The 57671-nt window shown below is 52.6% G+C and carries 45 protein-coding genes (1 of these 45 running past the window's edge); 20 read left to right on the forward strand and 25 right to left on the reverse strand.

Annotated features, from left to right (window positions below):
* Positions 1-249: 249 nt before the first annotated feature.
* Both P1P89_03750 and P1P89_03755 read left to right on the forward strand, forming a co-directional pair.
* Positions 250-1431: a pyridoxal phosphate-dependent aminotransferase gene (locus tag P1P89_03750; protein ID MDF1590607.1), complete on the forward strand. Its 1182-nt coding sequence runs from the start codon at positions 250-252 to the stop codon at positions 1429-1431.
* Between the two features lie 95 nt (positions 1432-1526).
* The gene (locus P1P89_03755; protein ID MDF1590608.1) at positions 1527-2003 is read left to right on the forward strand and encodes a CYTH domain-containing protein; all 477 of its coding nucleotides are present in this window, start codon (positions 1527-1529) and stop codon (positions 2001-2003) included.
* Between the two features lie 15 nt (positions 2004-2018).
* Here the strand turns inward: P1P89_03755 and P1P89_03760 are convergent, their stop codons facing one another.
* From P1P89_03760 to corA, 10 genes are all read right to left on the reverse strand, one after another.
* Positions 2019-6647 (reverse strand): translocation/assembly module TamB, encoded by a 4629-nt coding sequence (locus tag P1P89_03760; GenBank protein MDF1590609.1) that lies wholly within the window; start codon positions 6645-6647, stop codon positions 2019-2021.
* A gap of 300 nt (positions 6648-6947) precedes the next feature.
* The gene (gene bamA / locus P1P89_03765) at positions 6948-8792 is read right to left on the reverse strand and encodes an outer membrane protein assembly factor BamA (GenBank protein ID MDF1590610.1); all 1845 of its coding nucleotides are present in this window, start codon (positions 8790-8792) and stop codon (positions 6948-6950) included.
* A 315-nt stretch (positions 8793-9107) separates the two neighbouring features.
* Positions 9108-10160 (reverse strand): Fic family protein, encoded by a 1053-nt coding sequence (locus P1P89_03770; protein MDF1590611.1) that lies wholly within the window; start codon positions 10158-10160, stop codon positions 9108-9110.
* Positions 10161-10267: 107 nt separating this feature from the next.
* Positions 10268-10429, reverse strand: coding sequence for a hypothetical protein (locus P1P89_03775; protein MDF1590612.1), 162 nt, complete (start codon positions 10427-10429; stop codon positions 10268-10270).
* A complete protein-coding gene (locus tag P1P89_03780; GenBank protein MDF1590613.1) occupies positions 10422-13298 on the reverse strand; it encodes an N-6 DNA methylase in 2877 nt (958 codons plus the stop codon). The genes P1P89_03775 and P1P89_03780 overlap by 8 nt, the downstream gene beginning before the upstream one ends.
* Positions 13299-13317: 19 nt before the next feature.
* Positions 13318-14040: a DNA repair protein RadC gene (radC, locus tag P1P89_03785; GenBank protein MDF1590614.1), complete on the reverse strand. Its 723-nt coding sequence runs from the start codon at positions 14038-14040 to the stop codon at positions 13318-13320.
* The gene (locus tag P1P89_03790) at positions 14033-14296 is read right to left on the reverse strand and encodes a hypothetical protein (protein MDF1590615.1); all 264 of its coding nucleotides are present in this window, start codon (positions 14294-14296) and stop codon (positions 14033-14035) included. The genes radC and P1P89_03790 overlap by 8 nt, the downstream gene beginning before the upstream one ends.
* Positions 14293-15666, reverse strand: coding sequence for a putative DNA binding domain-containing protein (locus tag P1P89_03795; protein MDF1590616.1), 1374 nt, complete (start codon positions 15664-15666; stop codon positions 14293-14295). Before P1P89_03795 ends, P1P89_03790 begins: the two co-directional genes overlap by 4 nt.
* Before the next feature lie 189 nt (positions 15667-15855).
* Positions 15856-16998 (reverse strand): mechanosensitive ion channel family protein, encoded by a 1143-nt coding sequence (locus P1P89_03800; protein ID MDF1590617.1) that lies wholly within the window; start codon positions 16996-16998, stop codon positions 15856-15858.
* 12 nt (positions 16999-17010) lie between these two features.
* On the reverse strand, positions 17011-18072 hold the full coding sequence (gene corA, locus P1P89_03805) for a magnesium/cobalt transporter CorA (protein MDF1590618.1): 1062 nt from the start codon (positions 18070-18072) through the stop codon (positions 17011-17013).
* Between the two features lie 335 nt (positions 18073-18407).
* Here corA and P1P89_03810 point away from each other — a divergent pair, with 335 nt between their 5' ends.
* From P1P89_03810 to P1P89_03840, 7 genes are all read left to right on the forward strand, one after another.
* Positions 18408-22703 carry an amylo-alpha-1,6-glucosidase gene (locus P1P89_03810; GenBank protein MDF1590619.1) on the forward strand — a complete coding sequence of 1432 codons (4296 nt, stop codon included), beginning with the start codon at positions 18408-18410 and terminating at the stop codon, positions 22701-22703.
* A 316-nt stretch (positions 22704-23019) separates the two neighbouring features.
* Positions 23020-25572, forward strand: coding sequence for an alpha-glucan family phosphorylase (gene glgP / locus P1P89_03815; GenBank protein MDF1590620.1), 2553 nt, complete (start codon positions 23020-23022; stop codon positions 25570-25572).
* 87 nt (positions 25573-25659) lie between these two features.
* Positions 25660-27195, forward strand: coding sequence for a glycogen/starch synthase (locus P1P89_03820; GenBank protein MDF1590621.1), 1536 nt, complete (start codon positions 25660-25662; stop codon positions 27193-27195).
* A gap of 82 nt (positions 27196-27277) precedes the next feature.
* Positions 27278-29287 carry an alpha amylase C-terminal domain-containing protein gene (locus tag P1P89_03825; protein MDF1590622.1) on the forward strand — a complete coding sequence of 670 codons (2010 nt, stop codon included), beginning with the start codon at positions 27278-27280 and terminating at the stop codon, positions 29285-29287.
* Between the two features lie 67 nt (positions 29288-29354).
* Positions 29355-29984: a carbonate dehydratase gene (can, locus tag P1P89_03830; GenBank protein MDF1590623.1), complete on the forward strand. Its 630-nt coding sequence runs from the start codon at positions 29355-29357 to the stop codon at positions 29982-29984.
* A gap of 25 nt (positions 29985-30009) precedes the next feature.
* The gene (locus P1P89_03835) at positions 30010-31188 is read left to right on the forward strand and encodes a PAS domain S-box protein (protein ID MDF1590624.1); all 1179 of its coding nucleotides are present in this window, start codon (positions 30010-30012) and stop codon (positions 31186-31188) included.
* 149 nt (positions 31189-31337) lie between these two features.
* Positions 31338-31715, forward strand: coding sequence for a PilZ domain-containing protein (locus P1P89_03840; protein ID MDF1590625.1), 378 nt, complete (start codon positions 31338-31340; stop codon positions 31713-31715).
* A gap of 17 nt (positions 31716-31732) precedes the next feature.
* Here P1P89_03840 and P1P89_03845 read toward each other — a convergent pair whose 3' ends face one another.
* The 4 genes from P1P89_03845 to P1P89_03860 form a co-directional block, all read right to left on the reverse strand.
* Positions 31733-32998 (reverse strand): glycosyltransferase family 4 protein, encoded by a 1266-nt coding sequence (locus tag P1P89_03845; protein MDF1590626.1) that lies wholly within the window; start codon positions 32996-32998, stop codon positions 31733-31735.
* A gap of 114 nt (positions 32999-33112) precedes the next feature.
* A complete protein-coding gene (locus P1P89_03850) occupies positions 33113-34057 on the reverse strand; it encodes a universal stress protein (GenBank protein ID MDF1590627.1) in 945 nt (314 codons plus the stop codon).
* Between the two features lie 83 nt (positions 34058-34140).
* Positions 34141-35535: a 7TM domain-containing protein gene (locus P1P89_03855; GenBank protein MDF1590628.1), complete on the reverse strand. Its 1395-nt coding sequence runs from the start codon at positions 35533-35535 to the stop codon at positions 34141-34143.
* A gap of 61 nt (positions 35536-35596) precedes the next feature.
* A complete protein-coding gene (locus P1P89_03860; GenBank protein MDF1590629.1) occupies positions 35597-35755 on the reverse strand; it encodes a hypothetical protein in 159 nt (52 codons plus the stop codon).
* 458 nt (positions 35756-36213) lie between these two features.
* Between P1P89_03860 and P1P89_03865 the strand changes: the two genes are divergently transcribed.
* The 4 genes from P1P89_03865 to P1P89_03880 are packed head-to-tail and all read left to right on the forward strand — an operon-like array spanning position 36214 to position 40237.
* Positions 36214-36702 (forward strand): ATP-dependent zinc protease, encoded by a 489-nt coding sequence (locus P1P89_03865; GenBank protein MDF1590630.1) that lies wholly within the window; start codon positions 36214-36216, stop codon positions 36700-36702.
* Complete coding sequence (gene rimK / locus P1P89_03870) at positions 36699-37604, forward strand: 30S ribosomal protein S6--L-glutamate ligase (GenBank protein ID MDF1590631.1); 906 nt, start codon at positions 36699-36701, stop codon at positions 37602-37604. The genes P1P89_03865 and rimK overlap by 4 nt, the downstream gene beginning before the upstream one ends.
* A 14-nt stretch (positions 37605-37618) precedes the next feature.
* A complete protein-coding gene (locus P1P89_03875) occupies positions 37619-38629 on the forward strand; it encodes a succinylglutamate desuccinylase/aspartoacylase family protein (GenBank protein MDF1590632.1) in 1011 nt (336 codons plus the stop codon).
* 36 nt (positions 38630-38665) lie between these two features.
* The gene (locus P1P89_03880; GenBank protein MDF1590633.1) at positions 38666-40237 is read left to right on the forward strand and encodes a hypothetical protein; all 1572 of its coding nucleotides are present in this window, start codon (positions 38666-38668) and stop codon (positions 40235-40237) included.
* A gap of 16 nt (positions 40238-40253) precedes the next feature.
* Here P1P89_03880 and P1P89_03885 read toward each other — a convergent pair whose 3' ends face one another.
* The 9 genes from P1P89_03885 to P1P89_03925 all read right to left on the reverse strand — a co-directional run bounded on the left by P1P89_03885 (position 40254) and on the right by P1P89_03925 (position 50182).
* Entirely contained in the window at positions 40254-40751 is a 498-nt protein-coding gene (locus P1P89_03885; protein MDF1590634.1) for a RimK/LysX family protein, read from the reverse strand.
* Between the two features lie 183 nt (positions 40752-40934).
* The gene (gene nqrF / locus P1P89_03890; GenBank protein MDF1590635.1) at positions 40935-42146 is read right to left on the reverse strand and encodes an NADH:ubiquinone reductase (Na(+)-transporting) subunit F; all 1212 of its coding nucleotides are present in this window, start codon (positions 42144-42146) and stop codon (positions 40935-40937) included.
* A 69-nt stretch (positions 42147-42215) separates the two neighbouring features.
* Positions 42216-42824, reverse strand: a complete 609-nt coding sequence (gene nqrE, locus P1P89_03895; GenBank protein MDF1590636.1) for an NADH:ubiquinone reductase (Na(+)-transporting) subunit E — start codon at positions 42822-42824, stop codon at positions 42216-42218.
* A gap of 11 nt (positions 42825-42835) precedes the next feature.
* On the reverse strand, positions 42836-43480 hold the full coding sequence (locus P1P89_03900) for an NADH:ubiquinone reductase (Na(+)-transporting) subunit D (GenBank protein MDF1590637.1): 645 nt from the start codon (positions 43478-43480) through the stop codon (positions 42836-42838).
* A gap of 71 nt (positions 43481-43551) precedes the next feature.
* On the reverse strand, positions 43552-44268 hold the full coding sequence (locus P1P89_03905; GenBank protein ID MDF1590638.1) for an FMN-binding protein: 717 nt from the start codon (positions 44266-44268) through the stop codon (positions 43552-43554).
* Positions 44261-45439 carry an NADH:ubiquinone reductase (Na(+)-transporting) subunit B gene (locus tag P1P89_03910; protein ID MDF1590639.1) on the reverse strand — a complete coding sequence of 393 codons (1179 nt, stop codon included), beginning with the start codon at positions 45437-45439 and terminating at the stop codon, positions 44261-44263. Before P1P89_03910 ends, P1P89_03905 begins: the two co-directional genes overlap by 8 nt.
* A complete protein-coding gene (locus P1P89_03915) occupies positions 45439-46785 on the reverse strand; it encodes a 4Fe-4S dicluster domain-containing protein (protein ID MDF1590640.1) in 1347 nt (448 codons plus the stop codon). Before P1P89_03915 ends, P1P89_03910 begins: the two co-directional genes overlap by 1 nt.
* 353 nt (positions 46786-47138) lie before the next feature.
* Positions 47139-49064: a TRAP transporter permease gene (locus P1P89_03920; GenBank protein ID MDF1590641.1), complete on the reverse strand. Its 1926-nt coding sequence runs from the start codon at positions 49062-49064 to the stop codon at positions 47139-47141.
* Between the two features lie 107 nt (positions 49065-49171).
* Positions 49172-50182 (reverse strand): TAXI family TRAP transporter solute-binding subunit, encoded by a 1011-nt coding sequence (locus P1P89_03925; GenBank protein MDF1590642.1) that lies wholly within the window; start codon positions 50180-50182, stop codon positions 49172-49174.
* 1144 nt (positions 50183-51326) lie between these two features.
* Between P1P89_03925 and P1P89_03930 the strand changes: the two genes are divergently transcribed.
* The 5 genes from P1P89_03930 (at position 51327) to P1P89_03950 (ending at position 53493) form a co-directional block, all read left to right on the forward strand.
* Positions 51327-51752: a PilZ domain-containing protein gene (locus P1P89_03930; protein MDF1590643.1), complete on the forward strand. Its 426-nt coding sequence runs from the start codon at positions 51327-51329 to the stop codon at positions 51750-51752.
* Positions 51753-51787: 35 nt separating this feature from the next.
* Positions 51788-52237, forward strand: coding sequence for a hypothetical protein (locus tag P1P89_03935; protein MDF1590644.1), 450 nt, complete (start codon positions 51788-51790; stop codon positions 52235-52237).
* A gap of 20 nt (positions 52238-52257) precedes the next feature.
* On the forward strand, positions 52258-52569 hold the full coding sequence (locus P1P89_03940; GenBank protein ID MDF1590645.1) for a hypothetical protein: 312 nt from the start codon (positions 52258-52260) through the stop codon (positions 52567-52569).
* Positions 52570-52612: 43 nt separating this feature from the next.
* A complete protein-coding gene (locus P1P89_03945; GenBank protein MDF1590646.1) occupies positions 52613-52984 on the forward strand; it encodes a hypothetical protein in 372 nt (123 codons plus the stop codon).
* A 122-nt stretch (positions 52985-53106) separates the two neighbouring features.
* Positions 53107-53493, forward strand: a complete 387-nt coding sequence (locus tag P1P89_03950) for a DUF488 family protein (GenBank protein ID MDF1590647.1) — start codon at positions 53107-53109, stop codon at positions 53491-53493.
* A gap of 18 nt (positions 53494-53511) precedes the next feature.
* On the opposite strand, the gene P1P89_03955 is transcribed toward P1P89_03950, so the two are convergent.
* Positions 53512-53856, reverse strand: coding sequence for a hypothetical protein (locus P1P89_03955; protein ID MDF1590648.1), 345 nt, complete (start codon positions 53854-53856; stop codon positions 53512-53514).
* Between the two features lie 94 nt (positions 53857-53950).
* Here P1P89_03955 and P1P89_03960 point away from each other — a divergent pair, with 94 nt between their 5' ends.
* A complete protein-coding gene (locus tag P1P89_03960; protein ID MDF1590649.1) occupies positions 53951-54334 on the forward strand; it encodes a NifB/NifX family molybdenum-iron cluster-binding protein in 384 nt (127 codons plus the stop codon).
* A 71-nt stretch (positions 54335-54405) separates the two neighbouring features.
* Positions 54406-55788 (forward strand): cation:proton antiporter, encoded by a 1383-nt coding sequence (locus P1P89_03965; protein ID MDF1590650.1) that lies wholly within the window; start codon positions 54406-54408, stop codon positions 55786-55788.
* Between the two features lie 119 nt (positions 55789-55907).
* On the opposite strand, the gene P1P89_03970 is transcribed toward P1P89_03965, so the two are convergent.
* Positions 55908-57671, reverse strand: the 3' portion of a protein-coding gene (locus P1P89_03970; GenBank protein ID MDF1590651.1) for an efflux RND transporter permease subunit. 1494 nt of this gene lie beyond the right edge of the window; only the last 1764 of its 3258 coding nucleotides appear in the window; its start codon lies off the right edge, out of view; it ends in the stop codon at positions 55908-55910.

The following is a 57671-nucleotide window of genomic DNA, read 5'->3' on the forward strand; positions in this document are numbered from 1 at the left end:
CCCTTCGCTGCGGGGGGGTTCGTGGGACGACGATCGGGGCGACGCCCGTTGTGCGTTCCGCCGCAGGTTCTACCCGTACATTCGGGACAGCGATATCGGATTTCGTTGCGTCAGGACTAAAAAATAACCCTTTGCCCTTTTAAACTTTTACCCTTTAAAAAATCGCGTAGCGATTTTTTAATATTAAATTGCAGGCCATATGAGAAGAAAAACAAGAGGCATTTACCATAAAATAAAGAGGTAAAGAACATGTTTTCAAACCGTGGTACCTGGGATGTAAGCCCCAACCCCTTGAGCAGGCTCCTTGAAAAGAAGAAGGCCGGCGGCGAAACTGTTTTAGATTTGACGCAGTCCAACCCGACCCGGGCGGGATTTCATTATGAAGATGAAAAGATACTGACGGCCCTGGCACAGCCCCGGGCAATGGTTTATGAGCCTGACCCGCGGGGTTTTGCAACCGCCCGGGAAGCGGTCAAGGATTATTACCGGGAGCTGGGTAAAGAGATTGATGTGAGTTCCATCTTTCTGACCGCCAGCACCAGTGAAGCCTACGCGGTTCTGTTCAAGCTGCTGGGCAATTCAGGTGATGAGATCCTGATCCCCCGGCCCGGGTATCCCCTGCTTTCTTTTCTGGCGGTTTTTGAAGACCTGCAGCCCGTGGCCTATCCGCTGAAATATGACGATGCAAAGGGGTGGTCTATGGACCTGGAGGTCCTGCAGGCGCTTATCACCCCCTCTACCCGGGCAGTTGTGGTGGTCAACCCCAACAACCCCACCGGTTCTTTTTTAAAGGAGCCGGAGTTGAAAGCGCTCGACAGCATCTGCCGCGAGCACGATCTGGCCCTGATCGTGGACGAGGTGTTTTCCGATTTTGGGGCCGCACCGGAACCGGGCCGGGTTCGGACGGCGGTGAACCGTTCCACCGTCATGACCTTTGTACTGAACGGACTTTCCAAGGTGGCGGGGCTGCCCCAGATGAAGCTGGGATGGATTGTTGTGGGCGGCAAATCCGATCTTGCCGAAACAGTCCAGGCGCGGCTTGAAATGATGCTGGATTTTTATCTTTCGGTGTCAGCGCCGGTGCAGCACGCAGCCAAAAAGCTGCTCCAGGGGCGCAAAGCGATCCAGGACCAGATGCATTCCCGGCTGGAGGATAACAGCCGCTTTTTAAAAGCGCAGCTCGCTCAAACCGCCAACTGCAAATTGCTGCGGCGCGAAGGCGGCTGGTATGGGATCCTGGAGATATCCGATGCAGTTTCCGATGAGGACCGGGTCTTGCAGCTGCTGGAGGGGGACAACACGCTGGTGCATCCCGGGTATTTTTATGGATTCGACCGGGAAGGGTTTGTGGTGGTCAGCCTGCTGACGCCCGTTGAAATTTTTCAGTCTGGAATTTCACGGCTGATACAAAGATTTGGTCGCGACGGATAAAACGCGACAACCGGCACGGGCCCGGCGATCAATTATTACCCTGCAGCAACAGGGCTTAATTTTTATAGATAAGCACATAACCGGGGTGATCGATAATGGGAAAAGAGATTGAAAAAAAGTTTCTTGTTATAGACAAAACTTTCAGGAAACTGGCAGAAGGAACCCGATACCGGCAGGGATACCTGAATAGCTCCAAGGAGCGCGTTGTGCGGGTTCGTGCGATCGACGACAAGGGCTTTCTGGCCGTCAAAGGGATTACCACCGGCGCCACGCGGGTGGCGTATGAATATGAAATTCCGGTTCAGGATGCCGATGCCATGCTGGATGAACTGTGCGAAAAACCCATTATCGAAAAGAACCGATATAAAATTCAACATGAAAACCTTGTCTGGGAAATTGATGAGTTTTTCGGGGAAAATCAGGGGTTGATCGTTGCAGAGGTGGAGCTGGAGAGGGAGGATCAGCCCTTTGTGAAACCTGAGTGGATCGGCGCTGAGGTTACCGGAGATCCGAAATATTTTAACTCAAATCTGATCCGAAATTCCTATAAAAACTGGCAGCGGTCAGAATGAGATTTGATTCGGAATTTAAAAATCAAAATCCCAGACAAAATCGATTCCGCTTGTCTTCTCATCCCCCAGCTGGGTTTCGATACTGAAATTGCGGTTGATTTCATAAGTCACCTCAACCTGGTCGGGCTCATCCACTTTAAAACGGTGGCGATAGAGCACAAAAACTTCCGGGGTGACGTATTTTCCCACGGCAAGCGAACCCTGGGTGATGTCCCCGCCGCCGGATTCCAGGGTAAGGACATCCAGACTGAATGCGTCTCCCAGTAAATTTTTCAGTTCATTGGCCGCAAGCTGTCCGGTCAGGTTCAGTGCGGCCTGCTCGGCATTTAAATTCTGCTGCTGGTTTAAGTCGCCGGCAGGCTTTCCAAACACCAGATAGGAGATGATATCCGTCCGATCCATGGCCGGCTCGCTGTCCAGGTCCAGCGTCATCTGTTGGGCCGTCCCTGTTATCTTAATAATAATATTAACCTTGGCGATGCGGGTTTCCGCCTGGATGTCCAGGTTCGGATTGGGTTCTGCCAGCCCAATGAAATCAACATTGCCTCGGCTTATCTTAAAAAGTTTGTTCTGAAAATCGAATGTTCCCCTGACCGCATTAAGCGATCCCACCAGAACAAAAGGTTTGTCCGCCTCCTTCTTTAAATTGACCTGACCGGCCATTTCAGCGGTGACCCCCTGGCCTTTGAGCCAGGCGTTTTTAGGGACTGACACCAGCACATCTGCCGCCAGGGGACGAAGAAGCGCTTCCGCGCTGCCGGGTTCTTCCGGGATCTCGATGGTCGTTTTTTTATCAGCGCCGGCCGATTCGATTTGGATTTCAGCCGGACCCTGGGTTGAAAGCAGATCCAGATTGACACGGCTTTCCGTGATGGTCAGAATGCCGCCTAAAACGGGTTTATGCGGCGTACCAATGAGTTTTAAGTCCGGCCGAACCCGGGCAGTTACGGCCTTTTGATAGGGGATGTAGAGATTCTCACCGGTCAGGCGAATATCAAATCCGGTCGGTTTTAATCCCTCCGCTTTGATGCGGCCGCTTATATTCAGGGTTCCTTCCGTGTCGCCGGTCAGCGAAAACGCGTTAATGACCACTCCGGCCGGTGAAAAATCAACTTGCGCCCGGACTGTTTCATATGACAGGGCGGGGTTCAGCAGGGTTAAATATCCGTCCTGCAGGGACAGGCTTCCGCGGATGACCGGTTTGGTCAGATTGCCGCTTGCCGTTGCATTAACATTCAGCAGGGCGTCAAAATCGATTCCCGCCGGCCGCGGGATCGGCAGCATGGACAATTTCAGGTTGCGGGCGGCGGCCTCCAGCCTGAAATCATTGTCAAGGGGTTTAAAGCGAAAGGGAACCAGAGACAATTCCAGCCCGGCCCGGCCGTTAAGGTCCAGAAACTTTTGTTTCCCACGGTACAAGGCGGCATTTAGGTCGACGTTAGCGGCCTCATAGTGAAACGCTATGTTTAAACTGGAAAACCCATAATCACGGGGATCCTTGTTTTCAGGCGCAATGAACCCCTCCTGAAGCGAAAGCTTGCCTTTAATTTCCGGTGTGCTTAGGTCTCCGGCCATATCAAGATCCAGGGACAGCAGCCCTTCATAGTTAAAGGCGGTTTTACGGGGAAGGGGAAGCTCCGACAGCTTTAAGTCGCGGGCCCTTAATGAGACCCTCAGATCCCTTTCCGGCGGGATTAGCTTGAAAGGATACAGACTGATGCGGCAGGGAGCCTCGGCGGTTAGATCCAGCACTTGCTGCACTTGCCGGAACACAGCAGCTTGAACTGTTGCCCGGGACCCGTCGAAGCCGAATGTCAGGTTAAAATCTGAGAAGGACACGGTTGAGGACGTTTTACCTTTCAGGGCGAAAAACCCATCTTTGATCGCCAGATTGCCGCTGAATTTCGGATCTGTTAAATCACCGTGAAGACGTGCGTCGAGCCTCAGGGTGCCGTCAAAATCAAATTCCGCCGGTTTCGGGATCGGCAGGGTCGACAGTTTCAGGTCTCTTGCGACGACGGCCATTTTGAATCCGCCGGTCTGGGGCTCTAATTTAAAAGGGCGCAGGGAACATAACACGCCGGCTTCGCCGTTAAGGTCCAAGATCATGTTTTGGTTTGAGTAGCCGGTTGCCTTAAAAGCCGCCCGGGGAGACCTGTAATCCAGCGAAACATCCAGATCCGAGAAGGAAATGTCAAAACCGGAAAAATCCTTAACGCCCAGACGGGCCTTGAGAAGCGGCCGGGAAAGGGTTCCGGTCAGTTCCATATCGGCTGAAAAGGTGCCGGAAAATTTGTCTTGGACTTCAATGATTCGGGGGATGCGTTTTAGGTCCAGCCGCGTGAGGGAAAGGGTGGCGTTTATCCGATTGCCGTCCATGAGACGGCCTGTTAGAGAAAGCGCCGCTTCTTCTGAAATCAGGTTAAGGGCGGCGATATCAAGGGCGTTTGGCATAAGCGTCAAGCGGATCGGGCCGCGATTGGTGATTTCATCAAAGGAGGGGGCAGCGGGGGCGCGGCCCGTCTTCGTCGGGGTGAGCCGGAACGTGCTGATGGTAATTTTTTTAGTCGCTTGGCGCCATTCGTCGAAGCGCCCTTTTACCGCCAGGGACAGGTTCTTTTCATGCTGCAGGCTAAGATCCACCTGGGCGCTGTCCGGCCCTATCTGCAGCGCAAGGTCAAGCCGGGGAATCCGAATTCCGTTGACGGTTAGGTTTTGGGCCTGTGAGGCGGCCGTTGCCTTAAAACCATCCGGCGGTCCCTTAAAAGTTCCTTTTAGCGCGAAGTCCTTGGCAGAAAATTGGTCGTACTTAAATCCGCTGCCGCTGAGGCTGACTGAAAAATCGGGACGGTCCCACCAGCCGTTAAACTCGCCGTTGATTTTTAATTGGCCTTTCAGGTTAAAGTCGCCGCCGGAGGGAAACCGGTCCGGGAATAGTTTAGGAACCAGGCGAGCGATTTGTTGAAGGTCTGCAAGTTCGGTTCTAAACATCAGCCGGCTGCTGCGGACGCCGGGTGTGAGCGAGCCGGATACCGCTACGCTGGCGCCGGCACCGGACAGTTCCAGTGTTTCGATTTCAATATCCCGGCCATTCCAGGCCGCTTTAATACGACCGCTGCCGATATCGACCGCCTGGATCCTGGATGGGCCGATATCCGCCGAAACCTCGGCGGTGACGGCGGCAAGGTCGAAGCGATTGCCGGTTGATACCGGCAAAACGGCAGTTGCTGTAACATTCAGATTGAGCGTTCCGGTAAGATCGGCGCGTCCGCTGACAGCCGGGTCCAGGTCCTGTGCGGAAGCGACCAGGCTCAGCCGTCCGGGTCGGGCGGAATCGAATATGTCTGCAACGGCCCGGCGGACAGTGATGCGACCCTGGGGTCCGGCCAAAAAACTGTCTGTGAGTACGAAGGCCCCAGGGTCAAAGGCTGCCTCGATCCTGGCGGCCGTCAGGTTGTAGCCGGCAATCCGGGATGGCTTCAGGTCAACCGTCAAACGGCCCCGGCGTCCCGGGCCGACCAGGTCCGAGCCCTGCAGGCGGATATCGGAATTGATGTCGCCGCTGATGCCTTGAAGGTCCACCAGGGGCAACGCCGCCGGGTTCAGGTGCCGGATGCTTGCGGAAACTTCCATGCCCAGGGATTCAGATCCCGTCCATTCGATCTGTCCGCTGCTGGACAGCGACATCCCCTCCAGATCCAGTTGGGCTTCATGGTAAAAGCGGTTCGGGTTTCCTTTGGCCTGGAGCGTTCCGGCGAGTCGGCCCCGATCAAGCGTCGGGATCGAAAGGAGTCGCCCCATTTCCGGAAGCGAAAGGGTTTTTATTGACGAGCGGAGATTGAATTGAATGCCGGCGGGCTCTAAATCGATACTGCCGTTAGCGATAACGTCGGATTCCCTTGTTCGTCCCCGGAGATCCTTGATTTCCAGGCGGCTCTTTCCGGGCGAATAGCTGACGCGTCCGCTCAGGCCGGCAAGGCTGAAGGCGGGCTGGTCAAGGGTCAGGGCAAGATTTATGATCCGGGCAGTAACCACCCCGTCGGTTGACAGTTTCAGTCCGGCCGCCAGTCGGATATTGCTGACCCGCCTTTGAGAAGCTTCGGTTTGTTTATCGGTTAGAATCACCTCGGTGTCGAAAACCGCTACCCGGCTAACGAGGGTTGTGAGCGCCAGCGGGGCAGGCGCTGAATTATCATGGGTTTCATCGGCCGGTATAAGGGTTGTGATGTTCAGGCGGCCGTCTTTCTCCCGAATAAGGTTTAAAGCCATGCCGTCGATTTCGACTTCGTTCAACATTAAGACCCGGGTCAGCAGCAGGGACAGCAGGTAACTTGCCGATACTCGCCGTGCGGTCAGGACAGGGACGTTATTTTTTGAAAATCGGACCCCCTCCAGGGAAATATCAAATAAAAGACTGCCGGAAATTTTTTCAACCTGAAGGTCAGCCTTTAGATATTGGGTCGCGGCCTCTTCGATATAAGTCTTGACGGCATTCCGGGCCGTTTCGGTTTGCAGGAATAAAAACGCGCCCAGCAGTAAAATTATAAGTACTACCAGCGGATATATGAGCAGTCGCAGGAAAAAGCGGATGCGTTTTTTCCCCCAATGTTTCTGCTTTGGTTTTTCCGGTCCTGATTCTTTCATGGGTTATGCCCAAATTAATAAAGCTAAATACACGACAAGCTAAGTGACGGTTTTGGTCTCAGCCCAGAGCATGAGTTTTACAGGTAACATTTGCTAAATTCTAAATCCGAATATCGAAATTCGAAACGGTTCGGCTGGCTCACCGCCCTGAGCCGGGTCGAAGGGCAAATTCAAATATCGAATGTCCCAATGACAAAAATTTATATTCGCGATGGCAGATGCCCCTCTGTTTTGATCATTCGAGTTTTGGTAGTTCGGTATTTTTTCGGATTTCAATATTCGTGCTTCGTATTTTATAAGTTAAAACGCCTGCCCGATACTAAGGTGAATCCGCCACCGGTCTACTTTCTGTTCGCTTTCCGGCGGATTCAGCTTGTAGCCGAAATCCAGCCGCAGGGGGCCGACAATTGTTTTGTAGCGGATGCCGGTGCCGCTGGTGTAACGCATGTCGCCGGTATTATATCGAAAATAGTCTGGGTCCAGAAGTCCTGCATCTCCGAAAATGACGCCGGTCAGTTTCCGATAGATCGGAAAATGGAGCTCCAGGTTTGCATTCAGGGCGGACAGTCCCCCCAGCGGGTTGCTGTTGTCATCCAGCGGTGGGATCTTATGAAAATCATAGCCGCGAACCGTGTTGCTGCCGCCCAGGAACAGCCGTTTAAAGATCGGGATGGAGGCCGGATCATCGCTCTGGATGGTTTCAAAGCGGACCCGGCCGGCAACCGTGACACTTTCAGACAGCGGTTGATATCGTTTCAACTCCAGGGCCGGCCGCACAAAGTTGATTTCAGAACCCAGAAGATCGGAAGCCCATTCGGCCGAAACCGCGACAACACTCCCCTTTTTGGGGTCAAGGGTGTTGTCGGTGCTGTTGTATACCAATCCGGGTTGAAGGGATGAGATAACATACGTATTTTGTCGTGAAAGCCTCTCCAGCTCTTCGGGGTCCGTAATCTTGATGTCTTCAAGATTGTTGACTTCCAGGTTGTAGCTGACTGCCCCGGTCCAGTTTTTAATAAAATTTCGTTCAAGACCGGCATTGCCGAATATTTTTCGGTTGGTATAGGAATCAAAATTTTCACGTTCAAAACCGGTTTTGGCGCGCAGGGTGTTCTTGGCATCCAGAAAATACGGCTGGATGTAGTCTGCCTGTATATTTTCAATTAAATCCGAACGCTTGGCGCTTATCGAGGTTTTTCCGGCCCAGCCCCACAGGTTCCGGTAGGTCCAGGCGCCTTTGAGCCGAAAACCATCCTCGGTTCCATAGCCCACGCCGAATTTGATATTTTGACTTTTTTTCGGTGTTAGCTGAATCGTCATCGGAACAGACAGCGCATCCGGTTCGGGCGCCTCCGGTTTGATCAGAGCCAGCCGGAACATATCCAGGCTAAACAGGTTGCGCCGGCTTTCATCCACCTTGCCGGCATCGTAAAGCTCGCCTTCTTTAAAACGCATGGCCCGCAAGATGACGATGTCTTTTACACCGGCATCATTCGGCAAGATCGTGAGAGGACCAAAGCTGTACTGCTTCCGGGGGTCCAGCCTGAAAAAAACTTGTGCGGAGTTGGTCTCAGTATTAACCGTTGCCTTGCCGGTTAAGTCCGCAAAGGGATATCCGCTGTTGCCGCAGGCTTTCAGGAGTGCTTTTTTGGCATCACGGTATTCCGCGGTTATAAAAATCCGGCCGGGTTTAAGCGGCATCAGTTTTAACAGGTCTTTTACCGCCGGTTTTTCGATTTCCGGCTTTACAGTGATATTGATGGCTTCCACCAGAACCGGTGGTCCTTCGGTTATTGTGAAGGTTACATTTGTTGACGGCGGCCCCGCCGGAGCGTTTCTATCATCAGCCGCTTCGATTTGATAGGCCACAATGGTGTGATAATATCCACGGTCCTGGTAAAACTGTTTAATCCGCAAAACATCATCCGGCAGGTCTTCGGCGCTGAAGACGGGCCGATCCATCCAGAATTTCCACGCGGGAGGCGTCTGGATGGCCAGAGTCTTGGCCAGGTCGTCTTTGGGGACGGATTTAATCCCGACAAACCGGAGCGTGTTCAAGCTGAATTGGCTGTCGGGCTCCATACCGCTTGCGGTTACGCTAAAACCGATCAGTATCAGGAGGCATAGGATGATGAATCGCTTCATGGTGGCAATGTACCATTAAATCAAATAATATAAAATAGCTTCATTTAGTGGTGGGGACTGTGGAATAGGCTTTGAAGGCGATCCGCTTCGGGGAGGTGTGACTGCCTGAGCGCATTAGGGAGCGTGGCATCGAATGGGGCTTCGAGTTCAATAGAACATTAAGGGGAATAAGAACAACATTCTAAGTAAAAATCAGCACTAATTTTTCATAATTCTATTGTAAAATTATAGTGTTAGAGTGGACTGATTCGAAAAAGCCACGACCCCATTGACTCTGTGCGTGTCGCAAATATTGTCGCAAACCTGTCGCAAAGATCAACGCGGCTTCGCAAGGCGGTAGAGCAGGTGGTGGGTTTCGCCTTCGCTGACGATCAAACCGTGGTCCACCATCGCCTTCAGATCCCGCTGCAGAGACCGGCGGTTGACATTGGGGCACAGTCGCTCGAAATCTTGGATGGTCAAACTGTCATGTTCCAAGATGTATCCGAGGGCTATGGTCTGACGATCCGAAAGACTGTATTCCCTAATGAGAACATCCCGGCGGATGGCTCGCTGCCCGCGGTCTCTCACCTCGGCAAGCTGTGTGCTCAAACCTTCCATAAAATACTCCAGCCAACCGGTCATCTCCATGCCTCTATCACGCACGCCCTGGATCGCCCGGTAGAATGTGGCGCGATTCCGGTCATAGTATTCACTGATGGTGAACAACCTTTTGAAATCGTATCCGGCTCGGTAGAGGCACAGGGTGGAGAGCAGCCGGGAGGTGCGACCGTTTCCATCCAAAAATGGATGGATGTTCACAAGCTGAAACTGGGCGATGCCGCTTACCAGCACCGGGTGTGTTTCGGTTTCGCTGTTGAGATAGTTCACCAATTCGGCCATCATGATGGGGACATCGTGCGCCGGAGGCGGTGTGTAGATCGTCTCGCCGGTAACTGAGTTAACCACGTAATTTTGGAGTCTTCGATATTCACCCGGGGCTGCGGCCCCACCCCGGACGCCTTCCACCAGGCGCTTGTGGATTTCCCGCACCATACCTTCCGTAATCGGATCACCGCTTTTGAGGTACTCGGAAACAAAATCAAATGCTTTTCGGTAGTTTAGTAGTTCCCGTGCATCATCCGGGTTAGCCTCAGGCACGCTGTCCCCTTGCCACAGACGCTCGGCTTGTTCCAATGTCAGCCGTGTACCTTCGATATGAGTCGTGTGGTGAGCTTCCAAAACCAGGGCCCGGTTGCCCATCTCACGAACCCAGTTTTCAGAAAGTGTTGCAGCCTCCAGGAATCCCCGGGCGCGTTCGACGCGGGTGAGACAGCTTGTGATGTGGTTGGTGATTGTGAATATAGGTTTAAATCCTTTACTGTTCATATTATTATCATCTCGTTTAAATTGGTGCGCCGGCTGTCGCTTTGTTCAAGGTATTTCTTAATGTCCAGGGCATGCTTCTCGTTTAATTGGCGCTGATGTCCTTTAACCTACCCCAATTCAGCACCGTCGCTCAACTCATAGGGCACCGAAACCGCCGCCAGATCCCGCAAATCGGCAAAGCCGCGGATGATTTTGAAAATGACCAATACGCCTTCAGCAAAGTAGCCTTCGAATTCGATTAGTTGGCGCAATAGCCGAGGTTTACTCATTCGGCAAATCCCCGTGAATCATTTTATTTACCTGCGATTCCGCCAATACCAATTTTCGTTTTAGCTTTTCAATTTCATCAATAATATGTTGTTTATGTTGAAGTATACTCGCTTGAATTTTTAAATCAGGAGTGGGGATTTTAATTGATTCAAAAAAATCTAACTTCACCTCTTTTCTGCCTTCTGCCCCCACCTTATGTCGCCATAAGAACTCTTTAAAGTCGGGTTGCTGCATAATTCTATGAATCCATTCAGGATATACAAGTGATTGCTTGGCGGAATATACTGCAAAATGCCCTGTAACAGCAACGTTTGTCCAGTCATTTGGCACAATACCGACCGCTCCATTTTTCAGGTCAATTTTGGATACAACAATATCACTAGGTTCTGCTTTAAACATTTGCATACTATAGGTTCGACCTGGAGTAAGGCTTCTTTTGTCCATGCTCCCATCAAAGTGAATCGTCACAGGTAGAAGATCAGTGAAATTAACGATTTTATTTATTGGCTCCTGCTTTTTATCTAAAACATCTCCAATATGCTGCATCTCATTCTCTGACCACTTCCAATCCATTTGACAGAAGCTGATTGGGTCCCAACGATCGCATTCAGAAAAATTGGTATAAAAAGCAGAATGTAATTTGCCTTTCCCTAATATTCTTTCATTTGAAGTTGGTAAATTTCCTTTCATGACGAAAGATTTGTATTGCTCTAAGCACGTTTTTTGTGTTTCCTCTGGTTGATTCGGATTGGGATATAGCTCGTTCTGGTCTTCATCTCCAGTTGCGGACATTCCGACTTTTTCCGCCTCGTACATAAAAATAGGATAATTAAAGCGTTCTTTTAATAGCTGCCGAGATTCTGAAGCTATTTTATCATCGATCGTCTTGACGTAATCCCTTAATTCTTTCTGTAGCAATCTTCGGTTTTTGGCGTCCTTGTTTTCTTTGGTTTTTTCAATTGCTCTTCCAAGCCGCTGGAGTTCCCTCGCGATCTCATCCGCATATTTATTTTCAATTTCTGCCTTAGCGGTCGCAGAAGTTTTTTCGAATTTCAATTTCTCCGCATCAGTATATTTTTGAAGGAACAAAAGAGATGCTTTAACAGTGGTGCCGGATGATACAAAGGTTTCCTCTGGCAAGCTAACCACAGCTTTAATATAGGCCCGGTCTTCGACAAATTGGCGCACATAGGCCAGGGATGGATTGTTATAAATCCCTTCGGGTAGCACAATGCCCATGCGGCCGCCGGGTTTGAGCAGATCCAGGCAGCGCTCGATAAACAGGATTTCGGTTTTAATTTTGGATTTATCGCTTTTAGGCAAATCGAACAGGCTGGCAATGGGCCGGTTGATGGCGGCCTTCACCCGCGCCTGGGCTTCTTTATAAGGCTCTCCGAATTCTCGGACATAGCGGCGTTCGTCCGAGGCAGTCACCTCGATATCGGATTCCAGAACCTTGTCCGAGGGTTCCACATTAGCGCCAAAGGGAGGATTAGTCAGGACAATATCAAAGCGGGTTTCAAAGATGCCATTGACGTTCAAAAATCCGTCATGGTGGTGAACCCCGCCGTGACCATCGCCATGCATAATCATGTTCATTTTGCTGGTGCGGGCCATGCGGTCGTTGGCGTCCGTACCCAAGATGCAGCGGTTGGCTAAATTCCAGAGACGCGAACCTTCCTTGGTTTGATCAATGGTCTGCTGGATCTCATCAAATCTTTCCTGCAAAAGTTTGGCTCGCTTGGTATCCGTAAGGGATTTGTCTTTTCCAACTTTTGTGCGATACACATTATACTGCTGGTCGGCATCAGCCAGGATTTTTTCACGCACGATCTCAAACACGCGAATCAGGAATCCGCCGGAACCACTGGCCGGGTCGCAAACCACCTCACCCTCCTTGGGATCGATCATGTGGACCATAAATTCCACGATGGTCCTGGGGGTGAAAAACTGGCCGATTTCCCCACGAAAGGTGCGGCCTAGAAAGCGTTCAAAGGCCACCCCTTTGATATCTTCGCTGGTATCGGACAGATTGTATTTTTCCAGCTTACGCACGATTTCCTCGCCCGTGGCCGGTTTTAGGTTGATCCGTTCGTCGTCATCAAAAATTTTATCTGCACCATAAAATCTTTTTGTCTCTTGGAACAAATTGTCCAATGGATTTTCAGCAATCTGCTTATTGAGCACATCCACGGTAAAGAGGTTTTCCTTGCTGCGGCGGGTGAGCAGCTTGCGCTCCACGTAGACTTTTACGAAAAGAATCTTGGCTATTTCATCAAAGGCGGCGGCCGGATCCTTTTTTTCGCGGTTGCGGATCACGTTGTGGCATTGGTGAAGCAGGTCGGCGAACTCTTTTTCTTTGAATACGCGCAGCTTGGAGAACAACTCCTTGATTTCCTTATCCGTGGCATCGGCATGGGGGATGTTCTCAATCTCTTCGATATAGCCGGGCATCCGATCCTTTTTAACGCGCCAGTACTTGGTTTCCCGCGAGTTGTGGGTGACGAAAAAAGGCGCGTCGGCCATCCGCGCATAGTGTTCTCCCTGGGCGTAATCCGGGGCCTTGATCGTAACATTATCGGATTTGCATTCCACGATGATAAACGGCGGTTTTTGATCGACCTTATCCTGAGCACTGCGCCATATTACAAAATCGGCCCGTGCCTGAGCGCTGCCGCGTCCCGCGACATCCATCTCTTCGGAGATTTGATCGATGGTGAAGCCGTATCCCTCAGTCAAAACGAACAGATATTCTTGGCGAACCCGTTCTTCAGGGGTCAGCGGCAGCCATTTGCGTCGCACCGGGCTGAAGATCTGATTGCCTTTTATTTGGATTTCATCTGCCTTGACATAGCTCTTTTTTGCCATGCATCACTCCCAACTTTGGTCATAATTTGCCGTTTTCAGCGTAACTGTAATAACTGTTCCCGCTGCCGATTATGATGTGATCTATAAAAAGTAAATTCAAAAGATCGGCGGCTTGTTTAAGGTCCTGAGTCGTCTGGTCATCCGCGGGCGAGGGGGCTGTGCAGCCTGAAGGATGATTGTGGGCCACTATGAACGCGCTTGCCGATACCCGCAAGGCTTCCTCCATCACCCGACGAATATAGACCGTGGCTTGCGTCGGGATACCTTCGGCAATTGCCCTTTCAGCAAGCAGACGGTTCTGGCCGTCCAGGAGGATGACTAAAAAGGATTCCTGACGCTTGCCTTCAAACCGCGGCCGGATGTATGCAGTCACATCCGCCGCATTGTTAAAATCCTTGGGCTGGGCGGTTTGCATGCGGGCTCTTTTTCCGATTTCGATAGCAGCCTTTAATTGTGCGGTTTTGGCGATGCCCATGCCGGGAACGGCAAGAAGTTCTTCGGTATGAGCACGATCGATTCCGTTGATGCCATTGAACTGTGTCAATAGCTGCCGCCCCATATCTTCAGCCGACTGTCCTGATTTTCCTATTCGCAGCAGAACCGCAAGCAATTCACCATCAGACAACCCTTCAGGGCCTAAATGAAGAAGCTTTTCACGGGGGCGTTCTGAGGTGGGCCAATCCTTGATGGATTGGCGTACAGATTTCGGAGTAATCTCAAATTTCTCTTTATCATCATCCACGACCGACCTCCGGAAGGTTCAAAACCCCTGCGTCCTGCATCCGTTCACAAAACGCATCTAACCGGGCTCGGGCCAGATCCTCCTGGCTAATGGCAAGTTGCCGGCGGCCACCATCCAGGCATCGTCTGCCCTTTGCTCCTGTGGACTCCACCGGAGCGGGAGTTTCCAGCCTCAGACGCTGATGATCGTCATAGCCCTTCTTGCGCAGGACAGGATCGATCAGGTGATAACGGGTTTCGGCTTCGTTGTAGCTCATGAAACCTCCCAGTGGCCGCCTTTTCGCGGGCCAACGAAACGAAGCTTGCCTTCCTTCACCAGCTTGGCACTGGCGCGTTCAACTGCACTAAGGGATTTGCCGATGGCAGAGGCAACTTCGGCCAGGGTATCATTTGGGTTTTTCCGCAAGTGGTCAAGTATTTTCACCGGCGTTTTCACCGGCGTTTTCACCGGCGTTTTCATCGAACTTTTTACAGCTTTTCGGTGAACCGTTACGGTAAACAAACAGCCATCCCTGTCATCGGCAAAATCGATATCCGGCCATTCCTCCAAGGCCCGTTTGATCCCCGAGCCAAGCCCCCGGTAGGGCAACAATCCCTTTGCAACATAGGAAACCAGGATGGGATTGCGGATAATGGAATTGCCGGTCCGAATCTTTTCTACCGTCAAGCTATTGGGCAAATGCCCGGGGCTGACGATGTCGATCCGATTATCGAACACAAAAAGCCGGATGGGGGCGCTGACCAGGTAATCCCGATGCACCAGCGCATTGACCAACAGTTCCTCAAAAATCAACGGCGGGATTTCGGAAATTCCCGGAGCATTCACGCCGCGGCCTGCCTGGATTTTGTGAAGATTGCGCAGGACAAAGGCCATGGCATCGTCAAAAACCTTCCGCATCGGTCCGGTATAGTCTTCGGTGTCTATATAATCCGTGACATGAATGTCATTTCCAGGATACCGGACGGCCTTGACAATGAATTGCGGTGCGATCCATTCCGGCCGTTCGGCGAACAGCAATGCGCCTGCAAGGTTCAATCTTCCGTCTGCCACGGCCAGGTTCATGTTCTGGAGTAATTTGAGCAGATCTTCCGGCGCATCCGGAATATCGAGCTTAAATATCGTTTTCAAAAAATCCCGGAAACGGAGCTTGTCCAAGGCCTCAATTCCCGCTTTAACAGGAAGTCCGTCTGCATGGAATTGATCCGATATCTGGAACAAGCGGCGCAATTCCTCCTTTGAATTCAACCGCCGCTTATCCGAACCGCTCTTGATCCAGATGACGCCGTTGCGATCGAAATAGGGCTTGTCGATCCCCTTGGAGATGGCGAGAACGATAACCACCCGGCCGGCGGCCACAGCAATGTTTTCCGTCAGGGGCGAAATCGGGCTGCGCACATGCTGGCTGGCCGCATTACCAATGACCTGGTTGATCCGGCCTAGATCTGTTCGGGGAACACCTTCAAGTTCTCCGGCATCGGTAACGCCAATGAGAATACGGCCGCCTTCGCTGTTGGAAAAGGCCACCATTTCAGCTGCAAGCGCATCCACGTTGCGGATGTTCCGCTTGAATTGCAGCCGACTATCCTCTCCCTTGGCAACGATGGCCTTCAGTTGTGATTTTTTCATTTGTCCCAGCTTAATCAAAGAAACGCCGTCAGTTCCCACCGTCAATATATAACTTCAGCAAGTCTTTGCCGTTATCGCCCAAACTGCGCCGCAGTTCTTCAAAAGATTGCATTGTCAAATTGTTTCAAAGCTGCCGTGCCAATAACAGATTGTAAATGGACGGGTAACCGGCGAAGCGTTCCTGTCCGGTCACCCGGTTTGCCCGCCGGTTTTGTTGCTTTCGGCGTCGGTGGAAACGCGGATATAGAGCGGCCTGCGGTCGTCCTGGGCCAGATAGGTGGTCTGGGTCGGGAACGCAAACTCGATTCCCTCGGCGGCAAAGGCACGCATAATTTGCAGATTGACCTTTTCGGTAAAGGCCATGAAATCCCAGTAATTGGGCGGATGATACCAGTACAGCACCAGGATGTTCAGGGAGTCCGAATTAAAATCGTTAAAGAACACCCGGGGCGGGAAATCTTCCTGCAGGCCTTCATGGTTGGTCAGGATTTCTTTTACGATGGCGATCCCTTTTTCGATTTTTTCCGGCGGCGTGTCATAGGTGACCGTCAGGTTGAAAAGCCTTCGGATATACGGACGTTTGCCGATATTGCGGATGGTCATGTCCGCCAGCTTGCCGTTGGGGAGCGTGACCAGATGACCGTCCAGCGTTCGGATTTTGGTGGAGCGGATTCCCACTTCTTCCACTGGGCCGTCCTGCCCGTCCACGACAATACGGTCGCCCTTTTCAAAGGGTTTGTCGATGAAAAGGACAATGGAGCCGAAAAAATTTTTAATGGTGTCCTGGGCGGCCAGGGCAACGGCCAGACCGCCGATTCCCAACCCGGCGATGATGGAGGTAATGGGCTTGTCGCTGAGGATCTGGGCGATCTGGACCAGGAGCAGGATGACAATGGTGACGCGCAGGCTCTTGCGAATGATGGGTATCAGCATGTCGTCCATCTTGCTTTTGGTTTTTTCCGATATGTCGGTGAGCCACTTGACCGGGACATCCACCAGCCAGTAAAGCAGATGCCCGATGGCGATGCTCAATAGGATGGCTGTCAGGGTATCGGCCACTTCATAAATCCTGTTTCGTAATTCGAGGAATTCCATGCCGACGGAGATGCCGATGGCTGCGGACAGAAAAAGGACGCTTCGGCTGACTGACTTTAAGGTGACGGCAGGTATGAAACGTTGCTGACTTTCAAGAGCCGCGGCGGACTTGTGCAGAACTAACTTGACGATTCTACCCAGAGCCAGGGCGATAAAAATAATGCCGAACAGCGCCAGGATGCGCCATAAATGGTTTCCGCCGATTTCAAATTCGGTTAATAGATATTTAAAATCCATGGCAACCTCCTGTTACAGCCACTTCTTACGTTTAAAATAAATCAGCATCAATCCAAACACGGAAATCATGATGATCCAGAGGATCGGGTAGGCCCATTTGAACTCCAGTTCCGGCATGTATTTGAAATTCATTCCATAAACCCCTGCCAGAAAAGTAAGGGGGATAAATATGGTGGCGATAATGGTCAGCACTTTCATGACTTCATTCATTTTATTGCTGACGCTGGACAGATAGATGTCGAGCATGCCCGAGAGCATGTCACGATAGGTCTCGACTGTATCGATGACCTGGATGGTATGATCATAGACATCCCTGAGATACAGAACCACATCTTCGTGGACCAGGCTGTATTCTCCTCTGACCAGGGCGCTGATGATTTCCCGCAGGGGCCAGACCGATTTTCTTAAAAAGATCATTTCCCGTTTCAGATTCTGGATTTGATGGAGCGTTTTAGGCTGGGGGTCTGTAATGACTTCTTCCTGGAGGGCTTCCACCTGCTCCCCGATTTCTTCGAAAAGATGGAAATAATGGTCCACAATGGTATCGATGAGGGCGTACATCAGGTAATCAGACCCCTTGGTGCGGATATGTCCCTTCCCTTTGCGAATTCTTTCTCTAACAGGGTCAAACACATCCTCTTCAAACTCCTGGAGCGAGAGGACGACACCGGGCATGAGTATCAGACTCAGTTGTTCATGCTGGATGCGCTTGCTGTTTTTTCCGGTGTATAGCATCTTTAAAACCATGAAGAGATAGTCTTCATAGTCATCCATCTTGGGACGCTGCTCGGTGTTGACGACATCTTCGAGGAGCAGGGGATGCAGGTTGAACTGGCTGCCCAGATTTTCGATCATCGTCAGGTCGTGGATGCCGGTAACGTTGATCCAGGTAACCGAATCACTGGTTTTAAACGGCAGGCAGTCCTTGATGGTCCCCACTTCTTTTTCAGCCAGATCGGACCCATTATAATCGATAATTTGGATTTTGACCTTTTCAACTTTTTCTGCGCCGACATACATCAAGGTCCCCGGCGACTGGCCGGCTTTTTTGCGGGCGGATTTTATGATGAACATGGCCGTCTCCTTATCATTTAAACTAATTGTTTTTAAAGCTAAAATTATAAACAAAAGAATTTTAAAAATGCAAGCACTGTTTTTTTCAGGCCCGTGTGGTCGCGTTGAAAACCGGTGTTTGAACAGCCAGGGAACTAAAGCCATCATGTCATAAACCCCTTGATTTCATAAAAAACATGGCTAAAAGCGGCCAAGATCCTTGAATTCACAATGCAACATTAGGGTAAAGTTGACAGGGGATACCCTTTGATATATTTCTATTCGAGAGTTTCAACCTGTTTTAAGCGGTGTCCTGTGCAGCGCCCTAAAAATAAACAATACTTGCCATGGATCATATGAAATCTGTTTTGCAAACGCCGGCTCCCGGGCAACATCTGTTAATGTTTCGCGGCGACACCCTCGAATTCAAGCTTTCCCTGCCGACCCCCCAGAAAGGAACCGCCTGGATTCGAACCAATATCGGGCATTCGGATGTTGCCCGTGGGGAAACGCTGGCGGCTGTGCGGGAGAATATTCCCGCCCTGGACAAGGACTGGTTTGATATCGCCATGCGGCCGGTTGATGATCGGACCTTTGGCGCCCGGCTGCCCCTGACTGAAGTCGGTCATTTCGAAGCCAAGTGCTTTTTTTTAAAAGACGGCGAAACGGACCCGGTCTGGCCGGAGGGCCCCAACACCGGCATCAATGTCGAACCGGCCCATACCTGCTGCGGGAATATCATCTATAACGCTTTTGTGAGACAGTTTGGCGCCAATAAAGCGGCGGCGTCGAGCAGTCCCGTCAATGAAGACTGGATCAAGGCGCTGGACAGCAGCGGTTATACGGTCATACCCAAGTCCGGCACGTTTCGAGATCTGATCAGAGAGTTGGACTTTATCGTGGGGACGCTCGGATGCCGGATCCTTCAGCTGCTGCCGGTGCACCCCGTTCCCACGACCTATGGCCGCATGGGGCGATTCGGCAGCCCCTATGCCGCCCTAAGCTTTACGGCGGTTGATCCTGCCCTGGCGGAGTTCGATTATCACGCCACCCCTCTGGAACAGTTCATCGAGCTGATTGACGCCGTGCACGCACGCTATGCCAGAATTTTTATCGACATCGCGATAAATCATACCGGTTGGGCGGCCAGTCTACACGAGACGCACCCCCAGTGGTTGTCAAGGGATCCGGACGGACGGATTGAAGTTCCCGGGGCCTGGGGGGTCAGTTGGGAAGACCTGACGAAGCTCAACTACAGCCACAAAGACCTGTGGCAGTTCATGGCCGATGTATTTTTGACCTGGTGCCGGCGGGGGGTGGACGGCTTTCGCTGCGATGCCGGGTACATGATTCCGGTTCCGGCCTGGAAATATTTGATTGCAGCGGTGCGGGAGCAGTTTCCCGATACGGTATTTCTGTTGGAGGGTCTTGGCGGCAAGATATCGGTTACACGGGAGCTGCTGAATACGGCCAATTTCAACTGGGCCTATTCAGAGCTGTTTCAAAACTATGACCGGGGCCAGATAGAGGGGTATTTGCCCGGCGCCATGGAGATTTCCGGAAGCGACGGCGTCACGGTCCATTTTGCCGAAACCCACGACAACCCGAGGCTGGCAGCGCAGTCTCATGGCTATGCCCGCATGCGAACCGCCCTCTGTGCGCTTTTTTCTCATCAGGGCGCTTTCGGATTCAGCAACGGGGTGGAATGGTTTGCCGCAGAGAAAATCGACGTACATGGCGCCGCTTCGCTCAATTGGGGGGCGCAGCCCAACCAGATCGATCTGATCGGGCGGCTCACGACCCTGCTGACCGTACATCCGGCTTTTTTCAATGGAACCCGCCTGGCGCTCATTCAAACGGGAGAGGGGAATGTCCTGGCGCTGCTGCGGCATCATGGGCCCAGCAACAGGCGGCTGATCATCCTGGTCAACCTGGATGTGGCGCAACGCGGCCGGGTGTCCTGGGATCCCTCCCGGGCGAAAATGGCAGGCGGCGCCTGCTGGGACCTGATGACGGGAGCGGCTGTTGAGATAAACCGCAAAGCGGGAATGGCCCACTGTGGTCTGGAACCCGGACAGGTTATCTGCCTTTCCGATGAAAAAAGTGATCTGGCGCTGTTTATCCAGACCCGGCCAACGTCTTTTGCACTGCCCCCGCTGATTCTGAACCAGCGCCTGCGGGCCAAGGGCATCGATGTGTATGGCTTTTATCACGGTGTCCGGGATCTGGCGGAGTTTGATCCGGATGGGGCTGCCGGCCGGCTGGCCCAGGACCCCTTTGAATTTTGCCGCAGCCTGAACCCGGACAGCCAGGAGCCCCGGGTGGTTAAATGGCAATGGCCCCAGGACGCCAAACGGGAAGTCATGATCCCGCCGAACCATTTTCTGCTGCTCCAGGCGGCCGTTTCCTTTCGGGCCGAAGTGCTGGAAAGGGATCGGGTTTTACGGTGCGAAGAGAGTCTGGTCCGGAGCGATGGAACCTTTTTTGCTTTATTGACACCGCTTCCGCCCCAAGAAAATCATCGCCGCCTGACTGTAAAACTGTCTCTTTATGCCGACGGACGGTGTGAACATGTCGAAGCGCGGCTGCTGTTGCTGGCAAGGGCCGGCAGCGTATCCATAAAAAATAGTTTAAAACGGTCCGACCTGGTGGACCAGCCGGCGCTGCTGCTGCAAACCAATGGCTGCGGCGCCATGCTGCGGGCTTCGATTCGGTGGGGCGAGCTGCGCAGCCGGTATGACGCCCTGCTGTCGGCCAATCTGAACCCGGAATATCCAGAAGACCGCTGGGCCATGCTGGCGCGGTATCGGATCTGGCTGGTGTATCAGGGGTATTCCCAGGCGGTGAATGGCGACTGTTTCGATTCGTTCTACCGGGACGGTGATTCCACCGGCTGCTGGCGCTTCTATGTGCCGGCCGGCCAGGGCCAGTATACGCTCCTGACGATACAACTCCAGATGGTCTCTGGAAAGAATGCGGTCAGAATGATTTTAAACCGGCACCCTGCCGGGGATGCTGCCTCCAGGCTAACGGACGGCAAGCCTGTCCGGCTGATTGTGCGGCCGGATATCGAAAGCCGGAATTTCCATGAACCCGCCAAAGCATTCAAAGGGCCGGAAAATATCTGGCCCAAGGCGACCACCCCGCATTCAGATCATTTTTTGTTTTCAGCGCTGCCGGAGCACCCCCTGCGGGTTCGGATTTCCCGGGGCGAGTTTGTGTGGGAACCGGAGTGGCAGTACATGGTATTCCGGCCGGCTGATGCCGAACGCGGCCTTGATCCGGATTCGGACCTGTTCAGTCCGGGATATTTCCAGACCGAACTGAAAGGGGAAGACCAGGTGGAGTTGACGGCCGTGGTGCTCGATTCGTCCCGGGGAACCGCGGGGCTCCTAAAAATTCCCGGGGCCCCTCCCGTTCAAGCCTGTTTTGAAAAAGAAGAGACCTTCTTTAGACCGATTGATGATCTCACGGCCGCTTTAAGGCATTATGTGGTCCGGCGGGGCGATCTTAAGACCGTGATTGCCGGATACCCCTGGTTTTTGGACTGGGGCCGCGACGCCCTGATTTTTACGCGCGGTTTGATCGCGGCCGGTAAAACCGCCGAGGCCCGCGATATTATCAAACTCTTCGGGCAATATGAAGAAAACGGCACCCTGCCCAACATGATCCGGGGGGCTGATGCCGGCAACCGCGACACGTCTGATGCGGCGCTGTGGTTTTTTACGGTTTGCGCCGATATGGTCCGGGCCGAAGGCAAAGAATCCTTTCTGGATGAACCCTGCGGCAATCGCAGCGTCCGCCAGGTTTTGATAGCCATGGTCCGATCGCTGATGGACGGGACCCCCAACGGCATCTGTATGGACCCGGACTCGGGGCTCCTTTTCAGCCCCTCGCATTTTACCTGGATGGATACCAACCATCCCGCGGGAACACCCCGGGAAGGGTATCCGGTTGAAATTCAATCCTTATGGATTGCGGGGCTTTTGTTTCTGGCTCAAATCGATGCGTCTAAAGCCGGGGGGCGATGGCAGCAGTTGAGCCTCAAAGCGCGTTCGTCGCTCCTTGAGCTCTTCCCGCTGCGGGATGAGGGCTACATGTCGGATTGCCTGCACGCCGGGCCCGGCACACCTGCGCGTCAGGCCAAACCGGATGACGCCCTTCGGCCCAACCAGCTTTTGGCATTGACGCTGGGTGCTGTCGGCGACGACACCCGTAGCCGCAAAATTTTGTCCGCCTGTGAAGAACTTCTGGTCCCCGGGGCGATCCGCAGCCTGGCGGACCGGCCGCTGAAGTTTCCCCTGCCGATTGTCCATCAGGGGAGAGCCCTCAACGACCCCGGCCGGCCCTATCAGGGCAAATATGCGGGTGATGAGGATCTACAGCGCAAGCCGGCCTATCACAATGGAACCGCCTGGACCTGGATGTTTCCCAGTTTCTGCGAGGCCTGGGTGGCGGTATACGGCGATAACGCCAGAGAAACGGCCCTGTCGTGGCTGTCCAGCAGTTCTGCGCTGCTGCATCAGGGATGTGTGGGCCACCTGCCGGAGATAATAGACGGCGATTTTCCCCATATCTCCCGGGGCTGCGATGCCCAGGCGTGGGGTGCCAGCGAATGGGTGCGGGTGTGGATGAAATTAAAGGCATCATAATTTAAAAACAAACAATTGAATCCTTTCCCGCCCTGACGGGATTGACCCCTGGAACCCTTTTTCACGACTTGATTAAAGTAGTGTAGGCAAAGGAATTTTATGTTAGTTTCGCCTGACGATAAACTGTGATATACAATATTAATTTTGACACATTTGTAAAAAGTCCCAAATCCCGTCATGCCTGCGCAGGCAGGCATCCAGAACCGTTTAAAATCAATGGATTCCCGCTTTTGCGGGAATGACGATGAAGGCGCATTTTCGACTTTTTACGAGACCATCCCAATTTTGGAACATTATATATAGAGGTGCTTGATACATGAGTCGATTACAGACATTTCAGGTGTTTCCTTGCATTCCGGAACCCCTTTCATTTATAGAAGAATTGTCCCGCAACATGTGGTGGAGCTGGCAATATGATGCCAGAGAACTATTCCGGCGGATAGATCCGCGCTTGTGGAAAGGCGCAGCTCGCCGAAATGCCGTACTTTTTTTAACCCTGGTCGACCCCCGTCGATTTGAGGAACTGGCCAAGGACAACAGCTTTTTAGCCTATCAGCGCCGGGTTCAAGAACATTTTCAAAGCATGGTCTGTATCCCCCGGGAACAATTTGCGACCACACTGGGCCCGGAAGGAAAAATTGTCTATTTTTCCATGGAGTTCGGAATCCATGAAAGCCTGCCGCTGTATGCCGGCGGTCTGGGAATCCTGGCCGGCGATCATTTGAAGGCTGCTTCGGACAGGGTGCTTCCCATGGCAGCGGTGGGGCTCTTGTACCGCCAAGGATATTTTTCTCAATTTCTCAACCAGGAAGGCACCCAGCAGGAAGAATACCCGGAAACGGATTTTTTTCATCTACCCATCGGACGGGCAAAAGATCCGCTGGATAAAGAGCTGTATGTGTCCATTGCCGGCCCGGACGGTGAGATCCAAGCGGCCGTATGGAAGGCCCAGGTTGGTTGCGTACCCCTTTTTCTGCTGGATACCAATCTGCCTGAAAATTCACCCGATATCCGCAACATTACGTCGACGCTTTATGCCGGCGACGCCAGAACCCGATTGGCCCAGGAGATGCTGCTGGGAATAGGGGGCATGCGCGCTCTGCTGGCCATGGGGATTAATCCGGCGGTGTGCCATATGAATGAGGGGCATTGCGCTTTTGCCGGCTTGGAGCGGCTGGCGCATGTGGTGTCGACCTACCACGTTGATTTAAAAACCGCCTGGGAGATCGTTTCCCGGACCAATGTGTTTACCACCCACACACCGGTCATGGCCGGACATGATGAATTTCCGGCCGATATGGTCCGGCCGTATCTGGAACCGCTCCAGACGCGGCTGGGCGTTTCAAAAGATGAGATCCTGTCCTGGGGACAGGCGGCCGGTTCCGGTCCGAATGGACCCCTGTCAATGTTCGTCCTGGGGCTGCGCCTGTCCCAGGACCGCAACGGTGTGAGCCGGCTGCATGGCCAGGTAGCCCGCAGAATGTGGGCCCATGTCTGGCCCGGCGTACCGGAGGATGAAGTTCCCATCAGCCACATTACCAACGGGGTGCATGTTCCCTCCTGGATTTCCTACGAACTGGCGCTGCTGTTTGAGCGCTACCTGGGATCGGACTGGGACAAGCACGCTGAAAATCATGATATCAGCAAGCGCATCGATGAAATCTATGCGGAAGAGCTTTGGCTGGCCCATGAAATGAACCGCACCCGCCTGATACGCTTCTGCCGGGAGCGGATGCTTCAACAGTACGGCCGTCGCAATGCGCCCAAAGCCATGATGGAGGATGCGGAATCGGTTCTGGACCAGGATATTCTGACGATTGGATTTGCACGCCGCTTTGCAACCTACAAACGGTCGTATTTGCTGCTGATGGATACCGACCGCCTGGAAGCGCTGATAACTTCCAAGACCCGTCCCATCCAGTTTGTTTTTGCGGGCAAGGCCCATCCCAAGGATCAGGAGGGCAAGGATTTGATTAAACTTCTGATTCATTTCGGCCGCAAGGCCTCCGTTCGTCACCGGTTTATCTTTCTGGAAGACTATGACCCCAATATCGCCCGGCATTTGATTCAGGGTGCGGATGTCTGGTTGAACACGCCCCGGCGGCCATATGAGGCCTGCGGTACATCGGGGATGAAAGCGGCTTTAAACGGGGTGCTGAACGTGAGCGTGCTGGACGGCTGGTGGTGTGAGGGATATTCGGAAGACTGCGGCTGGAAGATCGGCAACGGAGAAGAGCATAGTGATATCGCCTACCAGGATGCGGTGGAAAGCCAGGCGCTTTACAACATATTGGAAAACGATGTGATCCCCTGTTTTTACGAGCGTAAAAACGGGGATGTGCCGCTGCGATGGATGAAAATGATGAAAGCTTCCATGAAAATGGCCATCGAAAAATTTTGCAGCCATAAAATGGTGGATGAATATGCCCGCAGGTTCTATCAGCCCGCCGCAGAGCGGTTCCAAACCCTGATCCAAAACGAGGCTGCCGAAGCCAAACGCCTGCGGGATTGCCGGGAGCGGCTAAAAACACATTGGGGCAAGATAAAAGTCCATCTGCCGGCCAAAGAGAGCGAAGGCCCCTTTCGGGTCGGTGAAACGTTAAAGGTAACAGCGGCCGTCCATCTGGGAGAACTCCGTCCGGATGAAGTGGATGTGGAGCTTTATTACGGGCACCTGAAGTCGCTGGGCCTGCTCAAGGACGGTGCAACGGAACCGATGTTCATGACGGAAGAGCGCGGCAACGGCGATTACCTGTATAGCGGTGTCGTAACCTGCAACTCTTCCGGGCGGTTCGGGTTTACCGCGCGGATCACGCCGCAAGGGGACGATTTGACCAAGTTCTCGCCCGGGTTGATTACCTGGGCCTGAAGCTAAAACCCCAATTGAGCGAAAGTCGAGGGTGCTCCGGCTTCAAGGCATTTTGTCTACGCTCATTCAGGGTAAAGGGAAGTATTTGTGGATAATGCTTTACGAAATAATCCGCGTGTTCTGATTGTAACGCCGGAGGTCACCTACCTGCCCGACCGGATGGCAAGCCATGCCGGTTTCCTGACAGCCAAGGCCGGGGGTCTGGCGGATGTGTCCGCCGCCCTGATCAAGGCCCTTTTTGACCAGGGCGCGGATGTTCATGTGGCCATGCCGGATTACCGTTCCATCTTTGCGGACCGGCTGGCCCCTTTTTTAAAGAAAGAACAGAGCGACATCCGCAAAGTGATGCCGGACGACCGGATTCATCTGGCCGAAGACAGGGCCTTCTTTTACCTGAATCGGGTATATTCCGATTACGGCGAAGAGAACACGAAGCTGGCCATCGCATTTCAGCGGGAAGTCATGAACAATATCATTCCCCGGGTCCAGCCGGACCTGATCCATTGTAACGACTGGATGACCGCGTTGATACCGGCGATGTCGCGCCGCCTCGGCATTCCCTGTCTCTTTACCATCCATAACATCCATACCGTCAAAAGCACCCTGGCCTATATTGAAGACCGCGGGATTGATGCGGCTTATTTCTGGTACCATCTGTTTTACGAGAAAATGATCTATTCTTATGAGGACGCCCGCGAATCTGTTCCGGTTGATTTTCTGGCCAGCGGCGTCTTTGCGGCCCATTTTGTGAATACCGTCAGCCATACTTTCCTACAGGAAATCGTCAACGGCAAGTTTGCTTTTATATCCGAACCGCTACGCCGCGAGCTTGCCAACAAGTTTTACGCCGGCTGCGCCGTCGGCATCTTAAATGCGCCCGACCCGGTTTTCAATCCGGAAAGCGATATCCATATCGCCTATCGCTATGGGAGCAGCGACCATGCGGCCGGCAAACGGAAAAACAAGCTTTTCTTGCAAAAGAACCTGGGATTGATCGAGGATAAAAACGCGCCGCTCTTTTTCTGGCCGTCACGCCTGGACCCCATCCAAAAGGGGTGCCAGCTGCTGGCCGAGATTCTCTATCGGGTTGTTTCAAACTACTGGAACCGGAACCTGCAGATCGTTTTTATCGCCAATGGCGATTATCAGCGGATTTTTAGAGACATCGTTATTTTTCATGGCATCCATAACCGGTTGGCTGTGTGTGATTTCAATGAAGAAATGGAGCACCAGGCCTATGCTGCGGCGGATTATATTCTGATGCCCTCTCGCTTTGAGCCCTGCGGGCTTCCCCAGATGATTGCGCCCATTTACGGCGCCCTTCCAGTGGCCCACGATACCGGCGGCATCCATGATACGGTGGTTCATATGGATGCGGAAAACAGCAGCGGCAACGGCTTTTTATTCAAGACTTATGATTCCGGCGGCCTGATGTGGGCCATCGATCAGGCCATGGGCTTTTACGAACTGCCGGCAAAGGTGAAGCAGAAACAGATCTCCCGGGTCATGCAGCAAAGCGCCCAAACCTTTACCCATGCGGTTACGGCCCAGGAATATATCGCGCTTTACGGAAAAATACTCCAGCGTCCGCTGCTGGAGACAGCTCCCAACGGAGCCCTTTAAAAAGTGGTCAGTGGCCGGGGATCGGGGGGCAGTTCAACGGCCGTGGTTCTCATAAAATTAAATACGAAACCCTAATCCCGATATGAATAACCGCCTATCTCAAAAATTACTGGAACTCGATCCGCTGCTTAAGCCGTATGCGGCCGTTCTAAATCACCGCCTGGAAAAAATCGATGCCGCCGAAAAAAAGTTGACCGGGGGAGAAATGACCCTGGCTGATTTTGCATCCGGCCATGAATATTTCGGGCTGCACCGGCATCAAAACGAATGGATTTTTCGTGAATGGGCGCCCAATGCGCGTGCGATCTTTCTGGTGGGCGACCTCAGCAGCTGGCAGGAAGAACCGGCGCTGTCCTTACAGCGCATCGCTGACGAAGGGGTTTGGGAAATCCGGCTGCCGCCGGACCGGCTGCGGCACGGCGACTTATACCGACTGCGGATTTATTGGGCCGACGGCTCCGGGGACCGGATTCCGGTCTATGCCCGGCGAGTGGTGCAGGATCCCGAGAGCTTAATTTTTAATGCCCAGGTGTGGCAGCCGCCCGACCCGTATTTGTGGCAGTGTCGAAACTTTCTGCCGCCGACTGGTGCGCTGTTCATCTACGAAGCGCATGTGGGTATGGCCCAGGAGGAGGGCCGGGTCGGCACCTATCGGGAGTTTACCGAAAAAATTCTGCCCCGCATCGTTTCAGCCGGCTACAACACCCTGCAGCTCATGGCCATTCCGGAGCACCCCTATTATGCCTCGTTTGGATATCATGTTTCCAGTTTTTTTGCCGTATCTTCCCGCTTCGGAACACCGGCGGAACTCAAAGCGCTGATCGATGCGGCCCATCTGTCCGGGATACGGGTCATCATGGACTTGATTCATTCCCATGCGGTCTCCAACGAAGTGGAAGGCCTCAGCCGGTTTGACGGAACCCCCTATCAGTTTTTTCACGAGGGCCAGCGGGGCGTTCATGCTGCCTGGGATTCCCGCCTCTTTGACTACAGCAAACACCAGGTGCTCCACTTCCTGCTGTCCAACTGCCGTTACTGGCTGGATGAATACCGGGTGGACGGTTTTCGGTTTGACGGCATTACCAGCATGCTCTACACGCATCACGGTTTGGGAAAGGCGTTTACCTCCTACAACGATTATTTCGGCGATGATGTGGATGAAGACGCCCTGGCCTATCTGGCGCTTGCCAACCGGGTGATTCACGCTGTGCGTCCGGACGCGGTCAGCATTGCCGAAGATGTCAGCGGCATGCCGGGTCTGGCCCTGTCGCAGGCGGACGGCGGGTTTGGGTTTGACTACCGTTTTAACATGGGAGTACCGGACTACTGGATCAAATTGACCAAAGAGACCCGTGACGAGGCCTGGCCCATGGGGCAGCTGTGGCATGAACTGACCAACCGGCGGGGGGACGAACACACCCTCAGCTATGCCGAATCCCATGACCAGGCCCTGGTGGGCGACCAGACGCTGATATTCAGGTTGATCGGCCAAGCCATGTACGATCATATGCAGGCGGGGGATCCGCATATGGGAGTAGATCGGGGCATGGCGCTGATCAAGCTCATCCGCCTGATCACCATGACCCTGGCCGGCGGCGGTTATCTCAATTTTATGGGGAATGAATTCGGACACCCGGACTGGATTGATTTTCCGCGCCAGGGAAACAACTGGTCGTATCATTATGCCCGGCGCCAGTGGCATCTGGCGGATGACCCGAACCTGAAGTATCAGTTTCTGTTGCGTTTCGACCGTGACATGATCGCTCTGGCAAAACAGTTCAGACTGCTGGAGACGCCGGAAATACAACTGCGCCATGAGCACAGCGATGATAAAATACTGGCGTTCAGCAGGGCCGGTCTGCTGTTCGTGTTCAACTTTCATCCGGCCGGTTCCCGTGCGGACTATCGCATCGGGGCGCCGCCGGGCAAATATGTGATGGTGTTTGACAGCGATGCCGCCATATACGGCGGGCACGGGCGGGTCGCCCCGGACCAGTTTCATTTTACCCTGACGGACAATGAGAAGATGGACAACCATTACCTGAGCCTTTATCTGCCGAACCGCACGGCCATTGCCCTGAAGCTGCTTTAGAACAACTTGCGGGGGTAAGCCCCACGAAATAGAAATGGCGCTTTAATACCGAAGAAAGGAACAACCCATGCGCGTCTTAAAAAGTATTTTTGATGACAACAGGAAATGGGCGGAAAATACAAAAAAATCTGATCCCGATTTTTTCGCGAATCTTTCAAAACAGCAAACCCCGGCGTATTTATGGATCGGCTGCTCCGACAGCCGCGTGCCGGCAAATACCATTACCGGTCTGCCGCCGGGTGACATATTTGTCCACCGCAATATTGCCAATGTCGTGATTCATACGGATTTGAATTGCTTGTCCGTTTTGCAATACGCCGTCGATGTGTTGAAGGTTAAGCACATCATTGTTTGCGGCCATTATGGCTGCGGCGGGATTAAAGCGGCCATGGGGAACAAACCCTATGGGCTGATTGACAACTGGCTGCGCCATATCAAGGATATCTATCGCTATCATGAAGCAAAACTCAACGCAGTCAGTGATGAACAAAAAAAATTCAATATGCTGTGTGAACTCAATGTGATTGAACAGGTGGCGAATGTGTGTCATACGACTATTGTTCAAAACGCATGGCGGCTTGGACAAGGACTGGCGGTGCATGGGTGGATCTACGGTATTGATGATGGGATATTAAGAGACCTGAATGTGTGTATCACGGGCCCGGACGACATAAACCCTATTCACAAGATGGCTTAACGGAAGAAGTAGGAATAATTCGAAAATGATCCTGATCAGTCTGATTCAGAACATTGCCATACTGGTGGCGTTCAGCGTATTGCACCAGATGGTTTTGCGAAGGCGGGAAAAGGGCACACTGCCGTACCAGATTCTTTCAGGGCTCCTCTTTGGCGGGGCGGGCGTCGTGGTGATGGCGACGACGTTTCAATTTGCGCCGGGCATCATCTTTGACAGCCGGTCGGTCATCCTGAGCATTGCGGGGCTGTTCGGCGGTCCAGCTGTTGCCGCTGCGGCCGCCGCGATCTGCGGTGCATTTCGCATCTGGCTGGGGGGGCCCGGCACCTGGGTCGGCATCATGGTCATCGCCGTATCCGCCTTGCTGGGAGTTGTCTTTCATTACCTGCGGGGCAAAGACGAACGCTATATGCATACCGGCTGGCTGGGCGGTTTCGGACTGCTGGTGCATATAATAGTGCTGGCGCTGTTTCTGGCCCTTTCCGGCGGTGTCGGATTCGAGGTGCTGCGTCGAATTTCTCTGCCGATACTCTTATTGTATCCTGCGGCAACCATATTGGTTTGTCGGATTTTTCTCGATCAGGAAGAACGCCTGTCGGCGGAAAAGGCGCTTTTAGAAAGCGAGGAAAAATATAAAATCCTTGCCGAAAGCTCTCAAACCGGCATTTATATCCATCAGGATGATAAGATCATATATGCCAACAACCGTTTTGCCGAATTGCATGGTTATGGCGTAGAAGAACTACTGAATATGAACTATTTTGATCTGCTGGATCCACATGACCGCGAGCGCGCCCAGGAAATTAAAGTGCAACGGCTCAGCGGGGGGGACGCCCCGCAACGCTATGAAGTCAAACGGATCAGAAAAGACGGCAAGACTTTATGGTGCGAAACGGTTGCGGTCCGCATCGAATATCAGGGCAAACCGGCCATCATGGGAAACATCGTTGATATTTCCGAACGCAAACTGGCAGAGGAGCAGCGGGATGGATTCGTCCTGAAGCTTCAGGAGGCGCTTTCCGAGGTGAAAACCCTGGGAGAGCTGCTGCCCATTTGCTCTCACTGCAAAAATATCCGCGATGACAAGGGGTATTGGAACAGAATCGAAGCCTTTATCCAGGAGCGTTCGGGGACCGAGTTCAGCCACAGCATCTGTCCGGAATGCGCCAAAAAGTATTATCCCGATTTTAAACTTTATGATGACTGAACAATTATGGGAATTGGCAAACTGCACGAAATATTTCCAACACGTTCGAGGATTGATTGAAGAACACTGCAGTCCCGCTTGGGCGGGACGGGGGATGCGCTCGCTGTGGCGGTTCATTACCGATCGAAAACAAAAGGGGCTCTCGCGCCATGACGGATGATGCAAAGATGAATGAGCGGAGGATACACCGGCGATATAAGGTAAAGGCGCAGGCATTTGCGGCGCTGGCTTCTCATTATCTCATCGGCCAGATAAAAAACATCAGCAAGGGGGGGATTTCGTTTACCTGCATCGCAAATGTTAAACCCGATTCACAAACATTCGAGATAGAGATATTCACACAGGACGACAAGTTTCATTTACGAGAGATACCTTTTAAGATCGTTTCAGCGGTTGATGTGGAAGACCGCATCCCTTCCAGCGCCCTGCAGAAGAAACAGATCAACGGGGTGTTTTTAGAACTGACCGACAGCCAGGTGTCACAACTGGAGTATTTTCTTGACAACTATATTTTGGCTGAAAATTGATCCTGTTGATCTGGGTTTTAATTATTGTTCGTACCAAAGAAATTGATCAGAATGGCGGCCAGCCGTGTTTCGAGAACGGTGTAGGAGTAATAGCGCTTTGCGATGGCATAATTCTGGTTGACCATTTTCTCGCGGCGTTCAGGAGATTTGAGCACTTCCTTTACTTTTTTAACGGTTTTTTTCGTCAGATATCCGTCCATGACCGCCAGATCAAATCCCCGGGGTTCAATGTCCCTTACAAAGATGGCGTAGCGATTGATCAGCAGGGGCTTTTTAAAATAAACCGCCTCCAGAAAAGCGTTGTCGAAGCCTTCGTACAAACTGGGATAGGTGATGAAATCGGCGTGGGGGTAGACATCCCAGAGGGACAGCCCCTTGTGGCGCTTCTCATGATCATTCAAGGGATCGGTAATCCGGGCCTTGACAATGCGAAGATCCACCCCGTGGCTGCGGGCTTCGGCTTTGAGCCAGTTCGCGTATTCATAGCCTTCATCCCCGGCCTCATGGGAGATGACCAGTTTAAAGCGTTTACTCTTCAGTTCCCTTACCAGCTCAATGGCATGTTCAATTCCCTTGCGCTGGACGATCCGGGTGGGTTGTAAAATGATGACGTCGTCAGGCGCCAGGCCGATGGATTCCCTGAACGTTTGCGTGCGTGCGCTGTCAACCCGGGGCGGGCTTTCAAATTCCAGGACATTGGGGATGATGACGGACGATATGCCGGTCCGAAGGGCCAGCTCCTCCTGGGCCGCGGAGTTGATGACGACGTGTTCAATATTGTGCAGGTTGGGGGGAAAGGCCATCCGCAGATAATCCCCAACGGCATTGATGGTGAACCGGACCCTTTCCCAGTAAAAATCATGATGATGGGCGATGGTGGGGATGAGTGTTTCCGCTATCGTTTCCGTAATGGCGATTCCCAGGGGGACATGCATGGGGATGGTCAGAACGTTTTCGGCAATGAGCAGGTCGATCCCGAACGTATCTATAAATTGAGTCAGTTTCTGTTTTAAGAGCGTTTTGAGTTCATGAATTGTGTCCGATGCAATGGGGCTGCGGGCCTTTTTGCCGAAGAGCTGTTCACTTAGCCATTCATTGCGTTCGTTTTTGAAATGCGCTTCCGGAACCATGAAGCTTCGCTCCGGCGCCCGGTCCAATTCACCGGCAAACCAGAAACAGTTGTGGCCGTTTCGCCGTAAAACAGCCGCCCATTTGCTGGATTCCATGGTGACGCCGTCGGTGCCGGCAAAGCGGGTGGAGACAAAACCGATATTTTTACCCATGCGATACCTTTTAAAACCTGAGCGTCCGTCTCAACCGGGCTGATAGACGGAGAGCTGAATATGATTCCTTTCCGAGGGTGTAAGCGGAAGGCCCTCGCACAAATGCGAATGGTTTTACCGGACAATCCATAATGCCATATCATCAAAATCGTTGACAACCTTGCGGGTGATGCTTCCCAGGCTATAATCCTCATCTGCAGAAAAGCCCTTTCTGCCCATGACGATCGTTCCGAAATCTCCCTTGCGGGCCGCTTTGAGGATGTCTGCGGCGGCACTGCGGCTGCCGTCGATTATTTTCGTACTGATCTGGCCGGGAGCAATGCCTCTGTCCAGAAGCAGACTTTCGGTCTTTTTCATGTTCGGCGCGATATCCTGTGCAGCAGCGTTTTTCCAAAGCGATTCCAGTTCGGCAGCGTTTTTTAAAAGTTCCTTGGGAACAAAACGCCTTAATTGCCGCTTGCTGTGGAAAAGGGTAATGCTGCAATCGGTTCCCGCAAGAATAAATCCGGCGTGATCTGCTGCCCGCAGGGCATTATCGGAGCTGTCGATTGCGATCAGAACGTTCCGGGATTTTATCGCGCCTTTGATAAGCCAGACCGGGCAGACTTTTGCGAATTCCAGCACTTTGCGGGCGGTTTCGCCCATAAAAAAGACTTCCAGCCGGCTCCGGCCACGGGTATTGACCACGATGGCATCCGATTGTTTGCTTGCGGCCCACCAGCAGATGTCATGGGCCGTTTCCTTTTCTTTTTTGCGGGAAACGGTTTCGATTCGGCTGGGACTGAACCCTTTGTCAACCAGTTTGGTTTTCGCTTCCGCCAGAATCGTTTCCGCCATCAGGCTGTTCTTTTTTTCAAGCTCTTTAAGCTTCCGGGCGGCATTTGGGTCTTTTTTACATTCATCTATCAGCAACGGCGGCAGCGAAGGCAGTATGTAAAGTAATACAATTTTTAAATCAGGGGCCGTACCGAAATACAGGTTCAAATAGTTCAGGGACCGAAGGGAATCACTGGAGCCGTCAATCGGTGTGATAATCATTTTCTTTGTTCTTTCCGCCATCAGAGGTCTCCTTAAACCTGAATAAATGCGTTGTGTTAATGATGCGGTTTGAATCCACATAATTAATTTTGCGGACTATTAAATCATGTCTTCGACGAATTGTCCAGAGCGGCTGGCGCCTTTTTTGGGTAATCTTCCCCCAGGAATTGAAAAAATGAGACGTCTGAAAGTTTGCGGGCATTGTACAAACCGAGCAGCAGCAGCAATGCCAGCGTGATAAAGTGCAACTCGGGGTGAACCAGCAGCATGCGGCCGATAAAATCCCATTGGAAGAGCCATACGCAGCCGATGGCCACACCAATCGTCCAGCCCAGCCGTTTTAGCGCGATGCGTTTGCCATCCCGGTCTATGGCCGTATAGGTCCGGTCGACAATGGTCGTCAACACCACCAGGGGCAGCAGCACCACATGCCCGGCGGGAGTGAAATGAAAATATTCCAGGATGGACACGGTCAGGGTCATCGAAACCGTCACCAGGGTAAAGATCACACTGAGCCGCGGGATTTTCAATAATTTTAAACCCGGCATAAGCGCCCGACCTCCGAAAGCGATAATGACCACGATAATGAATATGGTCATCGTCGTTCGCCAGTCGGCATATACGGCCGCCAGGGCCAGCAGGGTTGGGGTGAACGTCCCGATGGTTCGGATTCCCAGAATGTTTCGGGTAAATGTGGTTGCAAGGGCTCCCAGCGGCAGCAAAAGCAGCATGACCAGGGAAGACCGGGTGGAAAGCGGCAGCCTTGTGAGGTCAAAAACTTCTATAAAACGCTGCTCCGCGCTTCCCCTGAAACCGTGGGGGTTCTCGATATGGGTAATGGCATATTCCTGGGAAATCCGGGACCCATCCTTGATTCTTAGCATTTCGCTTCCGCCTCTTCGGACCGCAATGAAATTAGAAGGAAGCTCGTGGCGATATCCATTTTCAGGATCATACGGCAGCCAGGTATTATCCATGTAAGCTTCGATCCAGAAGTTCGGTTGGGCATCGGCCTTTTCAGAGAGCGCAAATCCGCTGATCAATCGGGCGGGAATTTTGCCGATTCGGCACAACGCAATCATTGTCCGGGCGCGTTCGAGGGCAGTCGCTTTTCGCTGCAGCAGCACATCGGCGACAGATCGGGGCGTGGTCGGGGCGGCAGCCGCTATTTTTTTCTCGCAGAAATCCGCTATGACGTCCAGGAGGTGGCGTTTATCGGTTTGGGCGGCAAACAATTTTTCAAACGCGGATTTCACCTGGTCGTTTTCAATCTGGGTCAGGGGATCATCACCGAGATAGAGTTCTCGGCCGGCGGCGGATAAGGTTTCTTTTTTCTGCGTCTTCTGCCGGTCTGCGGACGGGTCGCTGTAAAGTTGAAAGTCGGCTCTTAAATAAAACCGGCCAGGCTGGGGTGCGATAAACACGGCTTCGCGCAATTCACCGGCTTTGGGCCGCAAACGGGCCTGGCGCAGGCGGGGGTAGAAAAAATTTTGACCCAAATTTGGTCCGGGGGGAATCGACCGGCAGCGCCAGGTAAACCGCTGCCCCGCTCTGTTCCGCTTAGAAGTGGAACGCCAGCGTCATTTGCCAGACCTTGTCATGGAGCCGGGTGCCGCCGCGTTCCATCCATACGGTTCTCAGCGCAAAGGTGATGCAGCCGATTGCGATGAGGGCGCCGATGGCCGCCAGGGCGCCGGGGCGTTGTTTAATAAACGACATCGTTCTATCCGAAGGACCAAGCTGGATGATTAGGGGAAGCTGTCGTCCATCAATCATCAGAATCAAAGCATTTTAGACATTCTATGGCCGGTTGATTAAGTTAATGAAATGAACGAAAAAGTCAATTGTAAAACAGTCTAAAAATATTCTCCCGGCGCCGCCCTCTCTTTTATTCTGACAAATGCAACCAGGGCTCCATTTCCGTCCTGAAGTCGATTCTTAAATATTTATTTGATATCGGCTATCGTTATGATGTATGATGCCGCCGAAATCTTATAATTCTGATTATTTTCTTATTGACCGGGAAGCGCTATCAGCCCCGGGCGTCTATAACCCATCTAAGCGAATATCCCTTTGCTATTCATCTGAACTTGCAAAATTGAGGGCTATGATATCCAGAAGAGATAGGTTTTGCTTGCAACAACCGACAAATCGTTTTTGCTGATGGATTTTAACATATGACAGCCGTGAAAAACCAGAAATTAACCGCCGGATGGCGGGAATGGGTGGCGCTGCCGGATTTGAATATACCTGCCATCAAGGCCAAGATCGATACCGGCGCCAAGACGTCTTCGCTGCATGCCTTCGATATGGAGGTTTTCAAAACGGACAACGGACAAAAGGTGCGCTTTGGTATTCATCCCCTCCAGCGCAATACGGATATTGTGATTTATTGCGAGGCGGATATCAAGGAACTGCGAACCATTACTGATTCGGGCGGGCATCGCGAAGAGCGCTATGTTATCTGTACGACGCTGTCGCTGGGAAATCGTCAATGGCCCATTGAAATGACCCTGGCCCGACGCGACAATATGAAATACCGGATGCTCCTCGGCCGCTCGGCGCTGCGCGGACGGTACTTCATCGATCTGGAAAAAGCCTATATACTTGGACGCACGCTGTCGAAATCCTACGCAAAGGATCGAGGCAAAAGGAGGACAAAATGAAAATCGGTATACTTTCCCGCAAACCTGAACTTTACTCCACCCGGCGCATGGTGGAGGCCGGCGAGGCGCGCGGACATGAAATGCAGGTGATCAACCCCCTGCGCTGCTATATGAATATTACCTCTCATAAACCCTCCATTCATTATATGGGGGAAAAACTTGAAGGGTTTGATGCGATCATACCCCGGATCGGCGCCTCAATCACCTTTTATGGAACGGCGGTGGTGCGCCAGTTTGAAATGATGAATGTTTACAGCGTAAATGAATCCGTGGCCATCAGCCGTTCCCGGGACAAGCTGCGCAGTCTGCAGCTGCTGGCCAGAAAAGGGATCGGCCTGCCGGTAACGGGGTTTTCGCATTCAACAAAATTTACCGAAGATCTGATAAACGTGGTGGGCGGGGCGCCGCTGATTATCAAGCTGCTGGAAGGCACCCAGGGAATCGGGGTCGTTCTTGCGGAAACCGATCAGGCGGCTCAGAGCGTCATTGAGGCCTTCAAGGGGCTTAAAGCCAATATTCTGGTGCAGGAATTCATTAAGGAATCGGGGGCAATGGACATCCGCTGCTTTGTAATCGGTGAAAAGGTGGTTGCCGCCATGATGCGCCAGGGAAAGTCGGGGGAGTTTCGTTCAAATCTTCACCGGGGCGGAAAAGGGGCGAAAATCAAAATCACCCCGGAAGAACGGTCAACGGCCGTGCGCGCCGCACGGATAATGGGCCTCAACATCGCCGGCGTTGATATGCTGCGCTCCAATCACGGGCCTGTGATCATGGAGGTCAATTCTTCACCCGGGCTGGAGGGCATTGAAAAAACAAACGAAAAAGATATTGCCGGCATGATCATCGACTATATCAAAAAAAATGCGTCCCCCCGTAAAACCCGCACCCGGGGAATCGGCTGATGGAGGCGCCGCGCATGCCGACCGATTTTAAGATCGCGGAGACATCCGTAAAGCCCGGCCGGCGGGCCACCATCAACATTCCGGTGGCCCGCCTGCATACCCACACCCAAATGACCATGCCGGTCCATGTGATTCGCGGCAAAAAAAACGGCCCGGTGCTGTTTGTGTGCGCGGCCATACATGGCGATGAAATTTTGGGGGTTGAAATCGTTCGCCGCCTGATTCAATACAAAAGGCTGGCGCGTCTGCGGGGGACCCTCCTGGCCGTGCCGGTGGTCAATGTTTTCGGCTTCATCAACCACTCGCGCTACCTGCCGGACCGGCGGGATCTGAATCGTTTTTTCCCCGGAAGCGAGACCGGGTCGCTGGCTTCCCGGCTGGCGAATATATTCATGCAAGAGATTGTATCCCAAAGCACCCACGGCATTGATCTGCATACCGGCTCCAATCATCGCATCAATTTGCCCCAGATCCGCGCCCGTCTGGAAGACCCCCGGACGCGTGCCATGGCCGAGGCGTTCAATGCACCGGTCATTGTCGATGCCAACCTGCGCGACGGGTCCCTGCGCCAGGCCGTGGCGGAAAAAGGTTGTCCGATGCTGCTGTATGAGGCCGGTGAAGCGTTGCGCTTTGACGACGCCGCTGTCCGGGCCGGCATACGGGGGATCCTGTCCGTAATGGGGCTGATCGGCATGCTCCCTGGAGATACCCCCAAAAGGGATCCGGTATCCCCCCTGGTTGCAAACTCAACCCTGTGGGCCCGGGCGCCCATCAGCGGTATTTTGCGTACGCAAACGCAGCTTGGCGGCAGGGTGGCTCAAAACGAACCGATAGGTGTCATTGCCGATCCATTCGGCGAAAACGAAGAGACGGTATTTTCACCCGGCGCCGGCATCGTCATCGGTCGTACAAACCTGCCGCTGGTCCACGCGGGCGATGCCGTTTTTCATATTGCTGCGGTGGACGGGGAAACGGATGAAAATGCCGGAGGGGAAGAGTTTCAGGAGAGATTAAACCGGCTGTAGTCTGTTGTCATATGGTTTTGGCGGATACGGCGTTTGATGAAACCACAAGGTGGCGCATTGGGACGGAAATCAGTATTGGAAATTGTCGGATATGGCGCCTGGAATGACGGAACCCTTATAGACAACACCGCTTTCGAAAAAAAAGGGATGTTTTTCAAGGGGGGAATTCCGGTAACCCCTCAGTCCATCGAAGACAGGATCGGCGTCCGAACGCGTGTGGCCGCCCCGCCCAATCAGTGGATCGGCCGGATTGCCCTGCAGAACCTCCTGGAAGGCGCCAAAATTGAACCGGCCCGAATCAAGCTGTTCATCGGGGCAACCAATGTGGGGGACGATAAAAAGGATCCGGGTCCCTTGATTCAGCACCCCTACCATATGGTGAAGGATGCCTGCCCCCAGGCCCTGGCTTTTGATTTATATGCGGGCTGCCCCGGCTTTAATGTGGCGGTCGAGCTCGTGTTTATGCTTTCCCTCAACGGTTTTCTTAAATCCGGCGACATTTCGGTCATCATCGGGGCTGAAAACATTCACCGGGCGCGTGCGTTCAAGCCGGGTGATACCGCCAATATCATCTTCGGCGACGATGCCCTGGCAACCGCACTCCAAACCCAGGCCAGTTTGCGTCCCTCCGGAAGTTACAGCAGCAGCGAGCCGATAACGCAGCCCTGCAGCGATGATTTTGTGGCGCGCATCGCAGAAATGATATACAGGCTGAACGGCCGCAGCAAAATCGACGGCATCCTGGTCGATAACCAACTGGGAAGCCTGCTGTACCGTGTGCCGGCCACCGCTGCCAGAGTCCAAAACGCCCTGGTTGAAAAAATGTACCCTGAAAAAGCCGGTGCGGGACATTTCCGGCAATTTAAAGAAGCGTTAAGTTTTTATGACCGGGACGTCAACGCGTTTGCCTTTGACTTGATGGCCCTGGACCAGGACCCTCTCTTTGTTGAATCAATTGCCAGAGCCTATGTTGAATCCGGCCGGTATCGAACCGTCGCTTCCGCATACCTGGACCGGCAACAGGGGATCCGGGTAAAAATTCATCAAGGCGCCGGCGAACCGTATGACCGGCCGGAGTCCGGCATTATCGACACCCGGACCCGGACCCATGGCTGTTTTGCCGACTATATTCAGGCTGTCCCGAGCGATGGAGATGTTTTTGGCGAAATGGATGGAAAGGGTGTTTTTCTGTACGCCACCCGCGGGGCCGGCAAGCATTTAACCGAGCTGCTCCATCGAAACGGTCTGACCGTTGCGGATATTGAACTTTTAATCGAGCACCAGGCGAACTTCGCGATGATCCCCCTGACGCTGCGGAATTTAATCGACCCGGCAAATCCCGACGTGGACCGGGCTGTGAGGGATTTTATCGCCGACAAAATGATAACGAACATCCATGTCCGCGGCAACTGCTCGGTTGTCTGTATGCAGCGATTGCCCTATGATCTCCGGCGTGACGCCTTAAAAGAAGATACGATCCAGGGGTATGGCGTAAACAGAAATCTCGAAGGATTAAAACAGGCAACCCTGATTGTGAACGATTCCGTCGGCGCCGGGATGACCCGGAGCTCTTTTATTCAACGGGTACAAAGGGGAGCAGCCAGCTGATTCCCCGCCGGAGACTTTACTTGCCGCAGGACGCTTCGCAGTTTGGCGTGGTGGTGAATTCAGCGGCCGGGTCAACGATGAGGAGGCCGTTCATAAAGCTGCGGCCGATGAGCATCTGGTGTTCAAATTTTCTGCGGTCGGTAAGGTTGAAATCGACTTCCCGGTAATACTTTCCCAGACAGATCCCCAGCCGGATTACCGGACGCTCCTGGTGATCGTTCGGGTGCCTTTTAATTTTTGCGATTCGCAGCAGTCTTTTTTCCCGCGTTTTCCAAAGCCATTGGGCGTTGACATCAAAGCGAACCCAGCGTTTGCCGTCACGTATGAACTCCCTGATGTTGATGGCGCTGAGGGAAGAGTGCTCCGCTCCGGTATCCAGCTTGGCCGTCATGATGAGGTTTTCCGGACAGATTTTGATTTTCTCCAACAGGCCGACAACCTGCTTGTCCTGGGAGATGGCTGAAAATGGAATTCCGATTAAAATCGCAGCGATAAGGGCTGGAATGATTCTCATGCTTTTTACAGTCTGGTCAGCTTTTATACCGGATCCCCTCCCCAAAAAATAATTGGGGTAATATATCATTTTCTGTTTACCAGGCAAAGTTTTAAATAGCGCCGCGAACCTTTTTAGAGGCGGGCGTAAACATGAACGTTTTATTTAACGGGTGCCTTGTTGATAACTGGAGAAAATAAAGCGTTACCCGAAGTCGTCGTAGGCGATCATTTCAGGCTCCACCCCCAGACTGTCCAGCATTTCTTTAACGGCTGCGATCATCGGGGGCGGGCCGCACAGGTAGTACTCAATTTCCGCCGGGTCTTTGTGTTTGCTCAGATATTGGTCATGGGCCGCCTGGTGAATAAATCCGGTCAAGCCTTCCCAGTTGTCCTCGGGCATCGGATCTGAAAGCGCAACGTAATAGGAAAAATTTTCGAAGTTTTGCGCCAGTTCCTGAAATTCCGCGTCGTAGAACATTTCACTTTTGGATCGCGCGCCGTACCAGAAGGTCATTTGCCGCCGGGTCTTCTTGATCAACAGCTGGGTGAAAATATGGCTTCGCATGGGGGCCATGCCGGCCCCGCCGCCCACAAAACACATCTCTTTGTCGGTTTCTTTGATTAGAAATTCTCCATAGGGACCGCCAAGGATCACTTTGTCCTGGGGCTTAAGACCGAACAGATAGGATGAGGCGATGCCCGGCGGAACATCCGAACCGGGCGGCGGGGTGGCGATGCGGACGGTGAATTTGAGGTGGTCTTCTTCCGGCGTATTGGCCATGGAATAGGCGCGGAACACCGGCTCTTCGGCCTGTGCGTGCAATCCCCACAGGCCGAATTTATCCCAGACGGATCTGAACCGTTGGCCGACATCGATCTTTTCATATTCCAACTCGTATTCCGGGATATCGATCTGGATGTACTGTCCTGAACTAAAGTCGATCCGCTCGTTTCCGTCCAGCCCCAGCACAAGCTCCTTGATAAAGGTTGCCACATTCTCATTAGAGACCACCGTGGCCGTGTATTTCTTGATGTTGAAAATTTCCGGCGGGATATGGATTTTTAAATCTTCCTTGACCTTAACCTGGCAGGCGAGACGTACATTCTGCCTCTTTTCGGCGCGGGTCAGGTGCGGCATTTCGGTGGGCAGGATCCCTCGGGCGCCCTCTTCCACCCTGCATTTACACATGGCACAGGACCCCTTTCCCCCGCAGGCCGACGCCAGATAAATTCCTTTGGCCGCCAGGGCCGACAGAAGGGTGCGGCCCGGCGGCGCCTGCAGGGACTTTTCAGGGTCATCGTTGATGACGATCTTCCGGTCGCCTTTCTGCACCACCTGTGACTCCACCACCAGCAAGGCCAGGACGAGCAAAAGGACAACGGACAAAAATACCGAAAAGCTCACAATGTAAATATGCACCGCGCAACTACCCTTTCCTGATCTATACGTTTAGAACAAAAACCGAAATGCCGGCAGGGCCGCTCAAAGGGAGATGCCCGCAAAAAGCATGAACCCGATGGCCATCAAACCGGTGGTAATAATGTTGATGCCGAAACCCTGGAGTCCTTTTGGGATGTCGGCATACCTGAGTTTCTGCTGGATGGCTGCCATGGCCACAATCGCCAGGCACCAGCCGATACCGGAACCGACGCCGTAAACCACCGATTCGGAAAACCGATAATCCCGCTCGACCATGAACAGGGATGCGCCGAGTATGGCGCAGTTGACCGATATCAGCGGCAGAAAAACGCCGAGGGCGGAGTAAAGCACCGGCGAATACCGATCGATGACCATCTCCACAGCCTGGACAATGGCGGCGATGGTGGTGATAAAAAGGACCAGCTTGAGGAAGCCGAGATTCACATCCGGCAGCCCCGCCCAGGCCAGTGCGCCGGGGGCCAGCAGAAAATGATAAATGAGCCAGTTGACCGGCGTCGTGAGCGTCAACACAAAAATCACAGCGAAGCCCAAACCGACAGCGGTGTCTAAGTTTTTGGAAATCGCCAGAAAGGAACACATCCCCAAAAAATAGGCCAGGAGGATGTTTCCGACAAATACCGAATTGAGCAAGATACTGATAAGGTTTTCCATGGCATACCTGTCTATTTTTCGATCAGCGTGTGCTGCAGCCAGGTAAACAGACCGATGACGATAAAGGCCCCCGGCGCCAGCAGCATTAATCCCATATTTTCGTATCCGGCCTGGTAAAAGACCGCGGGGACAACCTGAAACCCCAATAGCTTGCCGGATCCTAGAAGCTCCCTGAAAAAGGCGACCCCGATCAGGAGCGAACTGTATCCGATGCCGTTGGCAAGTCCATCCACAAACGAGGGTATCGGCGGGTTCAACATCGCGTACCCTTCGGCTCTTCCCAGGACGATGCAGTTTGTGATGATCAACCCGACAAAGACTGACAGCTGTTTGCTGATATCATAGAAAAACGCTTTTAGTATTTCGTCCGCTAGGATCACCAGGGTGGCGATAATGCTGATTTCGACGATGATGCGGATATTTCTCGGGATCAGGTTTCGAAGGGACGAAATGATCAGGTTGGAAAAGGCTACCACGAAGGTCAGGGCCAGGCCCATGACCAAAGCGGTCTGCAACTGTACGGTGACGGCAAGGGCCGAACAGATGCCCAGGATCTGCTTGGAGATGGGATTGACCTCCCAGAGGGAAGCGCAAATGGCTTTATAAGATTTGCTCCGACGAATGGCCGCAAAGGGTCTGGCAAGGTTGAGTTCCATGGTGAATTCTTTCCGGATTGTTTCCGTAACAAGTCTTTGTTAAAAAAACGTTCAGGGTCCTTGTGCTGCAATTACTTGGATTCCGGTGTAAACTTAACCGATTGTTTTCTAAAGCGGATTGAGACCGGCTCATATTCGCTCAAAATCCGGTGCAGGCCGGCGGTCAGGTATTTTCCGGTCAAGGTGGCGCCGCTGATGCCGTCCACGTAGTTTTCCTGCTGTGTTTTGGGGATTCTTTCCGCCACACTTCCCTTTGCGATTTCGATGGATACAAAGCCCCCCTGGCTGTCTACGATCTTTTTTCCGACAAAGTTTTTCTGAAACCATTCCTTTTCAATTTCACCCCCCAGCCCGGGGGTTTCCGCGTGTTTATAGACCGTAAAGCCTGAGATGGTGGAGCCGTCGCCCCGGACAGCCAGGTACCCGTGGATCCGCCCCCAAAGTCCCCGGCTGTTGATGGGAATAACATAGGCCTTTATCTCGTCGCTCTCAAAGTAAACGTAAATGGGCAGGTCCTGTTCGCCCCTTACCGGTTTTTCAATAACGGTGCCGTCCGGCTCGGCCCAGACCGCCCGGATGCTGTCCCGGTAGAGCGCTTCAATGGTTTCCGGCGGGTAGGCGCGGTCCGGTTCCATCAGTCCCACGGATTTCAAGATGTTTTTTTGTTTGTCCAAAAGAACGTTTTTTTCCTGAAAGCGCTGCAGGCCGGTGGAAGCCGTCGTCAACAGAATGCTGATCACCACGCACAAAACGACGGTAAATACGATGGATTTGAGTCGGTCAGACATTCGGCACCCGCCGGCGCAAACGAATGCGAACCACAATGTGGTCCAGCAACGGTGCAAAGATGTTCATGAACAAGATGGCCAGCATGATCCCTTCGGGAAATGCCGGGTTGAAAACACGGATCAGCACCGTCAAGGCCCCGATGGCGATGCCATATATCCATTTGGCTGGGTTCATGTCCGGGGCCGAAACCGGGTCGGTCGTCATATACGCAATGCCGAAGGCCGTTCCGCCCATGAGCAGATGATAGAAGGGGTTGAGCGAAAGATAGGGCATGGCGCCTCCCCCAGCCACCGCGTTCAACAAAAACCCCATGCCCAGCACACCGATGATATCCCCCAGGATAATCCGGTAGCTGGCGATGCCCAGAAAAATGAGAAAGGCCGCACCGATAATACACAGCAAGGCGGAGGACGCACCGATGCTGTCCGGATAAAGGCCGAAAAAGAGTTTCGATACGGTATATCCCTTTTGCGCCAGGGCCTGCTGGACGCTGCCGGATTCGGCTGCGGCGGATATGGCCAGGGGCGTCGCCCCGGTAAAGGAATCGACGGCGACTGCCGCAGTGCCGCTGATAACCGTCCAGACGTCTCCGGAGTTTTGCGCAGGATATGCGAAATACAGAAAGACGCGGCCGGTCAAGGCCGGGTTCAAAAAGTTTCTCCCGGTTCCGCCGAAAATCTCCTTCCCGATGACAATGCCGAAAGATATCCCCAGCGCCGCCTGCCAGAGCGGCAATGTGGGGGGCAGAATGAACGGAAACAGCATGGCGGAGACAAAAAGCCCTTCGCTGATCTGATGCTTTCGGATAACGGCAAAAACGATTTCCCAGAAAAAGCCCACGGCATAGGATACCATCACCAGGGGCATGACGATCCAGAGGCCTTTGAGGACGACCGGAAAGAAGGACAGCGAAAGACCGGAGGCCAGGTGGGACTGGTATCCGGCATTGTAGATGCCGAAAAAAAGGTGGGGCAGCAATGCAACGATCACCAGCAACATGTATCGCTTTACATCCAGACTGTCCCGGACATACGGACCGGTTTCCGTTACCTCGGCAGGCGCAAAGAAGATGGACTCTATCGATTCGAAAAACGGATGGTACTTTTCAAATCGACCGCCTTTAATAAAGCGGCCGCGTTGAGAATCGAAAAAGCGCTTCAGTGTGTTCATCATTGCCCCTGTTCTCGGTAATAGGCCGCCTTGGCATTTTTCAATGTCAGAAAAAGTTCGATCTTGGAAGGGCAGACATAGGAGCAGAGTCCGCACTCGACGCAATCCAGCAGGCCATGGGCGAGGACTTCTTCAATGGCATCGGCCAGGATGCCCTTGTATGCCAGCTGGGGCAGAATATCCACCGGGCAGACCTCGGTGCAGTGGTTGCAGCCGATGCATGCCCGAATGCCGCCGTGCCGGTTGCAGTTCATCTGAAAGTCATTGGGATTAAAGGCCGACAAAAAGGCCCTGGAATAGCTGGGTTTGTGATACCCCGGCCGGAAAAGGGCCAACACCTCCTGCTCCCGGCCGTCGGGAAGAACCGTCAGGGATGATTCAAAAGGGCCCAGATAGCCGTCCTCTTCGAGCGGATAGCCGGAGAAAACCCCGCCGGCGATATACCGGGGGCTGCCTTTGGCCGGATGTCCATTGAGAAGATGCCTGACGGGCGATCCCATTCGGATTCTGAAATGTTTTTTCTCGGCCGCCAGGCTGCCGGCGATTGCAACGATCTTTTCCGTGGGATATTTTCCGGTTTTGACCAGTTCGGCCATCAGCAGAAGGTCCTGGCCGTCGACATACCAGGCGCGGTTTTGGCCGGCATCCTTTCGGGTGCGATACACCAGCATCCCGGCGTCGTGGGCAGGATAATTGCCCGAGTAGACATGGGTCACCAGATCGCTGAGCGCCGAAATCGTTTGAAAATCGTCTTGGTGCGCCGCAATGAAAACCGACCCATCGGCCAGCTTCTGCAACATTTTAATGCCGTATCGGAACAGCGCCTCGTTCCCCCTGAGAAATGCATTGGGGCGGGGATGAAACGGCTGAAGATTTCCGAGTGTGACGTAAACAGCCGGCGGCGCCGACCCTGGCTGGGGGTAGTCCCGAAACGGCAGCTGGCGCAGCAGCGCCCACAAGCCGCCCTTGAGAAGGATTTCACTCAATTGCGCCGGCTGCAGGGCATCCAGGGCCTTATCCGGCACGGCTTCAAATTCTTGAAACGATTCCGAAGGATCCCGCTGGATGACGATCCGTTCGATCACGCGCCGGTGGCCGTAGCGGATATCGGAAACGCTGCCGCCTGCCGGGGAGAGGAAGCGAACCTCCGGATTGCGCTTGTCTTCAAACAGCGGTGTTCCGACCTGGACGGTATCTCCCAACTCGACTTTCAGGCGCGGTTTGACAAAGGGAATATGTTCCGGCAAAACCGCCACATGCGAAGGGCTGTCGAGGGCCGCGAGTTCAGCGGCGGGAGGCCCGGCAAGTCTGAGATGGTATCCCTTTTGGTTTTTTACGGAAATCATGGCAGGATTAGCGTCCTCTCTCCAACTCGGCCGCATCCATGGGGTTGCGGCGCTCTTGTGAAACGCTCAAATACAGTTTATGCAATCTATCATTTTTGATTTATGTTTTCAACTTGATATAATAATGTTAAAAAATCTTTCCACCCCGATTTCCATAGAATAAGTCCATCCATGGATGTGAGATGTTTTGCCCTTTTTGTGCCGATTATTGATCAGGGACAGATTTTTCAGGTGCTTGACCTGTAGTTTGATGTTTTCTTCGGTCAGGAGGTTGAGCTTGTTTTCCCGGGTAAGTTTTTTGCGCGCGGCAATTTTATCGACCTTTTCTTTAACGCAACTTGCGCAGAATGCAATTACACGGGAGCATCCTTTGCATGTTTGGCGAGCATTGTTTTTGAAATAGCGACCATCGCCAAAAACAGAATGATACCGGCCAGATGCATTTTTAAATTGGGGAAAATCAGCAAAAACGCGATAGCTGCGAAGATAATTCTTTGCATTCGTCTGATCTTTTCGAGGAAAAACCCCTCGAAAAATACTGCAAAGCAGTACAGTCCGATCAAAGCGGTGACAACGGTTTCCGCAACCATCCATATCGACCCCTCGAACAATAGCGGCGTATATACAAAGAGCAATGGAATGATGTAAAGCCCCTTGGCCAGCTTCCAGGCTTCCATTCCGGTCGAAAGCGGGTTGCTGCCGGCGATTCCTGCTGCGGAATATGCTGCCAGGCATACCGGCGGGGTCACGTTGGCATCCTGAGAATACCAGAAGATCAGCATATGGGCCGCGAGCAGGCTTGACCCCAGCAGCGTCATCGCCGGTGCAGCCAGCACCGCCAGGACGATATAGGAAGCGGTCACCGGCAACCCCATTCCTAAAATTAAAGACGCCAGCGCGATCAGCACGATGGTGATAAAAAGACTGCCGCCGGCAATGGCAGATATCAGCATGGAGAATTTGATCCCCATGCCGACCATGAGCACCACACCAATGACGATTCCTGAGCACAGCAGAATAACAGCAGTGGTAACCATGTTCTGGGCACCCAGCGCCAGCGCGTCCAATATATCCCGGAATCCCATGCGAGTGCGGGGGTTGAACCAGCTTGAAACGACGATGGCGCCGATACCGGCGCAGGCGGCAAACGTCGGGGTAAACCCGTACATTAAGAATCCGATCAGGGCTGCGATCGGGATAAAGAAATTCCAGCCCTCTTTGAGCACATCGATCAGTCTGGGGATGTCTTCATCGGGGATGATACCCAAACCGATTTTTTTGGCCCTTAAATGAACAAAAAAGGACATCGTCAAAAAATACATGATGGCGGGTATAAATGCGACACCGACAATGGTCAAATAAGGGATCTGGGTCCACTGACTCATGATAAAGGCGCCGGCCCCCATGATCGGCGGCATCAGCTGGCCACCCGTGGATGCCGCGGCTTCCACGCCGGCCGCAAAGCGGGGAGAAAATCCCACCTTTTTCATCATGGGGATGGTGATGGAACCGGTCCCGACGGTGTTGGCAACGGCGCTTCCGGAAACACTGCCCATCAGGCCGCTGGCAAAAACCGCCATTTGGGCCGGCCCGCCCACACTTCTTCCCATCACGCATACCGACAGCCGGATGATAAACTCTCCGGCACCGGACTTGATCAGAAACGCCGCAAACAGTACGAATAGAAAAACAAAGGTGGAAGAAATCGTTGCAATGGTGCCGAATATACCGTCCGGCGCCCAATACATCCGATACAAAAGCCGTTCAAGGGTAACACCGGGAAAATTCCACAACCCGCCGAAATATCGCCCCAAAAATAGGGAATACGACAGGAAAAAAGTCGCCATGACCGGGATTAAATACCCCGATGTTCTTCGGGTAATCTCTATCATCAAAACCACGGCGATGGCGGCAAAAATGAGATCCATCGTCAGGGGTTGTTCGTTTCTGGCATGCAGTGCATTTTCAAAAAACACCAGATAAAAGGCCACCACCACGGACAGAATGGCCAGAAACAGATCCAGACGAAGGGTTTTCAGGGCCTTCCTTTTGGACAGGGGGTACATAATAAATCCCATAAACAGAATCAATCCGAAATGGATGGCGTTTCTTTGAATTTCGGGCAGAATGCCGATGGTGCTGACCCACAGGTGAAACAAAGACGTCAGAATACCGAACCAGTACACAATGCCGGCCAATCGTCCCGTTAGCTTCCGTTTGATGGTGATGACTTCTCCGCTGATGTCCTGATCGATGGTTTCGTTGTTTTTTTCGGCCATGGTCGCACCTTTACCTGTAATGGTCCACTTGGGTGATGCTGCTCAGATGTGGCTGTGCAAAAGGGAGATAAAAATGAGGGCGGGTCTCTTGCAACCCGCCCGGTTGATTAATTGGGCATCAAATGATCCGGAATTTTCAAACCGATTTCCTTGTAGTACTTGACGGCCCCGGGGTGAAGCGGCGCCGGCAATCCGCTGAGCGCCTTTTCGATCTTCATGGCCTTGGTGGCCTTGTGGATGTTGTGCAGGAACGGCAAATTTTCATAGATGGTTTTTGTGATCAGATATATGGTATCTTCCGGCACTTCCGGAATGACTGCCAATACGTTCGGCTGTGCAATGGTGTTGATGTCGCTTTTCTGTCCCGGATATGTGCCTTTCGGAATGACATACCGGCTCCAGAGGGGGTAGGCTTTATAAATAAGATCAATCTGTTCATCTGTGACATCCAGCACCTTAACTTTATTATCGCCCATCTGAGCGAACAATTGGGTGACGGCGGCCACCGGGACGCCGCCGGGAATATTGGCGCCGGAAATTCTACCATCCATCATCGCCTGGGCCGACGGGTTGTACCCCAGGTATTCACAGGTAAAATCCACCTCGCACTCGATTCCCACTCCGCTCAGAATCGTTTTGCCGGAACCTTCCGTTCCACTGCCCCTTTGACCGATGGAAAATTTTTGTCCGAATCCTTTGAGATCCGAAAGGTCACCCGACTTGGCGTATTTCTTCAGGATGATAAAATGCTCAATATTTTGCCACAGCATGGTAATCGTCTGAAAGTCTTTCATCGGCTTGCCTTCGTACAGCGCCTTCCCTTTATAAGCCATGGCGCCGAAAATACCCTGGAGAATGGCAAGCTGGGCTTCCTTGTTTTTTAACATCTGGACGTTTTCGCCCGAACCCGCCGAGTTGATAGCGGTCGCGGTAATTTTGTGTTTGCTCGCCAGTTTGATGCTGATAAGGGTACCGAGCGCGACACCCACCGGATAATAGGTCCCGCCCGTAGTTGCGGTTGCAATGATCAGGTTTTGCTGAGCCGCCTTGGCATCTCCGGCACCGACGCCGATCACCAGGCTTAACGCAATGACTGAGATTAAAATTTTTTTCACCATGTCATCCTCCTCTTTTTTATGTAGGTTGTCATTAAAAGCGTATTTCGAAAGACGCAATCAGGACCCGGTCGGCGCTATGTTGAAAATGAAGTAGCAGTATACGATTGCATCAAAACAAAGGAAATTTAATTGTTAACAAACATTGTCCGTATTGTAAAGCACACCGGCGATTTTTTTGAAAAAATATTCAATTAAACAACTAATCGGGGAAATCCGGCGACCCAAGCAGGGTTGGTACACTTCTGCAATATTAATCGAGTTAGTCAGGCCTCCCTTTACATTTGGCAGGTCAAGTCAAGCGCTAATGATAAAAAAAGCTGTAACAAAACTGTTGATATTGTACCAAAACATTATAGTATCCATATTAACGGCCCATGGGGCATCACCGTTGAGTGGGAAGAGGGTGATGCGCTGCGGGTCAACCTTGAACAATATCATTGAGGGATAGTCATGGGAGAGTATTTTATTAAACGTCCTTTAAACCGTCCGCCGGTTCATCCTGGTGAGCTTTTACGCTAAGACGTACTGCCGGCTCTTGGTCCATCCGTAAGCGAAGCCGCAAGGCGGCTCGGTATATCCCGACAGCAGCTACACCGCGTTTTAGCCTGTACGCATCCGATTGCTACGGAAATGGCGCTTAGGATAGGCAAGTTTGCCGGCAATGGGCCGGCTCTTTGGCTGCGTATGCAGCAAACCTATGATTTATGGTATGCTGAGAATCGGATGAAAGACGAGTTGTCCAAGATTGAAACAGTTGCTGCACCTACATTCAACGCCTAACATTTCTCTTACAGCCGTCGGATAAAAGCTTTTGACATCCGCTGAATAATGGGTTATCCAAAAATTTCTGAGAGGCCTTTGAAGAATGCCCAATTTCGTTTAAGCTCAAGAAAGGCGTGAATTTTAACCGCAGGAATACATTTGGTATTTCGAGGACTGAAATTTGAGCATGACGCAGAAATTGAGCGAAAGGGGGCGTTATGCAAAAGCCTCTCTAAGTGGCGCTGACCTAATCACATGAGGTTGCCATGGACAGAAAACATTAAACCCCGTCTCAGGATCTTGAGGCGGGGTTTTTATAATTTGGGAGGATATTACTTTATTCCGGTTTTTTGCTAAAAAGGACCCGATAAGGAGGTTTAACATGAATGCCGCCAGTTATGCCGACCGATTATGTGAGATCATAAAAAGTTTGCCGGAAAACGAGCAGAAAGCGCTTTTAGAAGATTTTGAGAAAAGGCAATTTAAAAAGATAAGAAAGAATGAAAGAAAGGAGTGTTTAATAACGGTAAATTATGCCGTCAAAGGCCGTGCCTATCAGAATTATATCCAAGATATCAGTACAGAGGGAGTGTTTATAGAAACCAGAGAAAATTTTTCCGTGGGAGATGAGATATTGCTGACAATTTCCTACTCGACCGAGGTAAGGCCTTTTAAGATAGCAGCGGAAGTTGTTCGGATCAATCCCACGGGAGTAGGCGTCAAGTTCAAAAAATTAAGTCAGGTACAAGCGGAGATCATAAAAACGATCATAAAGAAAACGGGTGAACCCAAAAAGAAATCGGTTTAGTCTCTCAGTTTTATGTCAAGTTAAGGAGGAATTAGATGAAAGTCGATGAAAGCACCTGGAAATTTATGCAAAACCACCTTGGTTTCACCGATGAAGAACTGGAACTGTTTCGCAATAATCCAAGGACGGCGGATATCATTTCCAAGGCGCCGGCCTTAATGAACAAAACAATTGTTGCCGAAGTCGTCGCCTCTCATGGCTGCAACAGCCGGCATAAAGTCGGCGACATGTTCTATTTTGACGGCTCCGGCAACCTGATCACCAAACTGCACCCCAAACGTATCTGCATTCATGCGTTAAGCGCCCTGTCCGCCCCCATATTTGTCGCAAACGAGCTGTTCTATGCCGGGGTTGATCCCAACGAGATGCGATTAAACCGGGTTGGCTGTATTGATGTCGGTGTGCGCTGCGGCGGCTGGGGGCACATCGCAATGGAGGTGAAAGTTGAGGATCGAAAACATATTAAAACACCCGACTCTCTTTAAATGAAATGAAAGGAAACGCTATGGCAAGCGATCAAAGCATTCAGGTGACCATCTTTTTGCGGCATGACCAATCCAAAACACTGGATGAAATTTTTGAACATACCAGGGCCAGCGGTTTTTACCGCGATTTTCCGCCCCCGGGGGTTGAATTGATCTCATGGGTCACGGTCATGTCCTTTGGCTTTGTCATGCACTTGAAGGTGGAACCGGGCGCGCTCCGGAATCTCAACCGGTTCATGGAGCAAAAAGCCTGGGGTGCATTCCGCTATGAGTGCCATCCCTCTTACGACTTTAAGGCCATAGCTGAGGAAATCAAGCTGAAACACGCATGAGGCCTTTTCCGTTCAGGTTTTATGTCGCCAAAGGAAACAGATTATGACCCTAGTGATAATCATATTTGGCGCCCTGACGCTGACGGCCGGAATCATAATTGTAATAAATCCGGAGGTTATTTTCGGCTTTCTGCGAAATAATTTGGACAAGCTGGAACTACATATTCTGGCTGTTGTAGTAAGGCTAGTTCTTGGTGTTTTATTGATATATCAATCAAACCTTTCTAAATTTCCGTTTGTAATTGAGATCCTTGGCTGGATCTCTATCGTTGCCGCTGTATTTATAGCTGTAATGGGGCGCAGCAATTTCCATCGGTTAGTGTCGTGGGCTTTATCTTTTGTAAAGCCATTCGGTCGTGTTGGCGGTGCCTTGGCAGCGGCATTTGGGGCATTTCTTATTTATGCTTTCGTTTAGCAGGATAGGACCCATCGAACTGTTTGCGTTGATGATATAAAAATGAAAAGGCAGGGTTGATTTTGGGTTTAGAACGCTATTTTGCTATGGAAAAGTGCTATTTAAGAAAGTGAAAGGAAAGTATGGCGATCAGGATCGGCCGGCCGGGGAGTCCCAGGGAAGAAGGGGAAGGGGTTCGGATCGGCACCGTCCGGCGGCCGCCGCGGGGGGTTCCCAAAAGCGAATATGCCTCCAGAGACATTTATGATGTCTGGTTTCCGAACTTATCCCCCAGTGAGGAGCTGCTCAAAGAAGGCCAGGGCGCCAAGGATGAACGCGCATGGTCCGTTTTTAAAAGGCGGTTTCGGGCCGAGATGAACCGGCCCGAGGCCAGGCGGGATCTTGATTTGCTGGCCGCGTTTTCCCTCCAGACAAATCTTTCCATCGGATGCTACTGCGCAGATGAAAGCCGGTGCCACCGGTCTATTCTGCGGGAACTGCTGCTTGAGCGCGGGGCTGAATTGTCTTGAAGCATTTACAATACATCTTCATAAGTGGCGAACAGGTGTTTTCAATGGGAAATGGGTTGCAATAGGATCGAAATCTCTATCGTCATGCAGCAAGGTCAGTTCTTCAATAATGCAAAAAGTCGCAATGATTACATCAATTGGTTTTCGTACCGTAATGCCGGCTTTTCTGAGCTTCCGGTAATTTTGGGCACTTTGAAGGACGACAGTGTATCCTCCCATTTGACGAAAGGGCAGGTCGCTGAGAAAAGCTTTTGCTGTTTTAAAATCATTATCAGCGCTAAAACCCTTTAGGACCTCTGTTAAAATCAAATCACCCATTATAACTGGTGTGCCTGTTCGCCTAAGGTCCAAAATAGCGCGCATCCGATCCCCTTGACAGGGTGCCGTTTTAACATTACTTATTCCCCTAACTGTCTGAACGCGACCTATAATCATGAAAAGAATGAGGAGATAAAATATGAAAATTGCTTTCCCTGCTGAAGCAGACAAAGGACTTGAAAGCGCTGTGTACGGACATTTTGGCACTGCGCCCTGTTTCATCATCGTGGATGCAGAAAGCGGAGACTTAAAGGGTGTTGACAATATCGACGCCCATCACCTGCACGGGCAGTGTCAGCCCATGAAAGCGCTGGGGGACAATCCGGTGGATGCCGTGGTTGTGGGCGGCATTGGCGGGGGCGCCCTCAGCAGGCTTCAGACTTCGGGAATCAAAGTGTTCCGTGCCGTCGGCGGGAGCGTCCGGACAAACCTGGAATTGATCAAAAACGGCAAACTTCCAGAATTCGCCATCGCCATGACGTGTGCCGGACACCAGCACGGGGGTGGCTGTGATCATCACTAGAACCTGTCTCAAAAAAATCTTTTCGCTCCATAACCCTGCCCTTTGGCGGACCAAAAATCGAGGGAGTCTTAATGATTGCAACCCTGCTGATGATTGCCGGCATTCTTTATCTGGCGCTGCAGCTTGAGGACAAACTTAAAATCCCTTCGCCGCTTGGCCTGATTGCACTCTCCTTTGCGGCGCATTATGGTTTCCGGCAGGTGCCGGTGCTGACGGGTGATGCCGAGCATTTTGCTGCCCTGGTGGTGTTTCTGCTGCCGATCCTGCTCATCTCCGATTCACTGGAGATCAAGTTCGCCGACCTGAAAAGGCATGGCCTGAGTCTGCTTTATCTGGCGGTGGTCGCGGTTGCTTTGTCGGTTGTGATGGCCTTGGCGTTATCCGACTGGCTTTTTGCCGACTACACGCTCTCTGTCCCTGCCATCATCGTGTTATTTGCCATGGTGCTGGCCACCGATCCGGTTTCCGTTGTCAGCATTTTCTCAAAATTCAGGCTGCCGCACCGGCTGAAAATCCTTGCCGAGGGCGAAAGCCTGTTCAATGACGCCACGGCCCTGATTGTATTTGTCTTTGTCGGACTGTTTGCTTTGGGCGGCGGCGAGATTACCGCCTTCTATGTTGCCGAGGTCAGCATGGTTGTGATCTTCGGCTCGCTCGCCGTGGGTGTGGTCGTCGGCCTTGTCGGCCTGGCTGTCATGAAAACAACGGAAAACCGCATTGCCGAGATGATGGTGCTGATCTTGACCGGTTACGGCGCTTTTGAGCTGGCGGAGTATTTCTATGTCCTGCTCAATGTGCTGGGCGCCCACTCGCATTTGCATCTTTCCGGTATCCTGGCCTGCATCTTTGCCACCATAACGGTTCATCATGTAATGACCCGGGCCATCGCTGCGGAGAACCATCAGATCAATCGGGATGAGGCTGAACTGAAGCTTGAGGCCCGGCGTCAGATTGCCTCTGCCGGCGTGATCGACAAGGTGCTGGGACGCATCAAGGCCACGATCGAGGAGCGGGCGCGTCACCTGCGCACCAAGGAAGATGTGCAGTTGCTGGCGCTGGTGGCCAACACGGTTCTGTTTGTGGCCATGGCCGAGATGATCGACCTGGCGCTGCTGTGGAAATACAGAACTGAAATTCTGGTGATGTTTCTCGGTACCACACTGATTCGCGCCGCCATGATAGGTCTGTTTGCCTGGATTACCAATAAGACCGACCGGATGACCAATGTCGGTTTCCGCTGGGGGGGCGTGCTGACCTTTGCCGGCATCAAAGGCGGGCTTTCCATTGTCATGCTGACCATGATTCCCGCCGCTTTCGAACACCTTGAGATGTTCAAGGCGGTGGTGATCGGTATCATCATGCTTTCCACCTTCATCTATTCGGGCATCTTGCTGGCCATCATCCATATGAACAGGGACGTTTTCCGGGCTGAAAAGGAAGATGAGGCGCACTGATAAAATGGATACGATACGGCTGACCACGGAGGAAAAAAACCGTCTCCTTAATAAATACTGGTCAATTCCCGAGCGCCAGATCGAAACTTCGGTGGTCCTGATCAAAGATAAAACCTGAATTAATGTTCTGATCCTTCCACCGGCGTATGATGCAGGTGGGTCGTTTCCCAGCGTTTGTCGAGGAAATAAAGGATTGGTACCGTCATACGCGAAAAAAGAAGCGACGCAACCTCCCCGGCCATGAGCGATATGGCCAAACCCTGAAAAATGGGGTCAAATAGGATTACCGAGGCGCCCACCACCACGGCTGCAGCCGTCAGCATCATGGGGCGAAAACGCACGGCCCCCGCGTCGATCACCGCCTGGTCCAGGGGCATGCCCTGAGCAATGCGCAGTTCGATGAAATCCACCAGAATAATGGAGTTTCGCACCACGATGCCGGCCCCGGCGATAAACCCGATCATGGAGGTGGCTGTAAAAAATGCCCCCATCAGCCAGTGGGCCGGCAGGATGCCGATGAGCGAAAACGGAATGGCAACCATGATGACAAGGGGGGTGGAAAAGGACTGAAACCAGCCCACCACCAGAACAAAGATCAATACCAGCACCACAGCGAAGGCAATGCCCAGGTCCCGGAAGACTTCATAGGTGATATGCCATTCGCCGTCCCATTTCATGCTGAATTTCCGGTCGCTATCCGGCACATTGGCGGTGTGCTGTATGATGCGGTAGCCTTCCGGGAGCGAAAGGGCGTCAATTTTTTTGTACATTTCCAGGATGGCGTAGACCGGGCTTTCCTTTTCGCCGGCCACATCGCCGGTGACGTAAACCACCGGCATCAGGTTCTTATGGTAGATGCTGCGATCGATTTCCGTCTGCTGAACCGTTACCAGCTCCGACAGCGGCACCATGCCCCCTTGGGGGGTCGGGATTTTGATTCCCTTCAGGCGTTCGATCCCGGCCCGGGACGCCAGGGTCGGGCGCAGGATGATGGGGACGTCTTCTTTTTCAAGAGGCTGGTGCAGCAGCCCCACCTGCCGGCCGCTCAGATTTAATGACAGGGCCGACGTAATCCGGGCGACACTGATGCCGTTTAAGGCTGCTTTCTCAGTGTCTGCCTCCAGCAGAAAACGGGTCTGTTCTTCTTCCATGTACCAGTCCATATCCACCACGCCGGGGGTCTGCTCAAAGACGTCCATCACCTCGCGGGCCAGTTCGCGCTGGCGGTTGTAGTCCGGGCCGTAAATTTCCGCCACCAGGGTGGACAGGACCGGCGGGCCGGGGGGCACTTCAGCCACCTTGACGCGGGCGCCGTAACGGTCGGCGATATTTTTCAGGGCCGGCCGGACCCGTTTGGCAATGTCATGGCTCTGGTCTTTGCGCCGGCCTTTTCCCGCGAGGTTCACCTGGATATCGGCCATAGAGGGACCCTGGCGCAGGTAATAATGGCGCACCAGACCGTTGAAGTTAAAGGGGCCGGACGTGCCCACATAGACTTCATAGTCCACCACTTCATTAACGGTCTTTAAATATTCGCCCATTTCCAGGGCGGCAGCGGACGTTCTTTCCAGAGTGGCGGATTCGGGCATGTCCAGAATGACCTGGAACTCGCTTTTGTTGTCAAAGGGTAGCATTTTGACCTGCACCCGGCCGATGGCGACCAGCGCGCAGGCTGCTAAAAGCATGGCGACCACGGCCAGTAAAAACGACCAGCGCCAGAACGGACGGTGGATCAAGGGCTCCATGACGCGGCGATATAACCGGGTGGCCCAGTCTTCGGTGTGATGGCTCTGGCCGCCGGCAGGCGCATCTTTTTGTTCATGGCGAATCAGCCGCAGAGATGCCCAGGGGGTCACGATAAAGGCGACGATCAGTGAAAACAC

This window comes from Desulfobacterales bacterium (assembly GCA_029211065.1).
Lineage (GTDB): Bacteria > Desulfobacterota > Desulfobacteria > Desulfobacterales > JARGFK01 > JARGFK01.

Bases quoted from the DNA above. Each gene is read 5' to 3' on its own strand.
- corA (MDF1590618.1), bottom strand. From the start codon at position 18,072: ATGTTCATCATAAAATCCGCCCGCAAAAAAGCCGGCCAGTCGCCGGGG.
- P1P89_03810 (MDF1590619.1), top strand. From the start codon at position 18,408: ATGAAATCTGTTTTGCAAACGCCGGCTCCCGGGCAACATCTGTTAATG.
- P1P89_03860 (MDF1590629.1), bottom strand. From the start codon at position 35,755: ATGTCGTTTATTAAACAACGCCCCGGCGCCCTGGCGGCCATCGGCGCC.
- P1P89_03780 (MDF1590613.1), bottom strand. From the start codon at position 13,298: ATGGCAAAAAAGAGCTATGTCAAGGCAGATGAAATCCAAATAAAAGGC.
- P1P89_03800 (MDF1590617.1), bottom strand. From the start codon at position 16,998: ATGGATTTTAAATATCTATTAACCGAATTTGAAATCGGCGGAAACCAT.
- P1P89_03910 (MDF1590639.1), bottom strand. From the start codon at position 45,439: ATGAACACACTGAAGCGCTTTTTCGATTCTCAACGCGGCCGCTTTATT.
- P1P89_03935 (MDF1590644.1), top strand. From the start codon at position 51,788: ATGAAAGTCGATGAAAGCACCTGGAAATTTATGCAAAACCACCTTGGT.
- P1P89_03955 (MDF1590648.1), bottom strand. From the start codon at position 53,856: ATGCGCGCTATTTTGGACCTTAGGCGAACAGGCACACCAGTTATAATG.
- P1P89_03925 (MDF1590642.1), bottom strand. From the start codon at position 50,182: ATGGTGAAAAAAATTTTAATCTCAGTCATTGCGTTAAGCCTGGTGATC.
- P1P89_03750 (MDF1590607.1), top strand. From the start codon at position 250: ATGTTTTCAAACCGTGGTACCTGGGATGTAAGCCCCAACCCCTTGAGC.
- P1P89_03875 (MDF1590632.1), top strand. From the start codon at position 37,619: ATGCCGACCGATTTTAAGATCGCGGAGACATCCGTAAAGCCCGGCCGG.
- P1P89_03885 (MDF1590634.1), bottom strand. From the start codon at position 40,751: ATGAGAATCATTCCAGCCCTTATCGCTGCGATTTTAATCGGAATTCCA.
- P1P89_03950 (MDF1590647.1), top strand. From the start codon at position 53,107: ATGGCGATCAGGATCGGCCGGCCGGGGAGTCCCAGGGAAGAAGGGGAA.
- can (MDF1590623.1), top strand. From the start codon at position 29,355: ATGCGCGTCTTAAAAAGTATTTTTGATGACAACAGGAAATGGGCGGAA.
- P1P89_03920 (MDF1590641.1), bottom strand. From the start codon at position 49,064: ATGGCCGAAAAAAACAACGAAACCATCGATCAGGACATCAGCGGAGAA.
- P1P89_03865 (MDF1590630.1), top strand. From the start codon at position 36,214: ATGACAGCCGTGAAAAACCAGAAATTAACCGCCGGATGGCGGGAATGG.
- P1P89_03915 (MDF1590640.1), bottom strand. From the start codon at position 46,785: ATGATTTCCGTAAAAAACCAAAAGGGATACCATCTCAGACTTGCCGGG.
- P1P89_03770 (MDF1590611.1), bottom strand. From the start codon at position 10,160: ATGAACAGTAAAGGATTTAAACCTATATTCACAATCACCAACCACATC.
- P1P89_03755 (MDF1590608.1), top strand. From the start codon at position 1,527: ATGGGAAAAGAGATTGAAAAAAAGTTTCTTGTTATAGACAAAACTTTC.
- bamA (MDF1590610.1), bottom strand. From the start codon at position 8,792: ATGAAGCGATTCATCATCCTATGCCTCCTGATACTGATCGGTTTTAGC.
- P1P89_03795 (MDF1590616.1), bottom strand. From the start codon at position 15,666: ATGAAAAAATCACAACTGAAGGCCATCGTTGCCAAGGGAGAGGATAGT.
- P1P89_03905 (MDF1590638.1), bottom strand. From the start codon at position 44,268: ATGTCTGACCGACTCAAATCCATCGTATTTACCGTCGTTTTGTGCGTG.
- P1P89_03825 (MDF1590622.1), top strand. From the start codon at position 27,278: ATGAATAACCGCCTATCTCAAAAATTACTGGAACTCGATCCGCTGCTT.
- rimK (MDF1590631.1), top strand. From the start codon at position 36,699: ATGAAAATCGGTATACTTTCCCGCAAACCTGAACTTTACTCCACCCGG.
- P1P89_03960 (MDF1590649.1), top strand. From the start codon at position 53,951: ATGAAAATTGCTTTCCCTGCTGAAGCAGACAAAGGACTTGAAAGCGCT.
- P1P89_03945 (MDF1590646.1), top strand. From the start codon at position 52,613: ATGACCCTAGTGATAATCATATTTGGCGCCCTGACGCTGACGGCCGGA.
- P1P89_03840 (MDF1590625.1), top strand. From the start codon at position 31,338: ATGACGGATGATGCAAAGATGAATGAGCGGAGGATACACCGGCGATAT.
- P1P89_03775 (MDF1590612.1), bottom strand. From the start codon at position 10,429: ATGAGTAAACCTCGGCTATTGCGCCAACTAATCGAATTCGAAGGCTAC.
- P1P89_03790 (MDF1590615.1), bottom strand. From the start codon at position 14,296: ATGAGCTACAACGAAGCCGAAACCCGTTATCACCTGATCGATCCTGTC.
- P1P89_03835 (MDF1590624.1), top strand. From the start codon at position 30,010: ATGATCCTGATCAGTCTGATTCAGAACATTGCCATACTGGTGGCGTTC.
- P1P89_03930 (MDF1590643.1), top strand. From the start codon at position 51,327: ATGAATGCCGCCAGTTATGCCGACCGATTATGTGAGATCATAAAAAGT.
- nqrE (MDF1590636.1), bottom strand. From the start codon at position 42,824: ATGGAAAACCTTATCAGTATCTTGCTCAATTCGGTATTTGTCGGAAAC.
- P1P89_03965 (MDF1590650.1), top strand. From the start codon at position 54,406: ATGATTGCAACCCTGCTGATGATTGCCGGCATTCTTTATCTGGCGCTG.
- P1P89_03880 (MDF1590633.1), top strand. From the start codon at position 38,666: ATGAAACCACAAGGTGGCGCATTGGGACGGAAATCAGTATTGGAAATT.
- P1P89_03900 (MDF1590637.1), bottom strand. From the start codon at position 43,480: ATGGAACTCAACCTTGCCAGACCCTTTGCGGCCATTCGTCGGAGCAAA.
- P1P89_03760 (MDF1590609.1), bottom strand. From the start codon at position 6,647: ATGAAAGAATCAGGACCGGAAAAACCAAAGCAGAAACATTGGGGGAAA.
- glgP (MDF1590620.1), top strand. From the start codon at position 23,020: ATGAGTCGATTACAGACATTTCAGGTGTTTCCTTGCATTCCGGAACCC.
- P1P89_03940 (MDF1590645.1), top strand. From the start codon at position 52,258: ATGGCAAGCGATCAAAGCATTCAGGTGACCATCTTTTTGCGGCATGAC.
- P1P89_03845 (MDF1590626.1), bottom strand. From the start codon at position 32,998: ATGGGTAAAAATATCGGTTTTGTCTCCACCCGCTTTGCCGGCACCGAC.
- P1P89_03850 (MDF1590627.1), bottom strand. From the start codon at position 34,057: ATGGCGGAAAGAACAAAGAAAATGATTATCACACCGATTGACGGCTCC.